Raw genomic sequence first — 56,165 nt, 5'->3', positions numbered from 1 at the left:
TCGATCAGGAGGGAAATGACGTGACGCATGGTGGGTTCGGTTCCGCGTTCTGCTGGAGGGCGATTAGAGGTCTTCGGCCGACAGGATCATCTCGGTGAGACCCTTGCCGCCCTGCACCATCGGATAGACGTTCTCGGTCTGGTCGACCTGGAAGTCGAGGAACACGAGTTCGTTGCGGTGCGTGGTGAAGGCCTCGCGCAGCGCACCCTCCACGTCGGCCGGACGATCGACGCGGATGCCGACATGGCCGTAGGACTCGGCCAGCTTGGCGAAGTCGGGCAGCGAGTCCATATAGGACTCCGAGTAGCGGCCGCCGTGGAAGATCTCCTGCCACTGGCGCACCATCCCCAGGTAGCGGTTGTTGAGGTTGCAGATCTTGATCGGCAGGCGGAACTGCTTGCAGGTCGACAGTTCCTGGATGTTCATCTGGATCGAGGCTTCGCCGGTCACGCAGGCGACCTGCAGGTCGGGGTTGGCGAGCTTGGCGCCCATCGCGTAGGGCATGCCCACGCCCATCGTGCCCAGGCCGCCCGAATTGAGCCAGCGCCGCGGCTTGTCGAAGCCGTAGTACTGCGCCGCCCACATCTGGTGCTGGCCGACGTCGGAGGTGATGATGGCGTCGCCGCCGGTCACTTCCCACAGTTTCTGCACCACGAACTGCGGCTTGATGATCTCGTCCGAGTTCGTGTAGACCATGCACCTGCGGCTGCGCCATTCCTCGACCTGCTTCCACCAGGCGGCGAGTGCGTCGGGATTGGGGCGGGCCTCGCCGGACTCGAGCTGGCGGATCATCTCCTCGAGCACTTCCCTGACGTCGCCGACGATGGGAACGTCGACCTTGACGCGCTTGGAGATCGACGACGGGTCGATGTCGACATGGATGATCTTGCGCGGCTCTTCGGCGAAGTGCGCCGGGTTGCCGATGACGCGATCGTCGAAGCGGGCGCCGACGGCAAGCAGCACGTCGCTGTAGTGCATCGCCATGTTGGCTTCGAAGGTGCCGTGCATGCCCGGCATGCCCAGGTACTGGCGGTCGCTGGCAGGGTAGCCGCCCAGGCCCATCAGGGTGTTGGTGATCGGGTAGCCGAGCAGGCGGGTGAGCTTGGTGAGCTGTGCTGCCGCGTTGGCGAGCACGACGCCGCCGCCGGTGTAGATCATCGGGCGCTTGGCCTCGAGCAGCAGTTGCACGGCCTTGCGGATCTGCCCGCTGTGGCCCTTGACCACCGGGTTGTACGAGCGCATCGAGATCTCCTTCGGATACTCGAACTCGCACTTGTGCATCGACACATCCTTGGGGATGTCGACCAGCACCGGGCCGGGACGGCCGGTGCGCGCCAGATAGAAGGCCTTCTTCATCGTCGACGCGATGTCGCGCACGTCCTTGACGAGGAAGTTGTGCTTGACGCAGGGGCGGGTGATGCCGACCGTGTCGACTTCCTGGAAGGCGTCCTGGCCGATGGCGGCGGTGGGCACCTGGCCGGAGATGATCACCATCGGGATCGAGTCGCAGTAGGCGGTGGCGATGCCGGTGACGGCGTTGGTCGCGCCCGGGCCGGAGGTCACCAGCGCGACGCCGACCTTCTCGGTGCTGCGGGCGAAGCCGTCGGCGGCATGCACGGCGGCCTGCTCATGGCGCACCAGCACGTGACGGACCTGATCCTGCTGGAAAAGCGCGTCGTAGATGAACAGGACTGCGCCGCCCGGATAACCGAAGACGTACTCGACCTTTTCTTCCTGCAGGCACCTGATTACAATTTCGGCTCCGGACAGCACCATCGACGGCTCGCTTGTTGTTAGGGGTTTGAATAAACGCAGAACGTTACCGGCCGCCCGCAGTTTGGTCAAGGCTGGGGACGGGAGGCAGCGGGCTGTAAATGCGGGTTTTCCGACGGGCTTCGGCCTGCAGGTTTGCGGACGATTTCATGACACGCAGGAAAAGCAGGGCTGCCGATGGGCGCCCGGTGCAGGGCGGCGCAGGCAGTGTCGCTGCCACCACGACGGCCACCGCGAATCGGCAGGTCGTCGAACTCGCAGGCCTCCGGCGTCGCCTTGCAGCGATGCTTTATGAATCGATGCTGCTGCTGGGCGTGCTCGCGCTCACCTTCCTCGTCCCCTACCTGATCCTTGGCGTGGTCTTCGGCATCGCGCCCCCGGGCTGGCTGGCGTGGCTGCACATCTTTGGCGTGCTGGGCGTCTATTTCGTCTGGTACTGGCGCCGACACGGCCAGACCCTGTCGATGCAGACCTGGCGCCTGAAGATCGTCAATGCCGAGGATGGCCGCGGCGCCAGCCTGGGCCGCAGCTGGCTGCGCTATGCGCTGGCCTGGCCGTCGGTCCTGCTGTTCGGCCTCGGCCTGTTGTGGGCGCTGATCGATCGCGATCGACAATTCCTGCATGACCGCCTGGCGGGCACCTGCATCGTGCTGCTGCCGCCGCCGCCTAAGTCCTGAGCGCTCGTCGTCGCCCGTGGCCCCGGGGTTTTCCCCTCGGGCGGTGTTAGGATTCGGCCACGCTTAGCCCGCACAGGCAGGGGTGTGGTGCTCGTCGCCACAGGCCTCGCCCATGACGCACAGGAGCGCCCCCATGGAGCAAATGCTGGCCCACGGGCCGTATGCCGAGTTCGCGCTTCTGCTGATCATTTCGGCGGTTGCGGGCGCCATTGCCGTGCGCCTGCGCCAGCCGGTGCTGATCGCCTACATCGTGGTCGGCATTCTGGTCGGGCCGGCGGTGTTCGGCATCGTCCAGGCGCACGAGCAGGTCGCGCTGCTGGCCGAGATCGGCGTCACGGTGCTGCTCTTCGTCGTCGGCCTCAAGCTCGACCTGCACCACATCCGCCACATCGGACCGGTCGCCCTGGCGACCGGTCTGGGCCAGCTCGCCTTCACCATCGTGTTCGGCTTCGTGCTCATCCTGCTCATGGGCAAGGGCCTCATGGAGGCGATCTACGTCGCCGTGGCGCTGACCTTCTCGAGCACCATCATCGTGGTCAAGCTGCTGTCGGACAAGCGTGAGCTCGACTCGCTGCATGGTCGCATCGCGGTCGGCTTCCTGATCGTGCAGGACGTGGCGGTGGTGCTGGCGATGATGGCGATGAGCGCGCTGCGCGGGGCCGGCGATGCGGACGTCGTCGAGGTGGCGGGCTCGCTGGTGCTGCGCCTGGTGGCGGCTGCGGTGCTGATGTACCTGCTGATGCGCTACGTGCTGCCCAGGCTGGTCGAGGCGATGGCGCGTTCGCAGGAGTTGCTGCTGATCTTCGCCATCGCCTGGGGAACGGGCCTGGCCGCCTTGGGCGAGTGGGCGGGCTTCAGCAAGGAGGCGGGCGCCTTCATGGCGGGTTTCTCGCTGGCCTCGACGAGCTACCGCGAGGCGATGAACGCACGCCTCACCGGCATTCGCGACTTCATGCTGCTGTTCTTCTTCATCGACCTCGGCTCCAAGCTCGATTTTTCCACGCTCGGCGGCGAGATCTGGCCGGCAGTCGTGCTGTCGGTGTTCGTCCTTATTGGCAATCCGCTGATCGTGATGGCGATCATGGGCTACATGGGTTACCGCAAGCGTACCGGCTTCCTCGCCGGGCTGACGGTGGCGCAGATCAGCGAGTTCTCGATCGTGTTCGTCGCCATGGGCATCACGCTCGGCCACGTCGGGGTGGAGGCGCTCGGCCTGACCACGCTGGTGGGCCTGGTGACGATCATGATGTCGACCTACATGATCCTGTTCTCGCATGCGCTGTACGACAAGCTCGCGCCCTGGCTCGGCGTGTTCGAGCGCAAGCGCCCGTTCCGAGAGCTCGCGGTCGAGCGCCAGGGACGGCCGGCGGGGCAGCCGGACATCATCATCTTCGGCCTCGGCCGCTATGGCTCGCGCCTGATGAGCCAGCTGCGCAGCGCGGGCATCGAGGTGCTCGGCGTCGACTTCGATCCGGAGACGGTGCGCGCGCTGCGCAAGCTGCGTCAGCCGGTGCGCTTCGGCGACGGCGAGGATCCGAGCTTCCTCGAGTCGCTGCCGCTCGAGCACGCGCGCTGGGCGATCACCACCTTTCCGCAGTGGGAGTCCAACCGCGCCTTCCTCAATGCGCTCAAGGAAGCGGGCTTCGGTGGCCGCATTGCCGGGGTGGTGCGGGACGACCTGCACGGTGATGAACTCGGGGCGGCCGGCGTGGAGCGGGTGCTGAATCCCTTCACCGATGCCGCCGACTATGCGGCGCGCACCTTCGCCGCCGAGATCGCCTTCGAGCAGGTGCATCGCAAGGACGCGCGGTCGCCCGAAGCGGTCGCGCGTCCGGAGGCGGCAGGGGACCACGCCGCCGCCGCTGAGCCCGCCGTGGCGCCCGCGCAGTCGAAACAAGGAGCCTGAAGGATGAAGCCGCTACGCACCATTCTCGCCCCCACCGACCTTTCCGCACTGGCCCGCCACGCCGTCGTGCGCGCGGCGCTGATTGCGGCCGACTCGGGGGCACGGCTCACCCTGCAGCATGTGGTGAGCATGGGGTCGCTCGACGCGCTGCGCCATCTCATCGATGGTGGCACCGGTGATGTCGAGCAACGCCTGCTCGATGCGGTGCGCGGGGAGGTGCAGGCGCTGGCGGCCGACATGGGCGCCGCGCATGGTGTCGTGCCCGACATCGCCCTCGCTGTCGGCGCGGTGCTGTCCGAAATTGCCAGTCATGCCGACGCCATCGACGCCGACCTGCTGGTGATGGGGGCGCGTGGGGCCGGCTTCATGCGCGAGCTGCTGATCGGCTCGACCACCGAGCGCGTGCTGCGCAAGAGCACGCGGCCCTTGCTGGTGGTCAAGCAGATGGCGCACGAGCCCTATCGCCGCGTGCTGGTGCCGGTGGATTTCTCGGCGCGCGCGCTGCATGCGCTGCACGTGGCGCAGCAGGTGGCGCCGCAGGCCGAGCTCGTGCTGCTGCACGCTTTCGAGGTGCCCTTCGAAGGCAAGCTGCGCTACGCCGGGGTGGAGGACAGTGCGCTCTCGGGCCTGCGTGCCAATGCCGGCCGCGAGGCGAGTGCGCGCATGAACGAACTGGTCGCCGCGGCCGGGCTCGATGCGCACAAGGTGCGACGTGTCGTGGTGCACGGTGAGGCCACCAGCCGCATCCTGGAGCAGGAGCAGGAACAGGACTGCGACCTGATCGTGATCGGCAAGCGCGGCCTCGGCGTGATCGAGGAGATGCTGCTCGGCAGTGTGACCAAGCACATCCTCGCCCAGTCCGCTGCCGATGTGCTGGTGGCGGACCGCGATATCGCCTGAATGGCGGCGCTTGCATAGCCCCGGCAATCCGGCGTGGCCGTCGCCGGCCTGTGCGCCGCCCGCCGCCCGGCGTACACTCCCGGCCAGGCGACCCTGCCCGTGTGTATTGCCCCTGCGCTTTGCCCGTGCCTGCCGCGGGCGCCGGAGAAAGAATGAGAACCGAACACGCCCCGACGATTCAGCGCGCCGACTACCGGCCGCTGCCCTGGACGGTCGAGACCGTCGACCTGCATTTTTGCCTCGACGCCGAGGCCACACTGGTCACCAACCGCATGGTCTGCGTGCGCCAGTCCAGCGCCGGAGACGGCCCCATCCAGCTCTGGGGCGAGGCCCTCGAGCGCGTCGCCTTGACGGTCGATGGGGGGGCGCCCGCCGGGCTGCGCGAGCATGGCGCCCTGCTCGAGATCGATGCCGAGGGCGAGCGCGTCGTGATCGAGGTCCAGACCCGGATCAATCCGCGCGCCAACACCACCCTGTCCGGCCTCTACCTGTCGGCAGGGGGCTTCTTCACCCAGTGCGAGGCCGAGGGCTTTCGCCGCATCACCTACTTTCCCGACCGGCCGGACGTGATGGCGCGCTACACGGTCACCCTCGAGGCCGAGCGCGCGCGCTGCCCGGTGCTGCTGTCGAACGGCAACCTGCTCGAGCAGGGCGAACTGCCGAATGGCCGCCACTACGCGAAGTGGGAAGACCCCTTCCCCAAACCCTCCTACCTGTTTGCGCTGGTGGCGGCGAAGCTGGTGGCGCTCGAGCGCAGCGTCACCACGATGTCCGGCCGCGAGGTGCTGCTGCAGGTGTGGGTGGAGGAGGGCAACCTCGATCGCTGCGAGCACGCCATGGATTCGCTGGTGCATTCGATGCGCTGGGACGAGGAGACCTTCGGCCTGGAGCTCGACCTCGACCGCTTCATGATCGTCGCCGTGACCGATTTCAACATGGGGGCGATGGAGAACAAGGGGCTCAACATCTTCAACACCAAGTTCGTGCTCGCCAAGCCCGACACCGCCACCGACGTCGATTACGAGCACGTCGAGAGCGTGGTCGCGCACGAGTACTTCCACAACTGGACCGGCAACCGCGTCACCTGCCGCGACTGGTTCCAGCTCACCCTCAAGGAAGGCCTCACGGTGTTCCGCGACCAGCAGTTCTCGGCCGACATGCTGGCGCGCGCGGCCGGCCCGGACGGTGCGGCCTCCGCGCGTGCAGTCAAACGCATCGACGACGTGCGCGTGCTGCGTGCGGCGCAGTTTCCGGAGGATGCGGGCCCGATGGCGCACCCGATCCGTCCCGACAGCTACCAGGAAATCAACAACTTCTACACCGCCACGGTGTACGAGAAGGGCGCCGAGGTCATCCGCATGCTGCACACCCTGCTCGGGCAGGAGGGCTTCCGCAACGGCATGGACCTCTACTTCAGCTATTTCGACGGCCAGGCGGTGACCTGCGACGACTTCGTGGACGCGATGTCGGAGGCCAACAACGGCTTCGATCTCGACCAGTTCATGCGCTGGTACAGCCAGGCCGGTACGCCGCGGCTCAAGGCGAGCGGCAGCTGGGATGCCGGCCACGGCAGCTACACCCTGACGCTCGCGCAGCACACGCCGCCCACGCCCGGGCAGGAACAGAAGGCGCCGCTGGTGATCCCGGTCGCGCTCGGGCTGATCGGTCCGGACGGGCGAGATCGCCCGCTGCAGCTCGAAGGCGAGGCGCAGCCCGGTGCCGGCACCCGCGTGCTGCGCCTGACCGAAAGCGAGCAGCGCTTCCGCTTCGTCGGCCTCGACGCCGAGCCTGTGCCCTCGCTGCTGCGCGGCTTCTCGGCGCCGGTGATCCTCGAGCTCGACGAGGACGATGGCCGGCTGGCGTTTCGCATGGCCCACGACAGCGATCCCTTCAATCGCTGGGATGCGGCCCAGCGCTACGCCGAGCGGGTGATCCTGGCGCGTGCAGCCGACCCTGCAGCGGGGCTGCCGACGGCGTTCCGCGCCGCCTTCCGCAGCCTGCTCAGCGACGAGGCGCTCGACCCGGCCTTCCGCGCCCAGGCGCTGGCGCTTCCTGCGGAGCCCTACCTGCTCGAGCGCATGTCGCCGGCCGACCCGGCCGCGCTACGCGCCGCCCTCATCGACGTGATGGCCACGCTCGGGCGCGAGTTGGCCGCCGACTGGCTGCAGGTGCTCGACCGCATGCAGGTCGCCGGGGCCTACCGCTACCACCCCGGCGACGCCGGACGGCGGGCGCTGGCCAACCTGGCGCTGCGCTACCTGGCCGCCGGCGGCGACGCCGTGGGGCTGGCGCGAGCCGAAGCGCACTTTGCCCAGGCGACCAACATGACGCAGCGCTTCGGCGCCCTGGCCGCGCTGGTGCAGAGCGCCAGTCCGGCGCGCACCGCCGCGCTCCAGGCCTTCCACGCCCGCTACCGCGACGATGCGTTGGTGCTCGACAAGTGGTTCGCGCTGCAGGCCGGCGCCTGGCGCTGGGATGCGGCGGCCGCGCCGACGCTGGATCGTGTGCGGGTGCTGCTGAGCGATCCCGCCTTCAGCCTGTCGAACCCGAACAAGGTGTCCGCGCTGCTGGGCAGCTACTTCCGGGCCAACCCGGGCGAGTTCCACCTCGCCGACGGCAGCGGCCACGCGTTCTGGGCCGATCAGGTGATCGCCCTCGATGCGCGCAATCCGCAGGTGGCGGCGCGCATGGCCCGCGCGCTGGAGAACTGGCGCCATTTCACGCCGGCCCTGCAGGCCAGCATCCGGCCCCAGCTCGAGCGCGTGCTCGCAAGCGCGGGGCTGTCGGCCGACGTCGCCGAGATCGTCGGCAAGGCGCTCGCACAGTAGGCGGGCGCTGCGGGTGTTTAAACGCAGAACGCCGGGCTCATCACCCGGCGTTCTGCATTGCGCCGTGACGCCAGTGCGTCAGGGCTGGCGTTCGGCAGGCGTCAATTCGGTGGCAAGATCGCCCGCGATGTAGCTCTCGAGATGCTTGATGGTTTCCTGCTGGTGGCTGACGATGGACTTCACCATGTCACCGATGGTGACGATGCCGAGCACCTTGCCGTCCTCCACGACCGGCAGGTGGCGGAAGCGCTTCTCCGTCATTGTCGCCATGACCTCGTCGACCATATGGCTCAGTGTCACGGTTTGCGGGTTGGCGGTCATCAGGTCGCCGACCTTCACGTCGCGCGAGATCAGGCCCTTGAGCACGACCTTGCGCGCATAGTCGCGCTCGGTGAAGATGCCCACGAGCCGCTCGTCCTGGGTGACGAGCACCGAGCCGATGTCGAACTGGGCCATCAGCGACAGCGCATCGAACACCGAGTCGGTGGGGCGGACCGCATGGAAGGTGCTGCCCTTCTGTTCGAGGATCTGTCTTACGCTTGTCGTCATCTTCCTACTCCCCCAACGTCGTTGATGTATGCGCCGCGAGCTTCCGGCGTTCTTTGTACACGGGTTTTAACCACAACTGCGTGCCGATGCAAGGGCGGGCGAACCCTGATTCGGGCTCGCCGCTCAGATCTCGAGGTTGTCGATCAGGCGGGTCCTGCCGAGCTTTGCGGCGGCGAGCACCACCAGCGGGTCATTGAGGTGTGCCGGCGGCTGCAGGTCGGCGCGGCGGCGTACGGCGATGTAGTCAGGCTGCCAGCCTGCCGCCGCGAGGGTGGCCATGGCGTCGGTCTCGAGCTTGAGCAGGTCGTGGTCGCCCGCGCGCACGGCATCGCGGATGCCGCACAGCAGACGGTAGAGCAGGGGCGCCCGGGCGCGCTCGTCGGCGCTCAGGTAGCCGTTGCGCGAGGACAGCGCCAGGCCGTCCTCGGCACGCACGGTGTCGCCGGGGATGACTTCCACCGGCATCGCCATCTCGCGCACCATGTTCGACAGCACCATCAGCTGCTGGTAGTCCTTCTTGCCGAACAGGGCGAGGTCGGGCTGCACGATGTTGAGCAGCTTCATGACCACCGTGGCCACGCCGCGGAAGTGACCGGGGCGGAATTCGCCCTCGAGGATCGAGACCTGGGCGGGCGCCGGTTCCACGTGGTAGCGCTGGGGCTCCGGGTACATGACGTGCTCGTCGGGCGCGAACAGGTGCTTCACGCCCGCGGCCTGCAGCTTCTCGCAGTCGGCGGCGAAGGTGCGTGGGTAGCGGTCGAAGTCCTCGCCGGCGCCGAACTGAAGGCGATTGACGAAGATGCTGGCGATGACGCAGTCGGCGCGCTCGCCGGCCTGGCGCATCAGCGTGATGTGGCCCTCATGCAGGTTGCCCATGGTCGGGACGAAGGCGACCTTGCCGGCCCCGGCGCGCGCGGCGCGCAGGCTCTCGATGGTTTCGTGGATCTGCATGGTGGACGGGCTGGGGCGTGTAGGTGCGAAGGTTGGGGAACGTGGGGTAAGGGGCTGGAGGTCTGGCGGAGGCCGCGCGGCGCCCGCCACCTCGCACGGGCGACTCAGTAACCGTGTTCGGGCGCCGGGAAGCTGCCGTCCTTGACCGCGGCGGCGTAGCGCGCAACCGCGTCCTCGATGCTGGTCGCACCCTCCATGAAGTTGCGCACGAAGCGCGCCGTCTTGCCATGGAAGATGCCGAGCATGTCGTGCAGCACGAGCACCTGCCCGTCGCAACCGCCGCCCGCGCCGATGCCGATGGTGGCCATGCTGTGCAGGCTGGTGGTGATCTCGGCGGCGAGCTGGGCGGGCACCATTTCCATCACCATCAGGGCGGCGCCGGCCTGCTCGAGCGCCAGCGCATCGGCCTTCAGCCGCGCCGCGCCTTCTTCGCTGCGACCCTGCACGCGGTAGCCACCGAGCTGGTGTACCGCCTGCGGCGTGAGGCCGATATGGGCACACACGGGCACGCCACGCTCGACCAGGAAGCGGATGGTGTCGGCCATGAAGGCGCCGCCTTCGAGCTTGACCATCTGCGCGCCGGCGGCCATCAGGCGCGCGGCACTACGCATCGCCTGCTCGCGGTTCTCGTGGTAGCTGCCGAAGGGCATGTCGGTCAGGATGAAGGGGCGGGCGTGGGCGCGCGCCACGCATTCGGTGTGGTAGGCCATGTGTTCGAGCGTGACCGGCAGCGTCGATTTCTGTCCCTGCAACACGTTGCCAAGCGAGTCGCCGATCAGGATGCTGTCTACCCCGGCGCGGCCAAGCAGGGCAGCGAAGCTGGCGTCATAGCAGGTCAGCATCGCAATCTTGCGGCCTTCGGCGCGCATCTTGCCCAGTTCGAACAGGGTTACCGGCTTTTGATCCTGGAGGTAGCTCATTCATCACTCCTGAAGGGAGCCCGAAGTTTTCACCAAACTGGTGCATTGCACAAGTGCATTGCCCGGATTGCTTTGCCGCCGGGCGCCCAGGATGGGGCGCGTCAGCCGGCGTAGCCGAAGAACTCGCGATAGCTGCGCATCTCGCGCAGGCGCTCGAGCAGCAGCTCGAAGTCCTCGTCGCGGTCGACCGGGTTGAGCACCCCGGCGTCAACGACGAACAGCGGGGCGGCATCGTACTGGTAGAAGTAGCGGGTGTAGCGGTTGGCGACCTGCTCGAGATAGAGCTCGGTGATGCGGCGCTCGGCATCCAGGCCGCGCCTGCGGATGCGCTCCATCAGGGTGTCCGGGCGCGCCTGCAGGTAGATCACCAGGTCGGGCCTGGGCGGCGCGCTGCGCTGCATGTTGTCATGCACGCGCTGGTAGAGCGCGAGCTCGTCCGCGGCGAGGTTCTGCTCGGCGAACAGGCGGTCCTTGTCGAGCAGGAAGTCCGACACCACGCGCCGCTCGTCGCCGATCGGGCCGAGCGCGGCGAGCTGATCCAGGCGCTGGAACAGGAAGGAGATCTGCGTCGCCATCGCCCAGCGCTCGGGTTGCTGGTAGAAGCGCGCCAGGAAGGGATTGTGCTCGGCCTGCTCGAGCAGGGTTTCGGCCTGCAGGCGTTCGGCCAGGCGGCGGGCGAGCGAGGTCTTGCCGGCGCCGATCGGGCCTTCGACGACGATGTAGCGGGCTTTGTCGAGCATGCGGGGCCGCCTTCGCTAACTGCGAAAGATGAAATAGACGGCACCGAGCATACACAGCGCGGCCCACAGATAGTCAAGCTTGATCGGCTGCTTCATGTACAGCACGACGAAGGGCACGAACACCAGCAGGGTGATGACCTCCTGCATGATCTTCAGCTGCGGCAGGCTGAGGGCGGTGGCGCCGATGCGGTTGGCCGGCACCTGCAGCAGGTATTCGAACAGCGCGATGCTCCAGCTCACCAGCGCAGCGACGTACCACGCCCTGCTGTGCATGTTCTTCAGGTGCCCGTACCAGGCGAAGGTCATGAACACGTTGGAGGCCGTGAGCAGCAGCGCGGTCTGCAGCCAGACCGGGCTGGCGGTGGCGGCCGAGGTGGCGGACTGGAGCCAGGCGGGCATGATGGACTTCGCGGGCCAAAGGAGCGAACGGGGGGGGTGGGCGCGGCGCTGCCGCCTCAGGAGGTGTGCGATGCGCGTGCCGGCAGGCGCTCGATGGCTTGATCGCGCACGCTGGGGAGCAACTCGGCGACGCTGCCGTGGCCGGGGATGCGGGCCGTGGGGGCGATCTCGGCCAGCGGCACCAGGGTGAAGGCGCGCTGGTGCATGCGCGGGTGCGGGACCTGCAGCGTGGGCAGATCGATGATCTGCTCGCCGTACAGCAGCAGGTCGAGGTCCATGGTGCGCGGCGCCATGTGGTAGTCGCGCACGCGCCCGCCCTCGTGCTCGATGGCGAGCAGGGCTTCGAGCAGCGCAGGCGCGGTGAGCGCGGTATCGACCGCGATCACGGCGTTGATGTAGTCGGGCTGCCCGTCGACCCCGATCGGGGCGGTGCGATACAGCGCCGAGCGTGTGACGACCTGGGTGCCCGGCAGGCGGCCGAGTCCCTCGAGTGCCAGCGCGAAGGCAGCCCCGGGCTCGCCCAGGTTGGCGCCGAAGGCGATGTAGGCACGCACCGCAGGCGAGGGCTTCATGCCGCTTCCGGAGCGCTGCTGGCGGTCTCTGCCGGCTTGCGTCGGCGGCGACGGCGCTTCTTTGCCGCGGGGGCCGCGTCGGCCGGTGCCTGGCGGATCAGGGCCTCGCGGTCATCATGACCGGCGTGGGCGAAGCGGTCCCACCAGTCGACGAGCTCCATCGGGATCTCGCCCGACTGCGCACGCAGGCGCAGGAAGTCCCAGCCGGCGCGGTAGCGCGGCTGTTCGATGAGGCGGTAGGGCGTCTTGCCGGCGCGCTTGTCGAAACGCGGCTGCAAGGCCCAGATGTCCTTGATGTCGCCGACGATGCGGCGGGTAATGGCCAGCTTGCCGGCCTGGGCGTCGAGCACTTCGTCCATGGCCTCGAACAGTGCCGGCTGGCCGTGCTCCCCGGCGGCCTTCCTGCGCTCCCAGGCGGCCAGCACCTCGTGCCACAGCAGGGTGGCAAAGAGGAAGCCGGGCGACACCGACTTGTCCTGGCGCACGCGCTCGTCGGTGTTCTCCAGCGACAGCCAGACGAAGCGCTCGCCCATCGGCTGCTCGAGGATCACGTCGAGCAGCGGCAGCAGACCGTGGTGCAGGCCTTCCTCGCGCAACTGCTGCAGGCACTTCACCGCGTAGCCCGAGAACAGCAGCTTGAGCATCTCGTCGAACAGGCGGGCGGCGGGGACGTTCTCGAGCAGCACGGCCATGTCGCGGATCGGATGGCGCGCCGCGGGGTCGATGTTGAGCCCGAGCTTTGCCGCCAGGCGCACCGCGCGCAACATGCGCACCGGGTCCTCGCGATAGCGGGTGCGCGGATCGCCGATCATGCGCAGGGTCTTCTGCTGGATGTCGGCGACGCCGTGGTGATAATCGACGATGGTTTCGGTGCCCGGATCGTAGTAGAGGGCATTGACGGTGAAGTCGCGTCGGGTGGCGTCTTCCTGCTGGCTTCCGTACACGTTGTCGCGCAGCACGCGCCCGTGCTCGTCGGTTTCGGTCGATTCGGCGTCCTGGCCGGCGCGGAAGGTGGAGACCTCGATCGTCTCCGGGCCGCTCATCACATGGACGATCTTGAAGCGGCGGCCGATGATGCGCGAGCGGCGGAAGGCGGCGCGCACCTGCTCGGGTGTGGCGCTGGTGGCGACGTCGTAGTCCTTGGGCGGATGGCCGATGAGCAGGTCGCGCACTGCGCCGCCGACCACGAAGGCCTTGAAACCCTGCTCCTGCAGCACTGTGCACACCTTGCGCGCGGCGGGTGAGAGCTGTTCGCGTCGAATGCCATGGCGTTCGACCGGGATGAGGGCAGGTTCGTGGCGTGCGGGATGCGCCGGGCGCTTGAAAACCTTGCGCAGCAGCTTGCGGATCATCGGTAGGAGAGGCGTTCTTGCATAAGGACGCAATGATAACCGATCGCCCGTGCGGCGCGTGGCGGCGTGTCCGCCGCGCGCCGGCGTGCAGGGCGGCGGCGCGCGCTCAGCGCAGCGAGATGATGGGCCAGCCCTGCGCCAGGGCGTGGGCGCGCAGGCTGTCGTCGGGGTCGACCGCCACCGGGTTGGAGACGCGCTTGAGCAGCGGCAGGTCGTTGTGCGAATCGCTGTAGAACCAGGCGCGCTCGAAACTGCCGAAGTGCAGGCCGAGCGACTCCAGCCAGGCATCCACACGCTCGATCTTGCCGGCCTTGAAGGCGGGCACGCCACGCGGTTTGCCGGTGAAGGCGCCGTCGTTGTGCGCCGGGATCGTGGCGACGAGATGGGGGATACCGAATTCACGCACGATCGGGCCGGTGACGAAGGCGTTGGTGGCGGTCACCACCGCCACCAGGGCGTCGCTGTCGAGATGGCTTTCGACCAGCTCGCGCGCCCGCTCGGTGATCATCGGTCGCACCGAGATGTCCATGAACTCCGCGTGCCAGGCGTCGAGCCGGGCGCGCGGGTGGCGCGACAGCGGCGCGAGCTGGAAGTCGAGGAACTCGAAGATGTCCAGCGTGCCGGCCTTGTACTGTTCGAGGAACTCGATGTTCCTGGCTTCCTGCACCTCGCGGTCGAGGACGCCCTTGCCAATCAGGAATTGCGCCCAGGCGAAGTCCGAGTCGCCGGCGAGCAGGGTGTTGTCGAGATCGAAAAGGACGAGATTCAAGGCGGGGCTCCGTTGGGCATCAGTCCGAGGCGTTCGGGGCTTGCTGCGGGGGGTCAGATTTCCAGCCCGTGCTGCATCATTTCACGGAGCAGGGGCAGGGTGATTGCGCGCTTGCGTTCGAGCGAGACGGCGTCGAGTGCGTCGAGCACGTTGCGCAGGCTGGCGAGGTCGCGCCGGCCATGGCGCAGCAGGAAGTCGACCACCTCGTCGGCCAGGCGCAGGCCGCGGCGCTCGGCCAGCGAGGCCAGGATGGTGGCACGCGCCGCGTCGTCCAGCGGCTGTACTTCGAAGATCAGGCTTTGCCCGATGCGCGTGCGCAGGTCCTCGCGCAGGTTCAGTCCGAGCGGCGCCGCGGGCCCGGCCAGCAGCAAGGACTGGCGGTTGCCGCGCGCGCGGTTGAAGGCATTGAAGAGCGCGATCTGCGCCTCGCCACCGAGGCCGTCCACATCATCCACCGCGATCAGCGCGCCGGGGGTGTCGGGCAGGCTGTCGTCGATCTGCGCGGCAGCCAGGAGGTGTGCGGGGCGGCCGCTGTCACGCGCGACCGCCACCGCGGCACGCAGCAGGTGGCTGCGGCCGCTGCCCGCCGCGCCCCACAGGTAGATGTGACGGCCGGGCAGCTGCTGCGCGGTGCCTGGCGTGGCGAGCAGCGACACCGTCGCCACCAGCTCGGCGTTGGCGCCGGCGACGAAGTTCTCCAGCGTCGGCGGCGTGTCGGGGCGGATGTCGAGCACCAGTTGCTTCATTGCGTGCGCTCGTCCGCCGGCGGCGCAGCGACATCCTTGCCCAGATAGACCGGGCTCGCGTACCAGGCGCAGCGCACCTCGCGCAGGCCGACCAGCAGCGCCGCGCTGACCGGCAAGGCGACCAGCACGCCGACGAAGCCGAACAACTGGCCGAAGGCCATCAGCGCGAAGATGACTGCGAGCGGGTGCAGGCCGATGCGCTCGCCGACGAGGTAGGGGGTGAGCAGGAAGCTCTCCAGCACCTGGCCGAGGCTGTACACCACGGCGACGCCGATCAGCGGCGTGAGGCCCTCGCCCTGCAGCAGCGCGGCCATGATCGCCAGCACCAGCCCGCCGCCGAAACCAACGAAGGGGATGAACACCAGCAGCCCGGTCAGCACGCCGACCGGCAACGCGAACTTGAGTCCGGCCAGCCACAGGCCGACGCTGTAGAACACCGCCAGCAGCAGCATCACCGACAGTTGGCCGCGCAGGAACTCGGACATCACCGAGTCGATCTCGCCGATGATGCGCATGGTGCGCTCGAGCATCGGCCGCGGCACGATGCGCTGCAGCTCGTCGAGGATGCGCGGCCACTCCTGCAGCAGGTAGAACATCACCAGCGGGATCAGGAACAGGTTGGCGACGAAGGCGATCAGGGCCATGCCGCCGGTCTTGAGGTGGCCGAGCATGGTCGGCAGCAGGTCCTGGGCGCTGTCCCAGTTGTCGGCGATCAGCTTGCGGAACTGCTCGGCGTCGAGCTTGATCTCGGCGCCCAGCCGCGCCTGCAGCACGGGCGCGACCTGGGCGTTGAAGAGTTCGATCAGCTCGGGCAGGCGCTGCACCAGCAGCACCCCCTCGCGGTACACCATCGGCAGCAGGATCAGCGCCAGCGCCACCAGCAGCAGGCCGAGGCCGATGATCACCAGCAGCACGGCCAGCGCGCGCGGCACGCGGCGCGCCACCATCCAGTTGACCGCCGGGTCGCAGATGTAGGCGAACACCGCGGCGATCACGAAGGGGGTCAGGATCGGACCCAGCAGCCAGAACAGGCCGACCAGCGCGATGCCTGTCGCCATCCAGACTCGGGTTTGCAGGCGATCGGCGCGGGCAGGGTTCATTTCAAGTAAAATCGCGGACTTGGCGCGGGCGTGAGTCGCCCGCAGAACCCGTAAATGTAGCCACTTGGCAGGCCGGCCTCAAGCCAGAGCCGTCGCCAGGTGGCATCGGGCGAGCCTGCAGGTCCGTTCGTCGGACCTGTTTGCCCCGCCTGCTTCCCGTCTTTCTCCGAGCCCAGAGGACCGACCTTGAGCGCACCCACCTCTTCCAACCAAGCCTCCCTTTCCTACCGCGATGCCGGTGTGGACATCGAAGCCGGCGACGCCCTGGTCGACCGCATCAAGCCCTTCGCCAAGCGCACCATGCGCCCCGAGGTGCTGGGCGGCATCGGCGGCTTTGGCGCCCTGTTCGAGCTGTCGAAGAAGTACAGGGAGCCGGTGCTGGTGTCGGGCACCGACGGCGTCGGCACCAAGCTCAAGCTCGCCTTCCAGTTGAACAAGCATGACACCGTCGGCCAGGACCTGGTGGCGATGAGCGTCAATGACATCCTGGTGCAGGGCGCCGAGCCGCTGTTCTTCCTCGACTACTTCGCCTGCGGCAAGCTCGACGTCGACACCGCCGCCGACGTGGTCAAGGGCATTGCCCAGGGCTGCGAACTCGCCGGCTGTGCGCTCATCGGCGGCGAGACCGCCGAGATGCCGGGCATGTACCCGGCGGGCGAATACGACCTTGCCGGCTTCGCCGTCGGCGCGGTGGAGAAGGCCGACATCATCGACGGCAGCAGGATCGTGCCGGGCGACGTGGTGCTCGGCCTGGCCTCGAGCGGTGCGCACTCCAACGGCTACTCGCTGATCCGCAAGATCATCGAGGTCGCGAAGCCCGACCTCGATGCCGACTTCCACGGCCGCAAGCTGCGCGACGTGGTGATGGAGCCCACCCGCATCTACGTCAAGCCGCTGCTGGCGCTGATGCAGGCGCAGCCGGGCGTGGTCAAGGGCATGGCCCACATCACCGGCGGCGGCATCACCGAAAACGTGCCGCGCATCCTGCGCGACGAGCTCACCGCCCGCATCGACGCCGCGAGCTGGACGCTGCCGCCGCTGTTCCAGTGGCTGCAGAAGGAAGGCAACGTCGACATGCAGGAGATGTACCGCGTGTTCAACTGCGGCATCGGCATGGCGGTGGTGGTGGCGGCCGAGGATGCCGACGTCGCCGCGGCCAAGCTCAAGGCCGCGGGCGAGACGGTGTATCGCATCGGCCGCATCGATGCGCGTGGCGACGGCGAGGCGCAGACCCTCGTCAGCTGAGGCCGTCGGGCTGGCGCCGGGTCGCAGTAGGGGAGATTCCGATGGGCATCAAGGCCATTCCCGTCGATCAGCGGGTCATCGACATCGATTCCCGGCGCTTCGCCTCGATCGAGAAGGCGCTGGTCGAACTGGTCACCAACAGCGATGACAGCTATGCGCGATGCGAGGCGGCCAGCGTGCCGGTGTCGGGCAGGATCCTGATTCATTACGAGCGTCACCGGCGCGGGGCGCTGGTCACGGTGAGCGACGAGGCCGAGGGCATGGATTTCGCCCAGGCCTGTGCCATCCTGAGCTACGGCGGCGCGCACAGCCCCCTGGCGCGCGGGCAGGGCGGCGGGCGCGGCTTCTTCGGCCGCGGCCTCAAGCAGGCCATCTTCGGGCTGGGCTCGGGCTGGATCGAGACGATCCGCGCCGGGCGCCTGTCGCGCATCGAGCTCTTCCGCGGCGAGCAGGGCGAGTACCTGTACGACGACGGCGGCCAGGACCGGGACGCCAGCGCACGCGACCATGCGCGCCTGGCCATCGGCGAGCACGGCACCCGCGTCGCGATCGTCATCGACGGCGCCCAGGTCAGCATCTCGCAGTTTGGCGCGCTGGCGCACGCGCTGGCCAACAACATCTACCTGCGCGACATCCTGCTGCGGCGCCAGGTCGAGCTGGTGCACCTGCAGGACGGCGTCGAGGTCGAGCGCAGCGGCCCGCTGCGCTTCGAGGAACCGCCTGCGATCGTGCTGCTCGGCCCAGAGCTCGAAGGCCGGTTCCAGCACGAGCGGCAGACCCATTCCTTCACCCTGACCCTCAAGCGCGCGCTCGATGCGGACCTGAGCTCGCGCGGCGACGAGCGCAGCAACGGCCTGCTGGTGCTGGCCGGGACCGCGGTGCTCGACTGCCAGCTGTTCGACTACGAGAACCAGGTCGGCACCGAATACCTGTTCGGCACCGTGCGCTGCGCGGCGCTCGGTGAGATGCTGGGACAGGGCGTCGCCGTCATCAGCGACGAGCGCGCGGGCCTGAACCTCAAGGCGCCCTTCGTGGCGGCCTTCGCCCGCGCCGTCAGCCGCATGATCGCGCCCTGCGTGCTGGCCGAGCAGGAAAAGCTCAGCCATATCGAACGGGCGACGACGTCCGGCCGCACCGCCCACATGATCGAGCATCTGCTGCAGCGCATGAACCGCGCTGCGATCCACGACTTCGGCATCGTGCCGGCGGCGCCCACGATGGCACAGCCCCGCGTTCACGCACCGGACGAGGCGCAGGCGCCGCTACGCTTCACCACGCCCTTCTACTATCGCCGGCCAGACCATGCCTTCCACGTCCGCCTGCTGGTCGATCCGCCGCAGTTCGATGCCGATTCGGTGCTGGAGCTGGCAGTTACCGCGAGTGCCGGTCTGAACATCGAACCCGCCCGCGGCCACATCGCGCTCGCCGAGCTGCTGAAGTCACCGCTCGTGGAGTGGACCGTGACCGGCGCCGCGGCGGGCGATCGCGGCGAGATCCTCGCCCGCGTCGGCAACTACCTGGCATGGTGCGAGATCGTCATCGCCGAACAGGCGTCCTCCCACAGTCACCATTCGCGGCCGCATGTCAGCCACCGGCGTGCTGCGCGCGACCATGGCGAGGCGCTGTTCGCCGGCTACGACTTCCGCTACCTCGGCAAGGATGCCGATCGCGCGGTGTATAGCCCCGAGGAGCGCCTGATCCTGATCAACACCGCCGCGCCCACCGTGCAGCTGTACGTCGATGGCCGCGGCAGCTTCCGCGATTCGGCCCGGCTGCTGCTGGCCGAGCTGTTCATGGACGTGATCTCCGACGAGCTGGCACAGCGCCGCCTTGCGCGGACCGGGCAGGTGGTCGATGTCGAGGCCTTCCACGCGGCCAAGCGCGACATCATTCGACGCTACGGCAGCGACATCCACCTGTCGTTCACGGGAGGCTGATCAGTGTGTTGGCGAGGCATGCCAGCGTGATGGAAGAGGTGGCGTCACGTTATGCCGGCGGCGGGCTGGCGGGTGGTCTCGGGCAGCGGGCGCGCCGATGCGGCCTGATGGCGTCGTCGTGAGCCTCGGGTCCACGGCTCGCGGAACCCGCGCGGTCTGGCTGTGCGCGGCGCTCGTCCTGATTCTGGCCGGCCTCACCGCATGGATCGTGGCGCCACTGTCGCCGGGCGTGCTGATGCTGCAGTTCGCATGGACGCCGCGCGCTTTCGGCGAGATCGTGCATGTATGGCCGCCCGAGCACCTGGCCCGCTATCGCGCGCACCTGCCAGTCGATTGTGCCTTGCTGCTCGCTTACGCCGCCTTCGGTCACCTGCTGGCCACCCGCACGCGGATCCTGTTCCCACTGGCGCGGCCAGTGCGCCGGTTTGCGCCTTTCATGCTGCCACTGGCGGCCGCCTTCGACGCCGCGGAGAACGCCTTCCACGCCTGGCTGACCGCGATGCCGCGCTTCGATGTGCCACTCGTCTATCTTGCCAGCACCGCGAGCTCGGCCTCGAAATGGGCGCTGCTGTTCGCGTTTGCCGCAATCCTGTTGTGCGCGCTCGCCCGCGGCGAGGATTGAGGCCGGAATTGCTGCTACGCTAGGCGAAATTCATAAACCTGCGCTGCCATGCCCTCGACGTCCGATCAACGTGCCCTGTTGTTCCGCCTTGCCGAGGCCGGCCTGCTGACGCCGCAGCAGCTTGCCGCTGCGGCCCGGCAGGCGCCGCTCCAGCCCAGTGCGGACGAATGGCGGCAGGTGCTCGACCGCCTGCTTGCCTTCGGCGGCGTGCTGTTGCTGGGCGCGGCGCTGATCTTCTTCTTTGCCTTCAACTGGGACGCGCTGCACCGCTACGCGAAGTTCGGCCTCGCCTTCGCCGCACTGGCCGCCTGTGCAGGCGCGGCGATATGGGTCGAGGCCTTCGGCACCGCCTACCGGGCGCTGCTGTTCGGCGCCTGCGTCGCCACCGGCGCGCTGCTGGCCCTGATCGGCCAGACCTACCAGACCGGCGCTGACGTCTGGGAGTTGTTCGCGGCGTGGGCTGCGCTGATGGCGCCGTTCGCCCTGCTGTCGCGCTCGGCGGCGAGCTGGGCGCTGTGGCTGGTGGTGGCGAATGCGGCGCTGATGCGGGCGCTGTCGCAGTCGATATGGTGGGGTTTCGTCGATACCCTGTTCCAGGCCCGTTCGCTGTTGCTGGTGGCGGCGCTCAACCTGGCGGTGCTGCTGGTGTTCGAGGCCTTCGAGCGCCGGCTGCTCTTGCGCCCCGCGCGGCGAATCCAGCGCCTGGCGGCGCTCGGCGTGCTGGCGCCCTTGTGCGTGGGGGCGGTGCTCGGCTGGTGGGAGGCGGCCTTTCGCCCGGCCCTGCTGGCCTTCGTGTGCGTGGCGGCAGTGGGTGCGATCGTGTACCTGCAGTTGCGGCGCGACCTGGCGATCGTGGGGCTGGTGGTATACGGCGCGATCGCGGTGTTCGCCGCGGGGCTGGCCAAGCTGCTGCCCGGCGAGAGCTTCCTGACCGTCAATCTGGTCGGGCTCGTCATCATCGGCGCCTCGGCCTGGGCCGGTGTGTGGTTGGTGAGCCTGCACCGCCGGGATGCAGCGCTGGGGGGCGCCCATGAGTGAGGCAGGACTGCGCCTGGAGGGGGGCGAGGCAGACGGCCTGCTGGCGAGGCTCGAGGCCCAGGGCGTGCTCGAGCCGGGGCAGGCGGCGCGCCTGGCGCAGGCCGCGATGGCGCCGGCCGTGCCTGCCTGGCTTCAGGTGCTGCAGAGCCTGGCGGCCTGGTTGGCGTCGCTGATGATCCTGTCCTCCTTCATGGTGCCGCTCGCCTTCGTCGGTGACAGCGCCCTGGTGCGCGCTCTGGTCGGCGGCCTGCTGTGCGGCGGGGCCCTGTGGCTGTTCCGGCGCGAGCAGTTGTTCACCGACCAGATGGCGCTGGCGTTCTCGCTCGCCGGCCAGGCGCTGGTCGTGTCGGCCGTGGGCGAGGGCTGGAGCGCCTTCTCGGGGCGCAGCACGACCTGGGCGATGCTCGGCGCGCTGATCGCGGCGCTCATGATGGTGCCGCGCACGGCACGGCTGCATCGCACGCTGTGTGGGCTGATCCTCGCGTTCGACGTCGCGGTCGTGCTCGGCGCGGGGGCGGCGCTGGCCTTGTTCGCGGTCGCCCTGCTGGCCATGGCGTGTGTGCTGTGGCTGACGCGCGCGCAGTGGGCTGCCGGGCGGGCAAGGGGCAATGCGCTGCCGGCTGGCCTGCTTGCGGCGGTGGCGCGCGCGGCGACGCTGGCGGCGCTGGCGATGCCGCTCGCCGTCTCGATCAGTGCCGGAATGGGCGGGCGCGTCGGGTTCTGGGCGCCCTTCGGCGGCGGCTATGGCGCCTCCCTGCTGTCGGTGGGCGCCACGCTGGTGCTCGCCGCGGTCGCGCTGCAGCTGCTGCGTGAGGCGTCGCCGCGTGCGCGCGCGCTTGCCCTGGGCGCGGGCTTGCTTCTGGCGCTGGCAGCGCAGCCGGCGCCCGGGCTGATCGTGGCGGCGGCGCTATTCCTGGCCTGCTTTCACGCTGGCCAACGCCTGCTGGCCGCACTGGCCGTGCTCGCGGGCGTGCTCTACGTGGGCGAGTATTACTACCGCCTGGAAACCACGCTGCTCGACAAGTCGATGCTGCTCGCCGCAAGCGGGCTGGTGCTGCTCTGCTTGCGCCAAGGGTTGCTCAACAGTCGCCGGGGGGCGGGCCAATGAGCGCAGGCGTGGGCCTGAGGCTGGCCATCCTGGGCGCGCTGCTGCTCGTCTGCGGCCTTGCGCTGCGGGCGATCCACAGCAAGGAGGCGATCATCACGCAGGGCCAGGTCGTGCGGGTCGAGCTGGCGCCGGTCGATCCGCGCTCGCTGATGCAGGGTGACTACATGGCGCTGCGCTTCGCGCTCGACAACGCGCTGCCCGCGCCCCATGCGCTCGACGGCGAGCCGCCGCGTTTCGCCGTCGTCGCGCTCGATGAGCAGGGGCGCGCGCGCCTGGCCGGGCTGGCACGACAGAACGCGGTCGAGCCCGGACAGCTGGCGATGCGCCTTCGCCGCCGTGATGGCGGCTTCAGCGTGGGGCCGAATGCCTTTTTCTTCCAGGAGGGGACGGCGGCCGATTTCGAGGCCGCGCGCTGGGGGGAGTTTCGCGTCGCGCCGGATGGCACGGCCTTGCTCACTCACCTGCTCGATGGCGATCTGCATCGGCTGGGGGCCTTGCGCCGCTGAGGAGTTCCGCGACCCGGCGCCGCATGCGCTGCCAGTGCGAGCCCTCCCAGAAGATGCGCTGGCAGCCCTCGCAGGTACTGAAGCGCTGCTGATGTTCGCGCACGTGCACCGGCAGGCGGTGCGCGATCAGAGCCTTGTCGATCGGGTGCAGCGGCGCGTTGCACTGCAGGCAGCGGGTGAACGGCCGCGCGCTGCGGGCGAGGTCGAGTCGCTGGAAGAGCTCTGCGGCCTGCTCGGGCGGTTTGAGTGCGTGGACATAGCAGCCGTGGGTGATGCTGCGTCGCTTCAGCAGTTCGCGGTCGCGGCTCAGCACGATGCGATGCTCGCGCGCGGCGATCGCCACGATTTCGTCGTCAGCAAAGTGGTTGTCGTACAGGGTGTCGAAGCCGGTCAGCCGCAACAGGCGGGCGAGGCCGCCGAGGTGGGCGTCGGCAATGAAGCGGGAGTCGCGCAGCGGGTGCGCGCGCACGCGCAGCAGCGGGCTGATGTCGAAGGTCTCGAAGCGCGGGTAGACGGACACGCGGTCGCCGTCCTGCAGCAGGCGCTCGAAGCCGCAAGACTCGCCATTGACGAGCACGAGCTCGACCTCGGTATGGGGCACGCCGAGGGCCTCGATCATGTGCTTGACGGTGGCGTCGCGCGCGCAGCGGGCGTCGAAGGCCTGGTAGCGCTGAGGCGGGGCGAGGAAGTCGTTGAGTTCCTCGTAGAAGCGGAAACGGGCGGTGACCGGCGGGACGTCGCCGGCGCTGGACGGATCTGACATCGGTGCAAGGCGGGTCTGGCTTGACGGGTATTTTGCGTGCAGTGCAAACGGGAGCAGGATAGCGCGTGGCGGCGGCCTGCGTCGTCGCACCGCGTCCTCGTTCGCAACCGGCGTACGGCTGGCGCACCCCGTTCATGGAGCGTCGACAGATGAAGATCCGATCCACCCTGATCAGCGTTGCGGGCGTCCTCGCCGTGGCCGTGGCGCTCCTTGTCCTCAGCGCCGCCCCGCTGGCGACCGACACCCAGGCGCAGGGCCTGCCCAGCCTCGAGCCGCCGGAGTGCGTGTGCTCGCGGGGGGTCGAGCTCGGCGCCTCGCGTGGCGCGGTGTCCACCCTGCACAACTGCCAGTGCGGCGGCCTGCAGTGCGTCGTTCATGCGCAATCGGGCCAGCTGCAATGTCGATGACTGGCGTAGCGGGCTCCCCGGCGGCGGACGATGGCTTCGATCTCGATCGATTCGTGCGCGCCCAGCACGGGGTGATCGACGAGGCCCTGGCCGAACTGCGCCGTGGGGAAAAGCGCACGCACTGGATGTGGTTCGTGTTCCCGCAGTTGGCGGGCCTTGGCCTCAGTCCGACCGCCCAGCGCTATGCGATCGGCAGCCTGGCAGAAGCGCAGGCCTACCTGCATCATCCGCTGCTGGGCGAGCGCCTGCGTGCGTGCGCGCGGGTCTTGCTGGCGCAGCAGGGGCGCAGCGCGGCACAGATCTTCGGTTACCCGGACGAACTCAAGCTGCGCTCGTCGATGACGCTGTTCGCCGCGCTTCCGCAGGCCGATCCGCTGTTCGCCGCGGTGCTCGAGCGCTATTTCGGTGGCATCCCCGATGCGCGCACGCTGCGTCTGCTGGGACGCGATCAATAATGGAGTTAGGTCATGAAACCGCGCATCAGCGTGATCACCCTGGGCGTCGACGATCTCGAACGGGCCGTCGGCTTCTATCGCGACGGCTTGGGCTGGCCGACCGAGGGCATCGTCGGCACCGAGCTGGAGGAGGGCGGCGTGGCGTTCTTCGATCTGCAGCCCGGGCTCAAGCTCGCGCTCTATCCGCGTGTGAATCTGGCGCAGGATGCCGGCGTCGCCCTCGAGCGGCCGGGTCCGGCTTCGGGGGCGAGTGCAAGTGCGGCCGAAGGTGCGCTCAGTCACAACGTCGCGAGCCGCGAAGAGGTCGACGCCGTGATGGCGCAGGCCTGTGCAGCGGGTGCTCGGCTCACCAAGGCTGCCCGGATGGTGTTCTGGGGGGGCTATGCGGGCTACTTCCAGGACCCCGACGGCCATCTGTGGGAGGTGGCGTGGAATCCCAAGTGGCCGCTGCCGGATGATTGAGCGCGCGCCCTGGCTTGCCCGGACCGACGGCACTGGCCGGAAACCATCGGCCGGTGTGCTTGTCCGTCACTAGCACTTCATCCCGCCGGCCGAAGCCTGTCGCCGCGCCCCCTACAATGGCTTGCGTTCGAGCCCTGAGCACACACCCAATACATGTCACTGCGTCGCACTCCCGTCATCGCCCTGAGCCTCGTCGGCCTCGTCGCCGTGGCCGCCTTCGCCTGGTATGCAAACCGTGGGCTACCCGGTCAGACTCCCGCCGCCGGATCGGCGCCCGCGCCGGCCGCCATCGCGGGTGCGGGGAGTGGTGCGGGGAGTGGTGCGGCGGCACCGGTGCTGGTCGAGGCGCACACCGTGGGCACCCAGGTCCTGGCCGACGACGTGTCGGCGGTGGGCTCGCTGGTGTCGAACGAGTCGGTGGTGCTGCGGCCCGAGGTGCCGGGGCGGATCGCGGCGATCCACTTTCGCGACGGCGCCGCCGTCCGCCGCGGGGACGTGCTGGTGGAACTCGATGCCGCCGTGCAGCGTGCCGAACTGCAGCAGGCGCGCGCCAACCTGACCCTGGCCGAATCCAACTTCCGCCGCAGCCAGGACCTGTTCGCGCGCAAGTTCGTCAGCCAGAGCAGCCTGGACAATGCGCGCTCGCAGCTCGAGGTGGCGCGCGCCGGCGTCGCGCTGGCGCAGGCGCGGCTCGCGCGCATGCAGATCCGCGCCCCTTTCGACGGCGTCGTCGGTATCCGCAGCGTGAGTCCGGGCGACTACGTGAAGGACGGCGACGCGATGATCAACCTCGAGGACATCGCCACCCTGAAGCTCGACTTCCGCCTGCCCGAGCAATACCTCGACCGTGTGCGCCGCGGCCAGGTGGTGGAGGTCTCCAGCGACGTGCTGCCGGGCGAGCGCTTCGAAGCCACCGTCGATGCGATCGATCCGCTGGTCGATGCCCAGGGGCGGGCGGTGCGCCTGCGCGCCAACCTGGCGAACCCGGACGGGCGGCTGCGCCCCGGGGTGTTTGCGCGGGTGCGCCTGATCCTCGATGAGCGCAGCGATGTGGTGGTGGTGCCCGAGGCCGCGCTGGTGCCGGCGCCGGGCAATGTGCAGTACGTGTATCGGGTGGTCGATGACAAGGCGCAGCGGGTCGAGGTGCGGACCGGCGTGCGCCGCAGTGCGATGGTGGAGATCGTCGACGGCCTGCCCGCTGGGGCGGTCGTGGTGACCGCCGGCCAGCTCAAGCTGCGCGACGGCGCGCCGGTGAGGCTGGCGACCGCAGCGGGCGGCGTGGCGCTGGCGACGGACTGAGGCGGACGCGATGCTCATCTCCGATATCTGCATCCGCCGCCCGGTGTTCGCCACCGTGCTGTCGCTGCTCGTGCTGCTGGTGGGGATGATGTCCTACTCGCGGCTCACCGTGCGCGAGTATCCCAACATCGACGAACCGGTGGTGACGGTCGACACCAACTACCGCGGCGCGAGCGCCGAGATCGTCGAGTCGCAGGTCACCAAGCCGCTGGAGGACTCGCTCGCAGGCATCGAGGGGGTGGACGTGCTGTCCTCGATCAGCCGCCAGGAGCGCAGCCAGATCACGGTGCGCTTTCGCATCGAGCGCGACGCCGACAGCGCCGCGGCCGACGTGCGCGACCGCGTGTCGCGTGTGCGCCAGCGCCTGCCCGACGACATCGACGAGCCGGTGATCGCCAAGGTCGAGGCCGACGCCAGCCCGATCATCTGGGTCGCGTTCTCGTCCGACCGCCATTCGCCGCTGGAGATGAGCGACTTCGCCAGCCGCATCATCAAGCCGCGCCTGCAGACGCTACCCGGCGCGGCGGATGCGCGCGTGTTCGGCGAACGGCGCTATTCGATGCGGATCTGGCTGGACCGCGACCGCCTCGCCGCCTTCGGCCTCACCGTGCAGGACGTGGAGGACGCGATCCGGCGCCAGAACGTGGAACTGCCTGCCGGGCGCATCGAGAGCCGCGAGCGCGAGTTCGCCGTGGTGGCGCAGACCGACCTGGTCGAGCCGGCGCAGTTCGAGGCGGTGGTGCTGCGCCAGGCGGGCACGCCCGACGCCTACCCGGTGCGCATCCGCGACGTCGGCCGCGTCGAGGTGGCGCCCGAGAGCGAGCGCACCTCGGTGCGCTTCATGGGCCGGCCGGCGATCTCGATCGGCCTCATCAAGCAGGCCACCGCCAACCCGCTCGATCTCAAGCGTGGTCTGGTGGACATGCTGCCGCGGCTGGAGGGGGAGCTGCCCGAGGGCATGTCGATGACGATCGCCAACGACACCACGGTGTTCATCGAGCGTTCGATCGATGCGGTGTTCACGACGATCTGGGAGGCGGTGCTGCTGGTGGCCGGCGTGTGCCTGTTCTTCCTGCGCAACTGGCGCGCCATGCTGGTGCCGCTGGTGACGATTCCGGTGTCGCTGGTGGGGGCGTTCACGCTGATGTTCGCCTTCGGCTTCTCGATCAACACGCTGACCCTGCTCGCGCTGGTGCTGGCGATCGGCCTCGTGGTCGATGACGCGATCGTGGTGCTGGAGAACATCTACCGCCACATCGAGGAGGGCATGGAGCCGGTCGCGGCCGCCTTCAAGGGCGCCAGGGAGATCGGCTTCGCGATCGTGGCGATGACGATCACGCTGGCCGCGGTGTATGCGCCGGTCGCCTTCATGACCGGTCGCACCGGCAAACTGTTCACCGAGTTCGCGCTGACGCTGGCGGGGGCGGTGCTGGTGTCGGGTTTCGTCGCGCTCACCCTGTCGCCGATGATGTGCGCCAAGCTGCTGCGCCACGAGCGCAAGCATGGGCCGGTGTACAACGCCATCGAGGGCTTTCTCGGCGGGCTCACTGCGGGCTACCGCAGCGTGCTGTCGGCCTCGCTCAAGCTGCGCTGGCTGGTGATGCTGGTGTTCGCCTGCGTGGCGGGCAGCTCGGTGTGGCTGATGGGCCAGCTCAAGAACGAGCTCGCGCCGCTGGAGGACCGAGGCCGCGTCATTGGCCTGTTCACCGGGCCGGAAGGGGCGACGCTGGAATACATGGCGCGCTATGCGCAGGAGCTCGAGGACATCTACGCCAGCCTCCCCGAGGTCGATCGCTACCTGGTGATCGCCGGCAACCCAACCCTGTCGCAGGGCATCTCCTTCGTCGGTTTCGAGGACTGGGACCTGCGTGAGCGCAAGTCGTCCGAGATCGCCGCCGAGCTGCAACCGCGCATGCGCGCGGTGACCGGGGTGAATGCCTTCCCCAGCCTGCCGGCTTCCTTCGGCCAGAGCGCGCGCTCGCGGCCGGTGAGCTTCGTGGTGTCGACCTCGGAGAGCTACGAGGAGCTGGCCCGGGTCGCCGATGTCTTCCTCGACGCGATGCGCGACAACCCCGGCTTCGTGTCGCCCGACACCGACCTCAAGCTGACCATGCCCGAGCTCGCAGTGGAGGTCGATCGCGACCGCGCGGCCGACCTTGGCGTGGCGGTCGATGTCATCGGTCGTACGCTCGAGACCATGCTTGGCGGTCGCCAGGTCACGCGCTACAAGCAGGACGCGGAGCAGTACGAGGTGATCGTGCAGGTGGCGGCCGACGACCGCCGCGATCCGCGCGACATCCGCGACATCTATGTGCGCGCACGCGACGGTGACATGGTGCCGCTGGCGAGCGTGGTGAAGGTGAGCGAGCGTGTCGCGCCACGCGAGCTCAATCACTTCGGCCAGCGCCGTTCGGTGACGATCTCGGCCAACCTGAGCCCCGACTACACCCTGGGCGAGGCCTTGCAGTGGATGGAGGCCACGGCCGAGCGCCTGCTGCCGCCGGGCTACGGCACCGACTACGACGGCCAGTCGCGCGAGTTCAAGTCGAGCTCGGCCAGCCTGGCCCTGGTTTTCGTGCTCGCGCTCGCCTTCATCTACCTGGTGCTGGCAGCGCAGTTCGAGAGCTTCCGCGATCCCTTCATCATCATGCTCACCGTGCCGCTGTCGATGACCGGCGCACTCGGGGCGCTGTGGCTGACCGGCGGTACGCTCAACGTGTACAGCCAGATCGGCCTCGTGACCCTGGTCGGCCTCATCACCAAGCACGGCATCCTGATCGTGGAGTTCGCCAACCAGTTGCGCGAACAAGGTCAGGCGCTGCGCGAGGCGGTGGTGGAGGCGGCGGTGCTGCGACTGCGTCCGATCCTGATGACGACCGGGGCGATGGTGCTGGGCGCGATTCCGCTCGCGCTCGCCACCGGCGCAGGCGCCGAGAGCCGCCAGCAGATCGGCTGGGTGATCGTCGGCGGCCTGCTGATCGGCACCTTCTTCACCCTGTTCGTGGTGCCGACCGTCTATACCCTGCTTGCGCGCCGGGAGCGGGAGCTGCCACAGCCCGAGCCGCAGGCCTCGACGGCCTGATCGGCAGCAGCGCGGTGGCGGCGGGTGCCGCCGTTCGACGCGCCGGCGAGGTGCTGCCCCGCCCCCGCTCAGCCGAACAGATAGGGGAACAGTCGGCTGCGTTCCTCGGCGCTGAGCGCGTTCATGCGCCTGACGTTGCGTTCGGGGATGGCGTCGACGTCCGGGTAGTGCGCGATGACCCGTTCGAGGCTGTCTTCGCGGATGATGTGCAGCAGCGGCCAGGGCGAGCGGTTGGTGAGGTTGCCCGGGTCGTCGGCCTCGGTGTCGGCGAACTGGTACTGCGGATGGAAGCTCGCCACCTGCAGCTCGCCCTCCCAGCCGAACTGCTCGACCCACAGGTCCACGGCGTCCAGGAAGTCGTTGTAGTCGGCGAAGTCCTCGAGCATGTCCGGAATCGCCAGCAGCGTGGTTTCCAGCTCCGCCGCCGGGGTGTCGGACAGGCGCTCGAGCTCGGCCTGCAGGTCGTTGAGCAGGGCCTCCTCGTCGGTGGCGTGGCTGACTGCGATGCGCACGCGCTTCTCGCGCCGCGGCTTGGCGGCAAAGGGGCAGAGTTCGAGGCCGATGACGACCTCGTCGAGCCACTGCTCGACATCGGCGATGATCTGTTCGTCCATGGAATGGGCTCCGGCAGGATGGAAAGGATTGGGCAGCGAGGTGAAGCTCAGGCGTGCAGCAGGCGCAGTGCAGCCTGCAGCACGGCGTCGGCGAGGTCGGGACGCAGGCAGTCGAACTCGACGAAGCCTGGCCAGCTGTCGCGGAACTGGCGCTGCCAGGTGAGCTGGCGCTTGGCGAGCTGGCGGGTGGCGACGATGCCCTTGAAGCGCAGCTCGTCGTAGCCGATGTCGCCATCGAGGTATGCCCAGGCCTGGCGATAGCCCACGCAGCGCATCGAGGGCATGGCCGGATCGAGCCGGTAGTGACGGCGCAGCTGGCGGACCTCGTCGATGAAGCCTGCGTGCAGCATGGCGTCGAAGCGCTGCGCGATGCGCGCGTGCAGCGCGCTGCGATCCGAGGGTGCGAGCGCAATGGGCAGCAGGCGGCAGGGCAGGGCGGCGTCTTCCCTCTTCGCGTAGCTCTCGGCCAGCGGCCGGCCGGTGAGGCGGACGATTTCGAGCGCCCGCTGGATGCGCTGCGCATCACCCGGTTCCAGGCGTGCCGCGGCGTCGGGGTCGAGGCGGGCGAGCTCGGCATGCAGCGCCGGCCAGCCGTGCAGTGCCGCCTCCTCGTCGAGGGCGCGCCGCAGCGCGGGGTCGGCCGCCGGCAGGTCGGACAGGCCGTCGCGCAAGGCCTTGAAGTAGAGCATGGTGCCGCCGGCGAGCAGCGGGAGCTTGCCGCGGGCGTGGATCTGCGCCATCAGCTCGATGGCGTCGGCGCGAAAGCGCGCGGCGGAGTAGCTGTCCTCAGGCGAGACGATGTCGATCAGGTGATGCGGGCAGGCCGACTGTTCTTCCACGCTGGGCTTTGCGGTGCCGATGTCCATGTCGCGATACACCAGCGCAGAGTCGACGCTGATGATCTCGACCGGCAAGGCCTTCGCCAGCGCCAGCGCACACGCCGTCTTGCCGCTCGCGGTGGGGCCGAGCAGCAGCAGGGCGGGCGGGAGAGGGGCTGAGAGGGCGTCTTGCAAGTGGCGTGGGGCAGACCAGGGCGCGGTCGCGGGGCAAAGACCGGGATTATCGCGTAGCGGACCCATCGGGTGCTGCACATAATTCGAGCAACACGAGATTGGTCAGCGCCGACAGCTACTTGCGCTGCTTATCCACAGCTTGTCCCAAGGCCTTCTCACGGCCGCTGGGGAAAACGCAGCACGGTCGACGGGGCGGTGGCGCGGGTGCTGAGCTTGTTGGCGTACATCGCATGATCGGCGTGACGCAGCAGGCTTTCGGGGCTGTCGCCATCCTCTGGAAAGAGCGCGCTGCCGATCGCGCCACCGGCGCTGTGTGGGCCCGGGGCGCCGGCGAGCGCGGCAAGCGGTTCGTCGAGCAGGCGCGCGATGTGAAGCCGCACCTGTTCCAGCGCATCGCGGCCGGCGACCTGGTCGGTGATGATCACGAACTCATCGCCGGCGTAGCGTGCAACGAAGTCATTGGCGCGCACGTTGCCCGCGAGGCGGCTGGCAATCTCCTGCAGGACGCGGTCGCCGGTGTCGTGACCGAAGCTGTCGTTGATGTCCTTGAAGCGGTTGAGGTCGATGAAGAGCACGCCGACGTGCGGCTTGCGGCGGTCGCCGCGCGCCTGGGCAAGCCGGTGCTCGAGCTGCTGCAGCAAGGCCTCACGGTTGGCAATGCCGGTCAGGCGGTCGGTACGCAGGCGGTCCTGCATGCGCTCGAAGCTGCGAGCGAGTTCGCCGAGCTCGTCGCGGCGAGCGATGCCGACCGGCGTCTCGAGGTCGCCATCGCCGATGCGACTGGCGACGGCGGCGAGGCGGCGCAGGTCGCGCGAGACCCAGTTGAGGATGCCGAAGCCGATCGCGACCGCGACCAGGACCGCGATCGATGCGAGCACCACGGTACGGCGCACGTTGTCGACCACGCCACCAAGGAAGTCGCTGGCGGGCATCGCCACCACCATCACCCAGTCGAGCCCGGCCTCGTCACGGATGCGGTCGATGGCGGCATGGATCAGGCTGCCTTCGGCGTCGTGGAATTCGAACACCCGCGGCAGGCTTTCGTCGCGGCGCGCGGCGATGCGCGCCTGGACCGTCTGGTAGGAGGCGCGCAGCAGGGCATGCTCGCTGCTGCCCGCCTGCAGCCGGCCGTAGCCGCCGCCGGGCAGGCTGACGACATTGGGGCTGGCCGAGGACGCGATCAGGTTGCCGTCGGGCTCGACGATGTAGGCCACGCCATTGGGCGAGACCTTGAGGCGGCCGACGAAATCGTTGAGGGCCTTGAGCGCGACATCGGTGGCGACCACGCCCTCGAACAGCCCAGCCGGGCCGAGCACGCGTCGTGCGCGGGTGGCGACCAGTTGCAGGGTGCCGAAGTCGATGTATACCGAGGTCCACGTGTGGCCGTCGGCCGTCTTGCCGTCGGCGTACCAGGGGCGGCTGCGCGGGTCGAACAGGCTGGCCTCGCGGCGCACGAACTGCAGGTGGCCGTCGAGTCCGCTGTAGCGATAGATGGCCCGGTGTTCGTCGGCGCGCAGCTTCATGCGCAGCTCGACCTCCTCGGCGCCATGGCGATACAGGCCCAGGCCCTGGCCGGCCTCGTTGCCGTAGTAGACGTAGTTGTTGGGATCGGTGTGGATCGAGGTGGCGACCCAGAAGCGGTTGCGGATGTCGTGGAAATCCTGCTCGATCGTGGGCGGGGCGGGCATGCCGTCCGGAAAGGCGGATTCGAGGACCGCACTCGAGCCGACGATGTGTCGATCCACCGCCTGCGAGATGCGGCTGACGGTCTCGAGCAGCAGTTGCTCGGACACCGTCGATACTGCCCGGCTGCCGGCGGAGTAGGACAGCACGCCAAGCGCTACGGCGAGGCCGACGACGAGCACGACGTAGGGCACGATGAGCACGAGCCGCAGCGAGACGGACTGGAGGAGGCGGGTCGGCATGGCGCGAGGGGTCCGTCGGGCAGGTTGAGGGGCGATCACGGAGGGCCTTGATTTTCGGGTCTTCGCCCATGGCTTGCAATACGCATACGTACGCGACGGCCCTCTCGTCTGGCGCGCCTGCGGTTATCATTGCGCCTCGCTTTGATCCTGCTCTGTTGCTTGTCTAATCCTGAACTCCCCGGAGTGTTGTGTTGAAGATCTTTTCGCCGCTGTACGCGCGGGCGATGGCGTGGTCGCGGCATCGGCGCGCGCCGTGGTTCCTGGGCTGGCTGAGCTTTGCCGAGTCGTCGTTCTTTCCCATTCCGCCCGACGTGATGCTGGCACCGATGAGCCTGGCCAATCCGCGCCGCGCGCTGTGGTTTGCCTTGCTGACGACCTTGACCTCGGTGGCGGGCGGGCTGTTCGGCTACCTGATCGGCTACTACGCCTTCGATGCGATCGAGCCCTGGTTGCGCGACAGCCGCTACTGGCCGGCCTATCTGCGCGCGGTGGAATGGTTCGACGCCTGGGGGTTCTGGGCGATCTTCGTCGCCGGCTTCTCACCCATCCCCTACAAAGTGTTCACGATTGCGGCCGGCGTGGCCTCGATGGCCTTGCTGCCGTTTACCCTCGCCTCGCTGATCGGCCGTGGGGCACGCTTTTTCATCGTCGCTGCGCTGATGGCCTGGGGGGGCGCGAGCATGGAGGCGGCACTGCAGAAATACGTCGATCGCCTCGGCTGGGCGACGGTCGGCGTGGTGCTGATCGGGGTGCTGGTGTACCGGATGTGAGGCGCGGCCGCCGTGCCGCCGGGCCGGTGCCGCCTATTGGCCGCGCATGAAGAAGCGATCGAGCTCGGCCATGCTGAACTGGGTCCATGTGGGCCGGCCGTGGTTGCACTGGTCCGCGCGTTCGGTAGCTTCCATGTCGCGCAGCAGGGCGTTCATCTCCGGAATCGTCAGCTGGCGATTGGCGCGCACCGCGCCGTGGCAGGCCATGGTGGCGAGCAACTCGTTGCGCCGCGCGGTGACGACCTCGGTCGCGGGGTAGTCGCGCAGCTCCTGCAGCAGCTGGCGCATCAGCTCGGCGACGGGCGCGCTGGCGAGCAAGGCCGGCACGCTGCGCACGGCGAGCTCCTGAGGGCCGGCAGCGCCGACATCGAAGCCCATGCCTTCGAGCACCTCGGCACACTCCTCGGCAGCCGCCATGTCCTTGGCGCTGACCGAGAACACCGCAGGGATCAGCAGGCGCTGGATCGAGGGGCGGCCGTCGAGCACGGTCTTGAGCTTCTCGTAGAGGATGCGCTCGTGCGCGGCGTGCATGTCCACCAGCACCAGGCCGTTCGCGTTCTGCGCCAGGATATAGATGCCGTGCAGCTGGCCGAGCGCGAAGCCGAGCGGTGGCGCGCTGCCGCCACCGGCCGCGAGGCTGTCGGCCGGCCCGGGAGGCGTGGCCGGCGCCCGCGTCTGCCCGCCCGGCTCCATCGCGGGCGGGCGTGCGCTGGCGGCAAAGTCGAAATACGAACGGCTCGCCGCCTCCATGGCCAGCCGGCCCTGTTGCGCAGCCTGCGGCCAGCCGTGCAGTCCGCGCTGCGCGCCCGCTGCGCCGCCGGGGGGCGAAGCGGCTGCGCTTGCCGCCCAGTTCGCCGCGAGGCCGGAGTCTGCCGTCTGCGGCGTGCCGGACTCGCGGCCGGCGCCGGATTCGGCCAGTACGCGCTTGAGCGCGTGATAGACGAACTGGTGCACCGCCCGCGCCTCGCGGAAGCGGACCTCGATCTTGGCCGGATGCACGTTGACGTCGACCCCGGCCGGGTCGATTTCAAGAAACAGCGCGTAGGCCGGGTGCCGGCTGCCGTGCAGGATGTCGGCGTAGGCTTCGCGCACCGCATGCGTGAGCAGCTTGTCGCGCACGAAGCGGCCATTGACGAAGAAGTACTGGGCGTCGCGGCTGGCGCGCGAGTAGGCTGGCAGGGAGACGAAGCCGCTCACCCGCAGCGCACCGCCCGCGGCCTGCACCTCGCGCGCCTGCTGCACGAAGTCGTCGCCCATCAGCGCGGCCACGCGCGCCGCCGCCGACCCCGGCGGCAGGCGGTGGATGACGCGGCCATTGTGTGCAAGCTGCAGGCCGATATCGGGGCGCGCCAGCGCCACGCGGCGGAACATGTCGTCGCAGTGGGCGTACTCGGTGGCCTCGGTCTTGAGGAACTTGCGCCGTGCCGGGGTGTTGAAATAGAGGTCGGCCACCTCGACCACGGTGCCGTGGTTGAGCGCGGCCGGGCTCAGGCTGCGGTCGCCGCCATCGATGCGCCAGGCATGGCTGGCGCCCTCGGCGCGGCTGGTGATCGTGGTCCGGGCGACCGCGGCGATCGCTGCCAGGGCCTCGCCGCGAAAGCCCATGGTGCCGACGCGCTCGAGGTCGTCCAGGCTGGCGATCTTGCTCGTGGCGTGGCGCTCGAGGGCGAGCGCGAGTTCGTCGCGTTCGATGCCGCAGCCGTCGTCGGCGACCCGGATGCGGCGCACGCCGCCTTGCTCGAGCTGGACCTCGATCGCGCGCGAGCCGGCGTCGACGGCGTTCTCCAGCACCTCCTTGAGCACCGAAGCCGGACGTTCGACGACTTCGCCAGCGGCGATCTGATTGACCAGCAGGTCGGGCAGGCGGTGGATGCGGGACATGTGGGGGCGTGCTGGAGGAGAGCGCGCATTATATCGGGCGGCTGGCGCTGCGGTCGGCCCGGCGGTCGTCGGGTATGATCGGGCCCGGATCCACAGCGGGGATGGCTGCCGATGAGCGAGGCGGACGAGGGCAGCGCGACGTGTTCGCGCCGCGCGCAGGCGGGGGGTGGAAAGCTGGGCTTGGCGCTGGTCCTGACGCTGCTGGTGACTCAGGGCGGCTGCTCCTCGCCGGGTACCGCACCGTCCGAGCAGCGGGCGCGCGGCTTCGACCTGCGACAACTGATCAAGACCGACATCAATCGCGTCGCCGAGCGCCACCAGCAGCATGTCTTCGCCAGCCTGCGCCGCCTCGCCGACAAGCTCTACAAGCGCAATCCGGCCGAGTGGCGCAAGCGCGGCGCAGCCAGCGCGGAGGTCGCGATTTCGCGCATCTTCGACGAGAAGCATCGCTGGCGCATTGCCGAACTGGGCAACCGGCGCGATCTGCGGGCCATGCAGATCGCGCTGCACCCGGAGTTTCGCGGCGACCGCGTGCAGGCGCTGATCGTGGGCCTCGCCAGCATGGTGCAGGCGGCACTCGGCGATCGCGAAGTTTTTTACATGCTGGATGATCTGGAGCCCCAGCACCTCTACAATGCGGCCCGCAATGTGGAAATCGTGGCCTGGAAGCTTGCCACCGCACGTGATGCGAGCGGCAGTCCGCTGCTGCTGGCGAACGAGATCGGTGAAGTCACCAATCTCAGCTTCGAGCGCGAGTTCGGCCGCATCATCGGCCTGCTCGACGTGCTTGCCGACGTGGTGGAGGATGAGACCGAACGCACGGTGACGCGCGTGGTCCAGAACCTCACCACGGCGGTCTTCCTGCCGGTGTATTGAGCCGCTGGCGCTCATGGCCGCGCTCCGCGTGACCTTCCTCAGTCCCCTTGGTTTTCCAATGAAGTCCATTGTTATTCTCATCTCCGGTCGCGGCAGCAACATGGAAGCGATCGTCCAGGCGCGCATTCCCGGCGCACGTATCGCCGCGGTGATCAGCAACCGGCCCGAGGCCGAAGGCCTGGCCTTCGCGCGCGCGCACGGCATCGCCACCGCGGTGGTCGACCATCGCGACCATGCCGACCGCGCGCAGTTCGATGCCGCGCTGGCCGAGCGCATCGATGCCTACGCACCCGACCTGGTCGTGCTCGCCGGCTTCATGCGCCTGCTCACGCCGGGCTTCGTGCGCCACTACGAAGGTCGCCTGCTCAACATCCATCCCTCGCTGCTGCCGGCCTTCACCGGTCTCCACACCCACCGCCGCGCGCTCGAGGCCGGAGTGCGCGTGCATGGCGCAACGGTGCATTTCGTTACTGCCGAACTCGACTGCGGCCCGATCGTTATCCAGGCCGTCGTGCCCGTGCTGCCCGATGACGATGCGGCCGCGCTGGCGGCGCGCGTGCTGGCGCAGGAGCATCGCATCTACCCGCAGGCGGTGCGCTGGTTCGTCGAGGATCGCCTGGCGCGCGATAAGCACGGGGGGGTGGTGGTGCACACTCAGCCGGTTGCGGCCGAGCTCGCGTGGACGGTGCCACCGCTCGACGCCACGGCGGAGGGCGAGGCGTGATCCGCCGTGTGTTCCTCGGGCTGCTGCTGTGCGCCGCGGCGCTGCCGATGCGCGTGCAGGCGGGCTTGGCAGAGCCGCCGCCCGAGGGCAGCATTCGGTTCGACGTGCATTATGGTTCGCAGGGCTTCAAGGTCGGCGAGGCCAGCCACCACTGGACGCTCGCCGATGGGCGCTACGAGCTGCGGCTGACGCTGGAGGCGCGTGGCCTGGCCGGGCTGTTCGGCCTGCAATATGCCCAGCGCAGCATTGGCACCCTGGATCGCAGCGGCCTGCGCCCCGAGCTGTTCACCGTCGATCAGCGCGGACGCAAGACCGAGTCGGCGCACTTCGACTGGAAGGCGGCGCGCGTGAGCATCCGTCGCGATGGCGTCGAGCGGCGTGCGGGCGAGATCGGCGCGGGCGCGCAGGATCTGCTCAGCCTGTGGCATCAGGCGCGCCGCATCGCGGTGGGCCAGGCGCCCGCGCGGCTGACGGTGGCGACGAGCAAGAGCATCAAGAAGGCGGTGCTCGAGCCGCTGGGCAAGGAAGCGCTGAGCCTGCCGATCGGCCGTGTCGAGGCATTGCGCGTGCGGGCCTATGCCGAGGACGGCGGGCTGGATATCCATATCTGGCTGTCGGAGCAGCACGGCTTGTTGCCGGTGCGTATCCGTATCGAGGATGAAAAGGGCGGGGTGCTCGACCAGCGTGCGGCGCAGGTCGATGTGGGCGGCCCCGGGACCGCGGCAGAAACGAAGACGAAATGACATGAACAAGAACAGCAATTCCCGCCGCTCCGCGCGGCCGAGCAAGCCGGCCGGCACGACCCGACCCGCGGCCACCGATATGCCCGAGGGCGCCGTCTCGCGTGTGCTCTTCATCCAGGCGACCCAGGCCCTGGGGGCGGTGCTTGCCTTCGACTACCCGGCCGATGCGGTGTTGTCGCGCCACTTTCGCGACAACCGCGAGCTGGGCCATCGCGACCGCGGCTTCATTGCGGAGGCGGTGTACGGCGTGCTGCGCCGGCTGCGCTGGCTGCGTCGGCTGGCGGGTGCCGAGGCGACGCCACGCATGCTGCTGCTGGCGTGGTTTGCCCGTGGCGAGGGCTGGCCGATGCGAAATTTCGAGGGCCTGGTGAGCGCCACCGAGCGCGACTGGGTGGCCAGCGTGAAGGCCGCCGAGGCCGGCGAGATGTCGCTCGCCGAGCGCGTGGATCTGCCCGACTGGCTGGCCGAGCGCCTGCTGGCGCAGATGGACGAGGGCGAGCTGGTGGCGCTTGCGCACGGGCTCAACCGCTCGGCGCCGCTCGATCTGCGGGTCAATCTGATGAAGGGCGACCGCGATGCGGTGCTCGCCCGCCTGCAGGCCGACGGCATCGCGGCTGCGGCCGGGCGCCTGTCGCCGCAGGCCATTCGCCTGGCCGGCAAGCCGGCGCTGCAGAAGCACCCCCTGTTTCTCGATGGCAGTTTCGAGGTGCAGGACGAAGGCAGCCAGCTGCTCGGCCTGCTGGTGCAGCCGCGGCGCGGCGAGCTGGTGGTGGATTTCTGCGCCGGTGCCGGCGGCAAGACCCTGCAGCTGGGTGCCATGATGCGCTCCACCGGGCGGCTGTACGCCTTCGACGTGTCGGACAAGCGTCTGGCCAAGCTCAAGCCGCGCATGGCGCGGGCGGGCCTGTCCAACGTGCATCCGGTGCTGATCGCGCATGAGTCCGATGCCAAGGTGAAGCGCCTGGCGGGCAAGGCCGATCGCGTGCTGGTCGATGCGCCGTGCACCGGCCTGGGCACGCTGCGCCGCAACCCCGACCTGAAGTGGCGGCAGTCGCCGGCCGCGGTCGAGGAGATGGGGGTCAAGCAGGCCGCGATTCTCGCTGCCGCCGCGCGTCTCGTGCGTCCCGGCGGGCGTCTGGTGTACGCCACCTGCAGCCTGTTGGCCGAGGAGAACGACCAGATCGTCGACGCCTTCCTCGCAGCCCATCCGGATTTTCGCCCGCTGTCGGCCGAGGCCATCCTGGCGCAGCAGCACGTGAGCCTGGAGACCGGCGAGCGCCTGCGGCTGCTGCCGCACCGTCACGATACCGACGGCTTCTTTGCCGCGGTGATGGAGCGCGCGGCCGCAGTGCAGACTGCAGCCGGCGAAGCCGCGGGTGAGTGAAGGCCGTGGGCGCGGGTGGCGCGGCGCGCTGGTGGTGCTCGCCGCGCTGTGCTTGAGCGCGGGCGGCGATGCGCACGCCAGTCAGCGCTTTGCCGCCGAAGGCGAGATCGAGCTGGCGTTCTCGCCGCGCGACAACACCGAAAAGGTGCTGATCGATCTGATTCGCGGCGCCCGGCGCAGCCTGAAGGTGCAGGCCTACGTGTTCACCAGCCGTGCGATCGCCGAGGCGATGGTGGCCGCGCATCGGCGGGGCGTGAAGGTGGAGGTGCTGGCCGATGCACAGATGAACCGGCGCGAGAAGGGCAACGCGATTCCCCGGCTGCTGGCGGGCGGAGTGCCGGTCGCCTTTGAGACGCGCTACAACGCCGCCCACAACAAGGTGCTCATCGTGGATGCCGAAGGCCCGGGCTGCGCCGTGCTGACCGGCTCCTACAACTTCACCTGGTCGGCCCACAACCGCAATGCTGAGAACCTGCTGATCGTGCGCGGCCACTGCGCGTTGGCACGGGCCTACCGAGACAACTGGCAGCGTCACCGCGCCGAGGCGACGCCGGTGCGGTCGCTGCCGTGGCGGCCCTGAAGCCGTCCGCCTCGGCAGCGACAGCATCGCGCGTCGGAGGTGGAACGTGGCGGCGCGCAGGAAGTCAGACCCAGTCCGCTGGCGCGCCCGACCCCGCCGGGTGTGCCGCGCGGGCTGTCGATGCGGCACTTGGCGCGTCGCGCCTGGCGTAGAATCTCGACGCTGTCTTTCTGAAGGATATTCATCCGCATGGTTAATGGGTTGTTCGATCTTCCCTGGTGGGGCTATGTCATCGTGGCCCTCGTTCTCACCCACATCACGATTGCAGCCGTCACCATCTTCCTGCATCGCCACCAGGCGCATCGGGCGCTGGACCTGCACCCGCTGCCGAGCCATTTCTTCCGCTTCTGGCTGTGGCTGACCACCGGCATGGTCACCCGCGAGTGGGCCGCCATCCACCGCAAGCACCACGCCAAGTGCGAGACGCCCGAGGATCCGCACAGCCCGCAGACGCGCGGCCTGCGCAAGGTGCTGTGGGAGGGCGCGGAACTGTATCGCGCCGAGGCGAAGAACGAGGACACCCTCAAGCGCTACGGCCACGGCACGCCCGACGACTGGCTGGAGCGCAACGTGTACCGCCATTCGGTGCTGGGGGTGTCGATCATGCTGGTGATCGACGTCATCGCCTTCGGCGCCATCGGGCTGACGATCTGGGCCGTGCAGATGGTGTGGATCCCGTTCTGGGCCGCAGGCGTGGTCAATGGCGTCGCCCACTTCTGGGGCTACCGCAACTACGACTGCAGCGACGCCTCGCGCAACATCCTGCCGTGGGGCATCCTCATCGGTGGCGAGGAACTGCACAACAACCACCACAGCTTCGCCACCTCGGCCAAGCTGTCGGCCAAGTGGTACGAGTTCGACATCGGCTGGATGTACATCCGCATGCTGGAGATGCTGGGGCTGGCGAAGGTCAAGAAGACCATCCCGAAGCCGCGCCTCGGCGAGGTGAAGCCCGTGCCGGATCTCGATACCTTGCAGGCGATCGTCACCCATCGCTACGACGTCATGACCAACTACATGCGCTCGCTGAAGAAGGTCTGCGCCCACGAGCTCAAGCGCCTGCAGCGCGCCGGGGCGGAGGGGCTCGATGTGCGTGCCGCCCGGCGCTGGGTGCTGTCCGGCGAGGCGCGCCACCTGCGTGAAGAGCAGCGCCAGCAGCTGCAGGCGGTGGTGGGGCAGAGTCCGGCGCTGGCGACCGTGGTGTCGATGCGCGAGGAACTCGCCGCCATCTGGGCGCGCTCGAACGCCAGCCGCGAGCAGTTGCTCGCCCAGCTGCAGGACTGGATCGCGCGTGCGGAGCAGAGCGGCATCGCCCAGCTGCAGGAGTTCTCGCTGCGCCTGCGCCGCTACGCGGCGTAAGGTCGTTCACGCGGCCAGGTAGCGCGCGAACAGCTTCGCCATCGGCTTGGCGGCGCTGGAAAGCGGCATCCCGCGCAGGCGCAGGATGCCGAAGCACATCGGTGGCGGCAGGGGCGTGACGTGCATGCAGCGGATGCCGTGGCCGACCAGCCTGTCCTCGAACAGGCGTGCCGGGCCGATGCCGATGCAGTCGGTGCGCTGCATCAGTTCGAGCATCAGCATCGTCGAGGCACAGCGGATCATGTGCTTGGGCGGCGGCAGGCCTTGTTCGCCGAGCCAGGCCAGCAGGCTGCGGCCGAGGCTGCCGGGGCTCAGGTTCATGACCCATTTCGCGTCCTTGAGCTCCGCCCAGCTTGTCGCCGCGGCCAGCGGATGGCCCTCGCGCGCGGCCAGCACGGCCTCGGCCGGGCCCAGCGGCTCGAAATCGATCTCGTAGGGCAGGTCGGTCGGGTCGGCGACGGCAATCGCAAAATCGAGTCGGCCTTCGATCAGATCGGGCAGTACCTGGGTCAGCAGCCCTTCGGTCAGATGGACCTCGGCCTCGGGCTGCAGTTGCTCGTATTCGCGCAGCACCCGCGGCAGCACCAGTGCGCCTGCCATCGGGGTGACCGCAATGACCACCCTTGAACCGGCGCCGCCATGCAGCAGGCGGACCTCTTCCACCGCCTTGTCCACGATCGACAGCGCCAGCCGGGCGCGGGTGAGCAGCGCCATTCCCGCCGCGGTGAACTCGATGCCCTTGTAGCTGCGGGTCAGCAGCGGCGCCCCGACATCTTCCTCGAGCTCGCGCAAGGCCTTGGTCAGGGCGCTCTGGCTGAGGTTCATCGCCCGCGCGGCAGCGCGAATCGAACTCGATTCCGCCACATGCACCAGTGCTCGAAGTTGATGGTCTTTCATGGGGTCGCCCAGTGTTTGCGTTGGCTCGCTGCCGGCGCAACGTATCGCCTTCCGGGGGCGGTTTCAACTGATTCTCGCGCCTGTTCGAGGTGATTCCAGATGGTGGTCATCGCGGACAATGGAATGCCTTATTTTTTATAGGGGAATCTCTAGGATGGCGGCGTACCAATTGTTCAACCCGCTTCCACTAGGAGATCGCCATGACAGCCGTTGCGGGTACGCCCTCCAGGACCCCTTCTTCGACCACCAGCGCATCCAGTGCCACCTACAAAGGCAATGACAAGCTTCTGTACGGCATCATTCTGGGTGTCATCACTTTCTGGCTCTTTGCCCAGACCACCCTGAACATCGCGCCGGACATGCAGCGGGACCTCGGTCTCGATGCAAGCATGATGAACATCGCCGTCGCCATCACGGCGCTGTTCTCAGGCATCTTCATCGTCGTCATCGGCGGTCTCGCCGATCGCGTCGGTCGTGTAAAGACCGTCCAGATCGGCTTCTATCTCAGCATCATCGGTTCGCTGCTGATTGCCATGGCACCCACGGGCGACATGGCGACGGGCTTCCTGCTCGTCGGGCGCGCGCTGCAGGGGGTGTCAGCGGCATGCATCATGCCGGCCAGCCTGGCCCTGGTGAAGAGCTACTGGGATGGTCCGGCGCGTCAGCGTGCGGTGAGCCTGTGGTCGATCGGTTCCTGGGGTGGCTCGGGCGTGTGTTCGCTGTTCGGTGGCCTGGTCACGCAGAACTTCGGCTGGCGCTACATCTTCTTCGCCTCGATCGTCGTTGCCGTCATCGGCCTGCTGATGATGAAGGGAACTCCGGAAAGCAAGGCCGAGACCAAGGGCGCCTACAAGTTCGACCTGGCAGGCGTGCTGACCTTCCTGATCGCCATGGTGGCCCTGCAGATCGTCGTGACCCAGGGTAACAAGATGGGCTGGACCAGCCCGACCATCCATGGCCTGATTGCCGCGGTGATCGTTTTCGGTGGGCTCTTCTTCCGCATCGAAAACACGATCGGTCAGCCCTTCGTCGATTTCAAGCTGTTCCGCAATCCGACCTACACCGGCGCCACCATCTCCAACTTCCTGCTCAACGGCGTTGCCGGCACCCTGCTGGTTTCGCTGCAACTGGTCCAACTCGGTGGCGACATGACCGCGCAGCAAGCCGGTGCGCTGACCCTGGGCTACGCCGTCGCAATCATCGCCTTCATCCGTGTCGGCGAGAAGCTGCTGCAGCGCTTCGGTGCGCGCAAGCCGATGATCTGGGGCTGCCTCATCACCGGTCTGGCCATCGTGCTGCTGTCGCCGGCCAACCTGTTGCTCGGCGACTACAAGATCCTCGCCATGATTGGCTACACCCTGTTTGGTGTGGGTCTGGCCTTCTACGCGACGCCTTCGACCGACGCGGCCCTCTCCGCCCTTCCGGCGGACCAGGCGGGTTCGGGCTCGGGGATCTACAAGATGGCCTCGTCGCTCGGCGCCGCTTTCGGCGTCGCGATCTCGGCAGCCATCTTCACCGCGCTCAGCGCCAGCCCCGAAAGCATCGCCTGGCTCGAAGGCGTGATTACCTTCGCGGGTCGTCAGGACAACCTCGCGGTGCGTGAGGCCGCGATCATCGCCCTGATGTTCAACGTGCTGATGGTGGTCGGCGCAATCATGTCGATCATGCTCACGATCCCGAAAGCCGGCGCGAAGAAGGCCTGAGGCGGCGTCAGCACCACCCATCCCCGCTCTGCGCGCTCCGCCGCTGGTGGCGTGTCAGGTGCAGAGCCAGCCCGGGCTGATCGTTTCAGCCCGCGAGGCCCGGGCATTTCATCTCAAGGTTTCAGATTTCGATCAGGACTCATCATGAACACGCTTTTGAATGCACTGGCGGACGATCAGGAGCAGATGAAGGTCTGGCGGCACCACATGCACCAGTACCCCGAGGTGGCGTTCGAGGAGCACAACACCGCCCGTTACATTGCCGAGCTGCTGCGCGACTGGGGCTACGAGGTCACCGAAGGCATTGGCAGGACCGGTCTGGTTGCAAGCCTGCGCTGCGGCGATGGCAACAAGTCGGTCGGGCTGCGGGCCGACATCGATGCGCTGGCCGTGGAGGAGATGATCGAAGGCGGGCACAAGAGCACCATCGCCGGAAAGTCGCACACCTGCGGTCACGACGGCCATAGCGCGATGCTGCTCGGCGCGGCCCGCTACCTCGCGCGCACCCGGGCCTTCAACGGCACCGTCAACCTCATTTTCCAGCCGGCAGAGGAGACCATGGGCGGCGCGGTGGCCATGATCAAGGATGGCCTGTTCGAGCGCTTCCCGATGGACGCCGTGTTCGGCATGCACAACATGCCGACACTGGAGCGCGGCAAGCTTTACTTCACTGCCGGGCCGGTGATGGCCGCAGTCGACAACTGGGAGATCGTCCTGACCGGCAAGGGCAGCCATGGCTCGATGCCGGAGAGAAGCATCGACCCCGTGGTGGCAGGCGCCTCACTGGTCATGGCCCTGCAGACCATCGTGGCGCGCAATGTGGGGCCGAAGGACTCGGCCGTGGTTTCGGTCGGCGCCTTCCTGGCCGGCGACGCCGGCAACGTGATTCCGCAGACCGCAACCCTGCGTCTGAGCATCTGCAGCAGCGCACCCGAGACGCGCAAGCTGGTGCTCGACAAGGTCAAAGCCATCACTGCGGCCCAGGCGGCGTCCTTCGGTGTCAGCTATGAGATTCGCGAAGGCGCGCCGGGCGCGGTGCTCGTCAATGACCCGGCGTTGACGGCCGAATGTGCGGACGTCGCGCGCGCCCTGGTGGGTGAGGATCAGGTGGTGATGCCCGGGCCCACCTTCATGGGAAGCGAGGACTTTGCCTACTATGCGCAGCAAAAACCCTGCACCTACTGCTTCATCGGCAACGGCGACACGCCGATGGTGCACCACCCGCTGTACGACTTCGATGACCGCAACCTGCCGATCGGGGCAGCGTACTGGGTGGCGCTGACGCAGCATTACCTGAGCTAAGCCCGCTGCCGGGCGCGGCCTTCGACTGCTGGGATCAGGCGCGAATCGCGTCTGCCCAGCAGTTCGGCGTTTCGTACAGCCGCACGCGCTCGAGCCGGAGGTGATTGCCGTAGGTGTCGCGGTAAGCGGGGTCGAGAATGCGAAAGGCTTCTGCCGCGAGGTTTTCGGCAGTGGGCACCACGTCGAGCACCACCGTCTTGTGGCCCGGCACGCTGGCGAGAAACTCGGTGACCAGGGTGTCGCCGCGGTAAGCGAGGAAGGCGTGGTCCCACTGGTCGACCACCCGTTCGTTGGCAATGCGCTTGACGTCGGCAAAGTCCATCACCATGCCATTGACCGCCAGGCCGTCGGCCTTGATGATCTCACCGGAAAGCGTGATCTCGATGGCGTAGCGGTGTCCGTGCAGATGACGGCACTGGCTGGCGTGATCCGGGATCCGGTGTCCGGCATCGAATTCGAGACGACGGGTGATGCGCATGGCTGACCTCAGTAAATGGGCGCGGAGTATAGCATCCCGGATGTGCCTCAGGCTCCTGTTGTATCCCGCAAGTGATTGAGCAGACGATGATTTCCGATTCCTCAAAGCGCCCGCAGGCGCTCTCCTTCCGCAACCACGACCGCGACCTGGCCGGGCTCACCTATGTCTATGCGGTGCTGTCGCGACGTGCGGGCGGCGTGTCGGTGGGCATCAACCTGAACCCCAACAATGCCTGCAACTGGCATTGCGCCTACTGCCAGGTGCCAGGGCTGGTGCGCGGCAAGGCGCCCGAGATCGACCTCGCGAAGCTCGAGGACGAGTTGCACGGATTTCTCGGGGACCTGGTTCAGGGCGACTGGATGCAGCGTTTCGTGCCCGAGGACATGCGCGTGATTCGCGACATTGCCTTTTCGGGCAATGGCGAGCCGACGAGCGCAAAGGTATTTCCCGAGGCGGTCGAGCTCGCGATCCGCCTGCGGGCGGAGTTCGGCCTTGCGGCCGAGCGCGTGCCCCTGCGCCTGATCACCAACGGCAGCCTGATGGGGCAGCCCGACGTGCTGGCGGCGGTGGGGCGCCTGGCCGAGGCAGGGGGCGAGGTCTGGTTCAAGGTCGATGCCGGCACGGCAGACGGCATCGAGCGCGTCAACGGCGTGCGGCTGGAGCCCGCCTCGGTGGCGCGAAACCTGGCGCGCTGCGCCGCGGCATGTCCGACCTGGGTGCAGACCTGCATGTTCCGCTGGGATGGGGCGGGACCCTCGGCGGTGGACATCGAGGCCTACCTCGCCCTGCTCGAGCTGGCAGATCCATCGCGTCTCGAGGGCGTGCTGCTGTATGGCCTCGCCCGTCAATCGATGCAGCCGGAGGCGTCGCACCTTTCGGCGCTGAGTGCCGAGGAGCTCGAGGCGATCGCCAGCGACATACGAAAAAAAGGGCTGACGGTTCGCGTCAGCCCCTGAACAGCCGCGCCATGCGCTCAGCGCTCCTTGCGCTTGGCGCGCGCTTCCTTCTTTAGGGTCTTGTACAACTCGGGGTTGGTTGCCTTCAGGTACTCGGCGACATCCACGTCCTCGCGCTTGACCTTGTTGATGTCGATCTGCTCGACATGCACAAGGCGCAGCAGGGCCTGAACCGGGCGCGGAATGTTACGACCACTTTCGTAACGGGAGCCGCCGCTTTGCGTGACGCCAATCTTGGACCAGAACTGCGACTGGTTCAGGCCAAGTTTCCGGCGAATTTCGCGAACATCGAGCTTTTCTGTGCTTTTCATCGCAAATTCCTCGTGGGTGGACCGGCACACGTCTCGCTGGACGAGCCGTGTGCCGGATCCGGGTCTATGTGTCACCTATGACCAAAGTCATAGGATGCGTGAAGTATAGTTCACTATTCTTTCAACATACAAAGAAGAGTTTGTTGAATTTGTTGAAGACGTGGATTACTTCACATCGTTGAGTTTCAGCCCGCGGTTGTCGAGCAAAAATTTCTGCCTTTGGATAGAATCATTGGCTTTATCCACTGGCACTTGGATACGACAATGGCACTAATAGTTCAGAAGTACGGTGGCACTTCAGTGGGAGCGCCCGACCGCATCAGGAACGTCGCGCGCAAGGTGGCGAAGTTCCGTGCGGCAGGCCACCAGGTGGTCGTGGTCGTATCCGCGATGAGCGGCGAGACCAACCGCCTGATCGCCCTGACGAAGGAGGTCGCCTCGAATCCCAGTCCGCGTGAACTCGACGTCGTCGTGTCGACGGGCGAGCAGGTGACGATCGGGCTGCTGTGCATGGCGCTCGAGGACATCGGCGTGCCGGCCAAGAGCTACACCGGCGCGCAGGTCAAGATCCTGACCGACTCGCTGCATACCAAGGCGCGCATCCTCAACATCGACGAGGCGCCGATCCGTCGCGATCTCGACGAAGGCAAGGTCGTCGTCGTCGCGGGTTTCCAGGGCGTGGACGAGAACGGCAACATCACCACCCTGGGTCGTGGTGGCTCCGACACTACCGGGGTGGCGCTGGCGGCAGCGCTCAAGGCGGACGAATGCCAGATCTACACCGACGTCGACGGCGTGTACACCACTGACCCGCGCATCGTTCCCGAGGCCCGCAAGCTCGATACCATCACTTTCGAAGAGATGCTGGAGATGGCCAGCCTCGGTTCGAAAGTCCTGCAGATTCGCTCGGTGGAATTCGCCGGCAAGTACAAGGTCAAGCTGCGCGTCCTCTCCAGCTTCGAGGATCGCGAAGGCGAGGGCACGCTCATCACCGTTGAGGAAGACAAGAACATGGAACAACCCGTCATCTCCGGCATCGCCTTCTCGCGCGACGAAGCCAAGCTCACCGTGACCGGCGTGCCTGACAAGCCGGGTATCGCCTACCAGATCCTGGGCCCGATCGCCGACGCCAACATCGACGTCGACATGATCATCCAGAACATCGGCCATGACGGCTGCACCGACTTCTCGTTCACCGTGACCCGCGGCGACCTCGCCAAGGCGCTCACCGTGCTCGAAGGCGTGCGCGCCCACATCGGTGCGCGCGCGGTCGAGAGCGACAACACCATGTGCAAGGTGTCGATCGTCGGCGTCGGCATGCGCTCGCATCCGGGCGTGGCCTCGCAGATGTTCCGCACGCTGGCCGAAGAGGGGATCAACATCCAGATGATCTCGACCTCGGAAATCAAGATCTCGGTGGCCATCGAGGACAAGTACCTCGAGCTCGCCGTGCGCGCGCTGCACAAGGCTTTCGGCCTCGACGCGGCGGCCGCATAAAGTCACTGAATCACGTTTGACCGGCAGGCGCGAACTCGCTATGATCGCGCCTTCCTGATGGAGACGTGGCCGAGAGGTCGAAGGCACTCCCCTGCTAAGGGAGCATGCGGGCTAAAACTCGCATCGAGGGTTCGAATCCCTCCGTCTCCGCCAGAGCACTTGAGCCCCTGTTGTTGAGGGGCTTTTTTGCGTCCACGGCGCACGGGGCGGCGCTCGCGCTAGCCAGATCGCCGCCTTCCACGCCTGAATCGGCGGGCGCTAGAGAAGGTCATGTGCCGTGCGGTCCAGGAGACATGGCTGTTCCTGGCGATGGCGGGGGCACTGGGGATTTTTGGGTGATGCGCACGCGACCCAGTCCCCGCTGCCGAGGGGCGACCGTATGGAGCCTAAGGGGCAATAGCCTGGAGTACGAGCGGTTTTCCTGTTAACCTGAAAATCACGAACAAGCAGGAAAACGCCATGCAATCGCTCGATCACCAGCAGCAGCTTTTCATGGTCGAGTCGGACCAACTGTATCGGGCATGGGTCGATGCCTTGCATCACGCCCGCAGTTACCGATACGGGATGCGCTGGGTGACGTCGAAAGGGCGGCAGTATCTGCTGCGGCTTCGGGACGCGCGGGGTAACGGCAAGTCGCTCGGACCACGCAACACCGAAACCGAGGCGGTGTATGCAGCGTTTATGGAGGGAAAGTCCCGTGCCGATTCGCGCCTGAAATCCCTGTCCGAGCGCATGACACGGCAAGCGCGTTTGAATCGCGCGGCACGTCTGGGGCGGCTGCCCAACATCGTTGGCGACATCCTGCTTGGTTTGGCCGCTGCGCGCATGGAGCATGATTTCTGCGTCATCGGGACGCATGCGATATACGGCTACGAGGCGATGGCCGGCGTGCATTGCCGCATGGAGTTGCTGGCCTCGGGTGATGTCGACCTGCTCTACGATCCACGCCGGCATCTGTCGATCGTTGCGTCGAAACTCGACACACAGGGTTTGCTCGGGCTGCTACGAAAAGTGGATGCGAGTTTTGCGCCGATGGACGGGTCGCCTTTTCGCGCAGCGAACGACGACGGTTTCATGGTCGATCTGGTGATCCCTGCGCGTGATCTTCGTGAGACCACCGAGGTGACATTTGGTCAGGATGACCTGGTGGCGGTCGAGGTCCCCAATCTGCACTGGCTGGTCAATGCGCCAAAGCACGACGTGGTCGCGGTCGCGGCAGATGGTCGGCCAGTGATGATGCGAGTGCCGGATCCACGCGCGTTCTCCCTTCATAAGGCGTGGCTGTCGACGCGTGCCGACCGGGAGCCGATGAAGAAATCTCGCGACCGTGCGCAAGCAGCCCTCGTCGCACAGCTCACGCTGGCCTACCTGCCCAGCTTGAAGTTCGAACCCCGAAAGCTCAGGTTTTTCAGTGCGGACATGTTGCAGCTCGCCCAGCAGACCCTGGAAGACGAGGCTGGCGTCCGCTTGCCGGGTATTGATTTCTAAGGGCGGGGCTGGTGCATGGCCGCCGGTTCTTCGTTCGAGCCGTGACGGTCGGCGAGCACGAGCAGGTTGCGCGGCGTCAGGCTGCGTTCGCAAAAGCGGCCGACCTGCACGTCGAATCCCCGCTGCTCGAGGCCGAGCGCCAGGTCAAGGACCAGCCACAGTTCCAGTGGCCGGCGAAACGCATGGCGGACGAGTTCGAAGCGCCGTACCTGGTCGCGACGCGCCCAGCCCTTGCGCTCCCAATCCGACCACGACAGATCCAGAGGCAGCCTCACCTCCTCGCGCGCGGCAAGCCGGCGGCAGAAGGCTTCGAATCCCTCCGCGTACCAGGTGGCGGGCACGGGGCGAAACGGGCGCTGCGCCTCGCCCTCGACTGCGTTGCGCAGCGCGACGAAGCCCAGCTTCCAGGCCTGGTCGCGTGCGAGGCGCTGGCGATCATGCCGCGGCGCGGTCACCACTTCGGTCACTGCCACGCGCAGGCTCGATGGGTCGAGCATCAGCCGGGCATCGCGGTTGAGCGCACGGTAGGCGCCGTCGGTGCCGAGGTGATAACAGCACGGCGCAATCCGGTAGGCCTGCGCACCGTCGTGCTCGGCGTTGCGCACCAGGCGGCGATGCAGCTCGCCGCAGGCGTGCAGGGCCAGCACCGAATGATCGCGCACATGGACACGTGAGCCCTCGTCGAGCGCATCCGCGCACACGACGTGCTGGTTCGCGCGGCTGCGGGCCGCCCCGCGCGCGGCGTCGGCGCACAGGGTGGGATCGATCTCGAGTGAGGTGACGCGCACGCCTTCGGCGAGTGCCACGCGCCGCCCCAGGTGGCCCTTGCCCGCACACCATTCAAGCGCCGGACTTGTGCACGCAGGCATGTGGCGGGCGAAGGCCTCGATCTGCGCGCGCTTGCGGCCGGGGATGCCGTCGGCGAAGCGGGCATCGCATGCGGCCAGATCGCGCGCGGGGAGCGCTGGAACGCAGGCTGCCGCGTTCAGGTCGGCCAGCGCCGGGGCATGCGCGGAGAGCCACGCGCCAAAGGCGCCCGGGTCCGCCGCGAAGCGCTCGACCGTGTCGCCGTCGAGCGCTTCCAGCGCCGTGGCCAGCTGCGGCCACTGTGCGCACCAGGGCGGGCGCGTGATGTGGAAGGGCGAGGGTCGCCACAAGGCGTCGTGCTCCATCAGCAGCGACTGGATATCGAGAAATCGGCGACGCAGGTTCATCGGGCAGCAGGTGTGGATGGAAGCTTGGGGGCGTGGCAGCTTGCGAGCACATCCTGGCCACACGCGACCGCCTTAACTTTAATTGTGTGCTCCGTTGCGCCGGCTTGGATAGGGGCGCCGCTGCAGGGCGGCGCGGCCGCGACCGGGACGGGGTCGGCCGCCTGCCCGGCCGCCGTCGTCTGGCGCCTGTCGTTCCCGGTTCCCGTTCAAGTGAATTTGGACAAAACAAATTTGTTAGAATTGAGGCCGTTGATATCGATCAGGAAGTCCGATGTGTGGAATTGCAGGTGAGTTGAGGTTCGATGGTGGCCGTCCGGATGTGGCGGCGCTCGAGCGGATGAACGACAGTCAGCAGCGCCGCGGGCCGGATGCGGCGGGGCTGCACGTGCAGGGCGCACAGGCCTGGGGCCACCGACGGCTGAAGATCATGGACCTGTCCGAGTCGGCCCAGCAGCCGATGTTCGATCCTGCGCTGGGGCTGGGCATCGTCTTCAATGGCGCGGTGTACAACCACCCGGAACTGCGGCGCGAGCTCGAGGCCAAGGGCTATCGCTTCTATTCCCATGGTGACACCGAGGTGCTGCTTAAGGCCTATCACGCCTGGGGTGAGGATTTCGTGTCGCGCCTCAACGGCATGTTTGCGTTCGCGATCTGGGAGCGCGACAGCGGCCGTGTGCTGCTCGGGCGCGACCGCCTGGGCATCAAGCCGCTGTACTACGCCGACATCGACGGCGGCCTGCGCTTCGCCTCGGCCTTGCCGGCGCTGCTCGCGGCCGGCGGGGTGAATACCGCGATCGATCCGGTCGCGCTCAATTACTACCTGTCCTTCCATGCGGTGGTGCCGGCGCCGCACACGCTGCTGGCGGGCGTGCGCAAGCTGGCGCCGGGGACCCTGATGCGCATCGAGCCCGATGGCCGCCGCAGCGAGCGCCGCTTCTGGTCGCTGGCCTATGCGCGCGATGCGGCCGACGTGTCGCGCGGCTTCGAGGAATGGACCGAGATCCTGCTCGATGGCCTGCGCACCGCGGTGAAGCGCCGCCTGGTGGCCGACGTGCCGGTGGGCGCGCTGCTGTCGGGTGGCGTGGATTCCAGCCTCATCGTCGGCCTGATGGCCGAGGCCGGGGTGAAGAACCTGCGCACCTACAACGTGGGCTTCGCCGATGTCGGCGGCGAGAAGGGCAACGAGTTCGAGTACGCCGACATCGTCGCCCGCGAATTCGGCACGATTCATGAGCGCATCTTCGTGCCCGAGCAGGAGCTGCTCACTCGCCTGCCCGAGGCCGTGGCGGCGATGAACGAGCCCATGGTGAGCCACGACTGCATCGGCTTCTATCTGCTCTCCGAGGCGGTGTCGCGCCACAGCAAGGTGGTGCAGAGCGGGCAGGGGGCGGACGAGGTGTTCGGCGGCTATCACTGGTATCCGAAGCTGGCGGGCAGCGCCGACCCGGTGGCTGACTACCTGGCCGCGTTCCGCGACCGCGACTACGACGAGTACCTTGCCACCGTGGATCCGCAGTGGCATGGCGTGGATGCCAGCGCGGCCTTCGTCGCCGCGAGCTTCAACGCCCCGGGGGCGGACGACCCGGTGGAGAAGGCGCTGCGCCTCGATACCACGGTGATGCTGGTCGACGACCCGGTGAAGCGGGTGGACAACATGACCATGGCCTTCGGCCTGGAGGCGCGCGTGCCCTTCCTCGATCACGAGCTGGTCGAGCTGGCGGCGCGCATCCCGGCGCGGCACAAGCTCGCCCACGGCGGCAAGGGCGTGCTCAAGGAGGCCGCGCGCAAGCTGATCCCGGCTGCGGTGATCGACCGCCCGAAGGGCTACTTCCCGGTGCCGGCGCTCAAGTATCTGCAGGGGCCGGTGCTCGAGACGGTGCGCGATGCGCTGTCGAGCCGGGCGGCGCGCGAACGGGGCCTGTTCCGCCGTGACTACGTGGACCGCCTGCTGGCCGCGCCGATGGCACACCTCACGCCGCTGCGTGGCTCCAAGCTCTGGCAGCTGGGCCTGCTGGAGTGGTGGCTGCAGCGCCATCTCGGCTGAGGAAGGGCGATGATCCGCAAGCATATCGCCCGCGCCCTGCGCGCGGAGCAGCGCAGCTCGCAGCTCGCACCCCATGCGTCGACAGCGGCTGCCGCCTGGCAGGCGGCCGGCGCCGAGTCCGCGCCGGCGCGCCCCGCCGATGTCGCCGTCGAATGTGGCTGGGGGCGTCTGCTGCCGGCGCAGACCTGGAAGGACTCGGCCGCGCTGTCCGCCGCGCTGCTGCAGGAGCGCCCCGGCCAGCGTGACATCGCCTTCTACGTCGAGAAGCCTCAGGTCGTCGTTGCCTGCGCTCCGCAGGCGCTCTTTCTCGACCCCTCCGACGCCTTTCGCCTCAGCCTCGCCGCCTATCGCACCCCCTCGCAAGGCCCGGGGCGGCGCGGCTTCACGGTGCGGCGCCTGCGCACGCGCTCCGACGTGGCGGCGATCAATGTGCTCTATCGCGTGCGCCACATGGTGCCGGTGGACGCGCCGGCGGTGTGGAAGGCACGCGCCAGCCGCCACATCACCTATGCACTCGCCGAAGATCGCGCCAGCGGCGAGGTCATCGGCGTGGCGATGGGGCTGGACCATGTCGAGGCCTTCGCCGACCCACAGCACGGCGCCAGCCTGTGGGCGCTCGCCGTGGCGCCGCAGGCGGCGCACCCGGGGGTGGGCGAGGCGCTGGTCCGCTACCTGGCCGAGCACTACCAGGCGCGCGGCCGCGAGTGGCTGGACGTGTCGGTGCTGCACGACAACGAGCAGGCCATCGCGCTCTACGACAAGCTCGGCTTCCAGCGCATCCCGGCGTTTGCGGTGAAGCGGCGCAATGCCATCAACGAGGCGCTGTTTACCGGCGGCGCGGGGCAGTTCGCCGGGCTCAACCCGTACGCCCGCCTGCTGGTGGACGAGGCGGTGCGGCGCGGCATCGACGCCGAGGTGATCGACGCCGAGCACGGCTACTTCCGCCTCACCCTGGGCGGGCGCAGCATCGTCTGCCGCGAGTCCTTGTCAGAGCTCACCAGTGCGGTGGCGATGAGCCGCTGCCAGGACAAGCGCGTGACGCTGAAGCTGCTCGCGGGCGCCGGCCTGGCCGTGCCGCGTCAGGCCTGTGCCGACGACGAGGCGGCCTGGCAGGCGCTGCTGGCCGACTGCGGCGCGGTGGTGGTCAAGCCGGTCGAGGGCGAGCAGGGCAAGGGCATCAGCGTCGACCTGCGCGAGGCCGCGGCGGTGCGTGCGGCGATCGGGCGCGCGCGGCAGTTCTGCGACCGCGTCATCGTCGAGCAGTTCTGCGCCGGCGAGGACCTGCGCATCGTGGTGATCGACTTCAGCGTCGTGGCCGCGGCCGTGCGCCGACCGCCGGTGGTGGTCGGCGACGGCTGCAGCACGGTGCGCGCGCTGATCGAGCGCCAGAGCCGGCGCCGGGCGGCCGCCACCGGCGGCGAGTCGCGCATCCCGCTCGACGCCGAGACCGAGCGCTGCGTTGCCGCCGGCGGCTGCAGCCTGGACACCGTGCTCGAAGCCGAGCAGCGCCTGCAGGTGCGCAAGGCCGCCAATCTGCATACCGGCGGCACCATCCACGACGTCACCGCCGAACTGCACCCGACCCTGCGCGAAGCCGCCGAGCGCGCGGCACGCTGCCTGGATATCCCGGTTACCGGGCTCGACTTCCTGGTGCCGGCGGTGACGGCGCCCGACTACGTGATCATCGAGGCCAACGAGCGCCCCGGGCTCGCCAACCACGAGCCACAGCCCACCGCCGAGCGCTTCATCGACCTGCTGTTCCCGCGCACCCGGGCGGTGACGCCTGAACACGCGGCGAGCGCCGTGGGCGCGGCCGCGAACGAAGGAGAACAATAATGAACATCCCGCTCCCCCAAGCTCTGGCGCCGGCGGCGCTGCCGGCCATCGACTACGCCTATCTGGAAGAGACCCTGCTCCAGCTGCTCGCCATCCCCAGCCCGGTCGGGCTCACCGATGCGGCCGTGCGCTACACCGCGGGCCGCTTCGAGGCGCTGGGCATCCCCTACGAGATCACCCGCCGCGGCGCAATCCGTGCCACCCTGGCAGGCAGGGAGGCGCAGCCGGCGCGCGCGGTGGTGGCGCATCTGGATACCCTGGGGGCGATGGTGAAGTCGCTCAAGCCCAATGGCCGGCTGGAGATCGTGCCCATCGGCCACTGGTCGGCGCGCTTCGCCGAGGGCAGCCGGCTCACCATCTTCACCGACCATGGCCAGGTGCGCGGCACCTGTCTGCCGCTGAAGACCTCGGGCCACGCCTTCGGCGGCGAGATCGACACCCAGCCGGTGGGCTGGGAGCATGTCGAGGTGCGGGTCGACCTGGCGGCCGAGGACCGCGCCGGGCTCGCCGCCGCCGGGCTGGAGGTGGGCGACTGGATCGCCTTCGATCCGCAGCCCGAGATCCAGCCCGATGGCTACATCAACTCGCGCTACCTCGACGACAAGGCCGCGGTGGCGGCGCTGTTGACCGCCTGCAAGGCGGTGCGCGACCATGGGCTGGTGCTGCCGGTGGACGTGCATCCGCTGCTCACCATCACCGAGGAGATCGGCTCGGGCGCCTCGGCCGCGCTGCACGGCGAGATCGCCGAGATGGTGAGCCTGGACATCTCGATCGCCGCGCCCGGGCAGAACACCTCCGAGCATGCCGCGACGATCTGCATGCAGGACATGTCCGGCCCCTTCGACTACCACCTCACGCACAAGCTGATCGCGCTCGCCAAGGCGCATGGCGTCGCCCACCGCCGCGACATCTTCCGCTACTACCGCTCCGACTCGGCTGCCGCGGTGGAGGCCGGCAACGACATCCGTACCGCCTTGATCGGCTTTGGCGCCGACGCCTCGCATGCGCAGGAGCGCACCCATCGCGATGCGCTCGAGGCGCTCACCCGGCTGGTGATCGCCTACATGTGCAGCGAGCCGGTGGCGCGCCGTGACTGCCGCTCGATGGGCTCGCTCGATGGCTTCACCGAGCAGCTCTGCCCGGGCGACATGCTGGTGCCGAGCACGCCGCTGCCGGTGCCCGAGACCTTCCTTGGCGACCCCCTTGTGCAGCAGACCGACTCCGAGCGCCTGTAGCGTCCGCGGCCCCGCCCTCATATGGGGCGGACCGTCGTCATCGGTCCGCCGGCGGGGTGAGGCCGCGGTACGTTGACGTGGCAGGCGGGGTTGATCGAATCATATGTTGTGTCTTATAGAGGACTTTCGCTCCCGAGTCTTGACCCGGGCGCCATTCGATCGCATCCTTCCACGGTTCCGTACCGTCCAAGCGGTGGAAGCTTGTCAACATCCAGTCCTGAGAGTCCGA

At 68.3% G+C, this 56,165-nt stretch carries 51 protein-coding genes and 1 tRNA gene (1 of these 52 running past the window's edge); 31 read left to right on the top strand and 21 right to left on the bottom strand.

Going from position 1 to position 56,165, the window contains the following annotated elements; all coding sequences use genetic code 11:
• On the bottom strand, window positions 1-29 hold the beginning of the coding sequence (ilvN, locus tag ACMV5O_RS17985) for an acetolactate synthase small subunit (RefSeq protein WP_324541005.1). Its footprint begins 463 nt before the window's first position; 29 of the gene's 492 nt are visible here — the first part of the coding sequence; the start codon lies at window positions 27-29; its stop codon lies beyond the left edge, outside the window.
• A gap of 34 nt (window positions 30-63) precedes the next feature.
• Window positions 64-1,776 carry an acetolactate synthase 3 catalytic subunit gene (locus tag ACMV5O_RS17980; protein ID WP_416164764.1) on the bottom strand — a complete coding sequence of 571 codons (1,713 nt, stop codon included), beginning with the start codon at window positions 1,774-1,776 and terminating at the stop codon, window positions 64-66.
• A 146-nt stretch (window positions 1,777-1,922) separates the two neighbouring features.
• On the opposite strand from ACMV5O_RS17980, the gene ACMV5O_RS17975 reads away from it, so the two are divergent.
• The 4 genes from ACMV5O_RS17975 (at window position 1,923) to pepN (ending at window position 8,084) form a co-directional block, all read left to right on the top strand.
• Window positions 1,923-2,450, top strand: coding sequence for an RDD family protein (locus tag ACMV5O_RS17975; protein ID WP_416164763.1), 528 nt, complete (start codon window positions 1,923-1,925; stop codon window positions 2,448-2,450).
• A 133-nt stretch (window positions 2,451-2,583) separates the two neighbouring features.
• Window positions 2,584-4,356 carry a cation:proton antiporter gene (locus tag ACMV5O_RS17970; RefSeq protein WP_416164762.1) on the top strand — a complete coding sequence of 591 codons (1,773 nt, stop codon included), beginning with the start codon at window positions 2,584-2,586 and terminating at the stop codon, window positions 4,354-4,356.
• A 3-nt stretch (window positions 4,357-4,359) separates the two neighbouring features.
• Window positions 4,360-5,256 (top strand): universal stress protein, encoded by an 897-nt coding sequence (locus tag ACMV5O_RS17965; RefSeq protein WP_416164761.1) that lies wholly within the window; start codon window positions 4,360-4,362, stop codon window positions 5,254-5,256.
• Window positions 5,257-5,408: 152 nt separating this feature from the next.
• On the top strand, window positions 5,409-8,084 hold the full coding sequence (pepN, locus tag ACMV5O_RS17960) for an aminopeptidase N (protein ID WP_416164760.1): 2,676 nt from the start codon (window positions 5,409-5,411) through the stop codon (window positions 8,082-8,084).
• Window positions 8,085-8,162: 78 nt separating this feature from the next.
• Here pepN and ACMV5O_RS17955 read toward each other — a convergent pair whose 3' ends face one another.
• From ACMV5O_RS17955 to ACMV5O_RS17910, 10 genes are all read right to left on the bottom strand, one after another.
• A complete protein-coding gene (locus ACMV5O_RS17955; protein ID WP_324541017.1) occupies window positions 8,163-8,633 on the bottom strand; it encodes a CBS domain-containing protein in 471 nt (156 codons plus the stop codon).
• A 123-nt stretch (window positions 8,634-8,756) separates the two neighbouring features.
• The gene (gene panC / locus ACMV5O_RS17950; RefSeq protein WP_416164759.1) at window positions 8,757-9,584 is read right to left on the bottom strand and encodes a pantoate--beta-alanine ligase; all 828 of its coding nucleotides are present in this window, start codon (window positions 9,582-9,584) and stop codon (window positions 8,757-8,759) included.
• A 104-nt stretch (window positions 9,585-9,688) separates the two neighbouring features.
• Window positions 9,689-10,504 carry a 3-methyl-2-oxobutanoate hydroxymethyltransferase gene (gene panB / locus ACMV5O_RS17945; RefSeq protein WP_416164758.1) on the bottom strand — a complete coding sequence of 272 codons (816 nt, stop codon included), beginning with the start codon at window positions 10,502-10,504 and terminating at the stop codon, window positions 9,689-9,691.
• Between the two features lie 101 nt (window positions 10,505-10,605).
• On the bottom strand, window positions 10,606-11,244 hold the full coding sequence (locus ACMV5O_RS17940; protein ID WP_416164757.1) for a deoxynucleoside kinase: 639 nt from the start codon (window positions 11,242-11,244) through the stop codon (window positions 10,606-10,608).
• A gap of 15 nt (window positions 11,245-11,259) precedes the next feature.
• Window positions 11,260-11,643 carry a DMT family protein gene (locus tag ACMV5O_RS17935; RefSeq protein ID WP_416164756.1) on the bottom strand — a complete coding sequence of 128 codons (384 nt, stop codon included), beginning with the start codon at window positions 11,641-11,643 and terminating at the stop codon, window positions 11,260-11,262.
• Window positions 11,644-11,699: 56 nt separating this feature from the next.
• The gene (folK, locus tag ACMV5O_RS17930; RefSeq protein ID WP_416164755.1) at window positions 11,700-12,215 is read right to left on the bottom strand and encodes a 2-amino-4-hydroxy-6-hydroxymethyldihydropteridine diphosphokinase; all 516 of its coding nucleotides are present in this window, start codon (window positions 12,213-12,215) and stop codon (window positions 11,700-11,702) included.
• Window positions 12,212-13,567, bottom strand: a complete 1,356-nt coding sequence (pcnB, locus tag ACMV5O_RS17925; protein ID WP_416164754.1) for a polynucleotide adenylyltransferase PcnB — start codon at window positions 13,565-13,567, stop codon at window positions 12,212-12,214. The genes folK and pcnB overlap by 4 nt, the downstream gene beginning before the upstream one ends.
• Before the next feature lie 106 nt (window positions 13,568-13,673).
• Window positions 13,674-14,336 (bottom strand): HAD family hydrolase, encoded by a 663-nt coding sequence (locus ACMV5O_RS17920; protein WP_416164753.1) that lies wholly within the window; start codon window positions 14,334-14,336, stop codon window positions 13,674-13,676.
• 53 nt (window positions 14,337-14,389) lie between these two features.
• Window positions 14,390-15,082, bottom strand: a complete 693-nt coding sequence (hda, locus tag ACMV5O_RS17915) for a DnaA regulatory inactivator Hda (protein WP_416164752.1) — start codon at window positions 15,080-15,082, stop codon at window positions 14,390-14,392.
• A complete protein-coding gene (locus ACMV5O_RS17910; RefSeq protein WP_416164751.1) occupies window positions 15,079-16,182 on the bottom strand; it encodes an AI-2E family transporter in 1,104 nt (367 codons plus the stop codon). Before ACMV5O_RS17910 ends, hda begins: the two co-directional genes overlap by 4 nt.
• Window positions 16,183-16,368: 186 nt before the next feature.
• On the opposite strand from ACMV5O_RS17910, the gene purM reads away from it, so the two are divergent.
• From purM to ACMV5O_RS17880, 6 genes are all read left to right on the top strand, one after another.
• Complete coding sequence (gene purM / locus ACMV5O_RS17905; RefSeq protein ID WP_416164750.1) at window positions 16,369-17,427, top strand: phosphoribosylformylglycinamidine cyclo-ligase; 1,059 nt, start codon at window positions 16,369-16,371, stop codon at window positions 17,425-17,427.
• A 41-nt stretch (window positions 17,428-17,468) separates the two neighbouring features.
• A complete protein-coding gene (locus tag ACMV5O_RS17900; RefSeq protein WP_416164749.1) occupies window positions 17,469-19,364 on the top strand; it encodes an ATP-binding protein in 1,896 nt (631 codons plus the stop codon).
• Between the two features lie 118 nt (window positions 19,365-19,482).
• Window positions 19,483-19,986 (top strand): hypothetical protein, encoded by a 504-nt coding sequence (locus ACMV5O_RS17895; RefSeq protein WP_416164748.1) that lies wholly within the window; start codon window positions 19,483-19,485, stop codon window positions 19,984-19,986.
• Between the two features lie 48 nt (window positions 19,987-20,034).
• Window positions 20,035-21,024 (top strand): DUF2157 domain-containing protein, encoded by a 990-nt coding sequence (locus ACMV5O_RS17890; protein WP_416164747.1) that lies wholly within the window; start codon window positions 20,035-20,037, stop codon window positions 21,022-21,024.
• A complete protein-coding gene (locus ACMV5O_RS17885; RefSeq protein WP_416164746.1) occupies window positions 21,017-22,132 on the top strand; it encodes a DUF4401 domain-containing protein in 1,116 nt (371 codons plus the stop codon). Before ACMV5O_RS17890 ends, ACMV5O_RS17885 begins: the two co-directional genes overlap by 8 nt.
• A complete protein-coding gene (locus ACMV5O_RS17880) occupies window positions 22,129-22,638 on the top strand; it encodes a GDYXXLXY domain-containing protein (protein ID WP_416164745.1) in 510 nt (169 codons plus the stop codon). The genes ACMV5O_RS17885 and ACMV5O_RS17880 overlap by 4 nt, the downstream gene beginning before the upstream one ends.
• Here ACMV5O_RS17880 and ACMV5O_RS17875 read toward each other — a convergent pair.
• Window positions 22,586-23,401 carry a Mut7-C RNAse domain-containing protein gene (locus ACMV5O_RS17875; RefSeq protein ID WP_416164744.1) on the bottom strand — a complete coding sequence of 272 codons (816 nt, stop codon included), beginning with the start codon at window positions 23,399-23,401 and terminating at the stop codon, window positions 22,586-22,588. The genes ACMV5O_RS17880 and ACMV5O_RS17875 overlap by 53 nt on opposite strands.
• A 149-nt stretch (window positions 23,402-23,550) precedes the next feature.
• Between ACMV5O_RS17875 and ACMV5O_RS17870 the strand changes: the two genes are divergently transcribed.
• The 5 genes from ACMV5O_RS17870 (at window position 23,551) to ACMV5O_RS17850 (ending at window position 29,106) form a co-directional block, all read left to right on the top strand.
• Window positions 23,551-23,808, top strand: a complete 258-nt coding sequence (locus ACMV5O_RS17870) for a hypothetical protein (RefSeq protein WP_416164743.1) — start codon at window positions 23,551-23,553, stop codon at window positions 23,806-23,808.
• Window positions 23,805-24,263, top strand: a complete 459-nt coding sequence (locus ACMV5O_RS17865; protein ID WP_416164742.1) for a DUF1810 domain-containing protein — start codon at window positions 23,805-23,807, stop codon at window positions 24,261-24,263. Before ACMV5O_RS17870 ends, ACMV5O_RS17865 begins: the two co-directional genes overlap by 4 nt.
• Before the next feature lie 12 nt (window positions 24,264-24,275).
• The gene (locus ACMV5O_RS17860) at window positions 24,276-24,725 is read left to right on the top strand and encodes a VOC family protein (protein ID WP_416164741.1); all 450 of its coding nucleotides are present in this window, start codon (window positions 24,276-24,278) and stop codon (window positions 24,723-24,725) included.
• Window positions 24,726-24,878: 153 nt separating this feature from the next.
• Complete coding sequence (locus ACMV5O_RS17855; RefSeq protein WP_416164740.1) at window positions 24,879-26,024, top strand: efflux RND transporter periplasmic adaptor subunit; 1,146 nt, start codon at window positions 24,879-24,881, stop codon at window positions 26,022-26,024.
• 10 nt (window positions 26,025-26,034) lie between these two features.
• A complete protein-coding gene (locus tag ACMV5O_RS17850; protein ID WP_416164739.1) occupies window positions 26,035-29,106 on the top strand; it encodes an efflux RND transporter permease subunit in 3,072 nt (1,023 codons plus the stop codon).
• Between the two features lie 68 nt (window positions 29,107-29,174).
• Here the strand turns inward: ACMV5O_RS17850 and ACMV5O_RS17845 are convergent, their stop codons facing one another.
• The 3 genes from ACMV5O_RS17845 to ACMV5O_RS17835 form a co-directional block, all read right to left on the bottom strand.
• Window positions 29,175-29,720 (bottom strand): DUF1415 domain-containing protein, encoded by a 546-nt coding sequence (locus ACMV5O_RS17845; protein ID WP_416164738.1) that lies wholly within the window; start codon window positions 29,718-29,720, stop codon window positions 29,175-29,177.
• 47 nt (window positions 29,721-29,767) lie between these two features.
• Entirely contained in the window at window positions 29,768-30,733 is a 966-nt protein-coding gene (miaA, locus tag ACMV5O_RS17840) for a tRNA (adenosine(37)-N6)-dimethylallyltransferase MiaA (protein ID WP_416164737.1), read from the bottom strand.
• A 155-nt stretch (window positions 30,734-30,888) separates the two neighbouring features.
• A complete protein-coding gene (locus tag ACMV5O_RS17835; RefSeq protein WP_416164736.1) occupies window positions 30,889-32,658 on the bottom strand; it encodes a diguanylate cyclase domain-containing protein in 1,770 nt (589 codons plus the stop codon).
• 191 nt (window positions 32,659-32,849) lie between these two features.
• On the opposite strand from ACMV5O_RS17835, the gene ACMV5O_RS17830 reads away from it, so the two are divergent.
• Window positions 32,850-33,428, top strand: coding sequence for a YqaA family protein (locus ACMV5O_RS17830; protein WP_416164735.1), 579 nt, complete (start codon window positions 32,850-32,852; stop codon window positions 33,426-33,428).
• 33 nt (window positions 33,429-33,461) lie between these two features.
• Here the strand turns inward: ACMV5O_RS17830 and mutL are convergent, their stop codons facing one another.
• On the bottom strand, window positions 33,462-35,309 hold the full coding sequence (mutL, locus tag ACMV5O_RS17825) for a DNA mismatch repair endonuclease MutL (protein ID WP_416164734.1): 1,848 nt from the start codon (window positions 35,307-35,309) through the stop codon (window positions 33,462-33,464).
• Window positions 35,310-35,420: 111 nt separating this feature from the next.
• Here mutL and ACMV5O_RS17820 point away from each other — a divergent pair, with 111 nt between their 5' ends.
• The 6 genes from ACMV5O_RS17820 (at window position 35,421) to ACMV5O_RS17795 (ending at window position 40,975) form a co-directional block, all read left to right on the top strand.
• Window positions 35,421-36,185, top strand: a complete 765-nt coding sequence (locus ACMV5O_RS17820; protein WP_416164733.1) for a hypothetical protein — start codon at window positions 35,421-35,423, stop codon at window positions 36,183-36,185.
• Window positions 36,186-36,243: 58 nt separating this feature from the next.
• The gene (purN, locus tag ACMV5O_RS17815; RefSeq protein ID WP_416164732.1) at window positions 36,244-36,909 is read left to right on the top strand and encodes a phosphoribosylglycinamide formyltransferase; all 666 of its coding nucleotides are present in this window, start codon (window positions 36,244-36,246) and stop codon (window positions 36,907-36,909) included.
• Window positions 36,906-37,652: a DUF3108 domain-containing protein gene (locus tag ACMV5O_RS17810; RefSeq protein ID WP_416164731.1), complete on the top strand. Its 747-nt coding sequence runs from the start codon at window positions 36,906-36,908 to the stop codon at window positions 37,650-37,652. The genes purN and ACMV5O_RS17810 overlap by 4 nt, the downstream gene beginning before the upstream one ends.
• Window positions 37,653-37,731: 79 nt before the next feature.
• Complete coding sequence (locus tag ACMV5O_RS17805) at window positions 37,732-39,036, top strand: RsmB/NOP family class I SAM-dependent RNA methyltransferase (RefSeq protein WP_416164774.1); 1,305 nt, start codon at window positions 37,732-37,734, stop codon at window positions 39,034-39,036.
• Between the two features lie 34 nt (window positions 39,037-39,070).
• Window positions 39,071-39,616, top strand: coding sequence for a phospholipase D family protein (locus tag ACMV5O_RS17800; RefSeq protein WP_416164730.1), 546 nt, complete (start codon window positions 39,071-39,073; stop codon window positions 39,614-39,616).
• Between the two features lie 189 nt (window positions 39,617-39,805).
• On the top strand, window positions 39,806-40,975 hold the full coding sequence (locus ACMV5O_RS17795; protein WP_416164729.1) for a fatty acid desaturase: 1,170 nt from the start codon (window positions 39,806-39,808) through the stop codon (window positions 40,973-40,975).
• Between the two features lie 6 nt (window positions 40,976-40,981).
• Here the strand turns inward: ACMV5O_RS17795 and ACMV5O_RS17790 are convergent, their stop codons facing one another.
• Window positions 40,982-41,872, bottom strand: a complete 891-nt coding sequence (locus tag ACMV5O_RS17790; RefSeq protein WP_416164728.1) for a LysR substrate-binding domain-containing protein — start codon at window positions 41,870-41,872, stop codon at window positions 40,982-40,984.
• A gap of 200 nt (window positions 41,873-42,072) precedes the next feature.
• Between ACMV5O_RS17790 and ACMV5O_RS17785 the strand changes: the two genes are divergently transcribed.
• Both ACMV5O_RS17785 and ACMV5O_RS17780 read left to right on the top strand, forming a co-directional pair.
• Entirely contained in the window at window positions 42,073-43,575 is a 1,503-nt protein-coding gene (locus ACMV5O_RS17785; protein ID WP_416164727.1) for an MFS transporter, read from the top strand.
• Window positions 43,576-43,719: 144 nt separating this feature from the next.
• Window positions 43,720-44,877, top strand: coding sequence for a M20 aminoacylase family protein (locus ACMV5O_RS17780; protein ID WP_416164726.1), 1,158 nt, complete (start codon window positions 43,720-43,722; stop codon window positions 44,875-44,877).
• Between the two features lie 34 nt (window positions 44,878-44,911).
• Here ACMV5O_RS17780 and queD read toward each other — a convergent pair whose 3' ends face one another.
• Entirely contained in the window at window positions 44,912-45,355 is a 444-nt protein-coding gene (gene queD / locus ACMV5O_RS17775; RefSeq protein ID WP_416164725.1) for a 6-carboxytetrahydropterin synthase QueD, read from the bottom strand.
• A gap of 86 nt (window positions 45,356-45,441) precedes the next feature.
• On the opposite strand from queD, the gene ACMV5O_RS17770 reads away from it, so the two are divergent.
• Window positions 45,442-46,311 (top strand): radical SAM protein, encoded by an 870-nt coding sequence (locus tag ACMV5O_RS17770; RefSeq protein WP_416164724.1) that lies wholly within the window; start codon window positions 45,442-45,444, stop codon window positions 46,309-46,311.
• A gap of 17 nt (window positions 46,312-46,328) precedes the next feature.
• Here ACMV5O_RS17770 and ACMV5O_RS17765 read toward each other — a convergent pair whose 3' ends face one another.
• A complete protein-coding gene (locus ACMV5O_RS17765) occupies window positions 46,329-46,622 on the bottom strand; it encodes a helix-turn-helix domain-containing protein (RefSeq protein WP_324541088.1) in 294 nt (97 codons plus the stop codon).
• A gap of 264 nt (window positions 46,623-46,886) precedes the next feature.
• Here ACMV5O_RS17765 and ACMV5O_RS17760 point away from each other — a divergent pair, with 264 nt between their 5' ends.
• The 3 genes from ACMV5O_RS17760 (at window position 46,887) to ACMV5O_RS17750 (ending at window position 49,607) form a co-directional block, all read left to right on the top strand.
• Entirely contained in the window at window positions 46,887-48,119 is a 1,233-nt protein-coding gene (locus ACMV5O_RS17760) for an aspartate kinase (RefSeq protein WP_416164723.1), read from the top strand.
• A 59-nt stretch (window positions 48,120-48,178) separates the two neighbouring features.
• Window positions 48,179-48,272 (top strand) — tRNA-Ser (locus tag ACMV5O_RS17755).
• Between the two features lie 306 nt (window positions 48,273-48,578).
• The gene (locus tag ACMV5O_RS17750) at window positions 48,579-49,607 is read left to right on the top strand and encodes a GSU2403 family nucleotidyltransferase fold protein (protein ID WP_416164722.1); all 1,029 of its coding nucleotides are present in this window, start codon (window positions 48,579-48,581) and stop codon (window positions 49,605-49,607) included.
• On the opposite strand, the gene ACMV5O_RS17745 is transcribed toward ACMV5O_RS17750, so the two are convergent.
• A complete protein-coding gene (locus ACMV5O_RS17745) occupies window positions 49,604-50,821 on the bottom strand; it encodes a methyltransferase (protein WP_416164721.1) in 1,218 nt (405 codons plus the stop codon). The genes ACMV5O_RS17750 and ACMV5O_RS17745 overlap by 4 nt on opposite strands.
• A 271-nt stretch (window positions 50,822-51,092) precedes the next feature.
• On the opposite strand from ACMV5O_RS17745, the gene ACMV5O_RS17740 reads away from it, so the two are divergent.
• Genes ACMV5O_RS17740 through ACMV5O_RS17730 form a run of 3 tightly spaced genes read left to right on the top strand, consistent with a single transcriptional unit; the run spans window position 51,093 to window position 55,936 of the window.
• Window positions 51,093-52,865, top strand: coding sequence for an N-acetylglutaminylglutamine amidotransferase (locus ACMV5O_RS17740; protein ID WP_416164720.1), 1,773 nt, complete (start codon window positions 51,093-51,095; stop codon window positions 52,863-52,865).
• A 9-nt stretch (window positions 52,866-52,874) separates the two neighbouring features.
• On the top strand, window positions 52,875-54,701 hold the full coding sequence (gene ngg / locus ACMV5O_RS17735) for an N-acetylglutaminylglutamine synthetase (protein WP_416164719.1): 1,827 nt from the start codon (window positions 52,875-52,877) through the stop codon (window positions 54,699-54,701).
• Window positions 54,701-55,936 (top strand): osmoprotectant NAGGN system M42 family peptidase, encoded by a 1,236-nt coding sequence (locus ACMV5O_RS17730; protein WP_416164718.1) that lies wholly within the window; start codon window positions 54,701-54,703, stop codon window positions 55,934-55,936. The genes ngg and ACMV5O_RS17730 overlap by 1 nt, the downstream gene beginning before the upstream one ends.
• Window positions 55,937-56,165: the final 229 nt, after the last annotated feature.

Origin of the sequence: Thauera sp. WH-1 (assembly GCF_047806685.1) — a bacterium.
Lineage (GTDB): Bacteria > Pseudomonadota > Gammaproteobacteria > Burkholderiales > Rhodocyclaceae > Thauera.
Note: the sequence above shows the minus strand (reverse complement) of the source record. Positions and strands in the feature narration are given on the sequence as shown.

Coding starts and splice junctions, on each gene's coding strand:
- purN (WP_416164732.1), top strand. CDS start 36,244: ATGAAGTCCATTGTTATTCTCATCTCCGGTCGCGGCAGCAACATGGAA.
- ngg (WP_416164719.1), top strand. CDS start 52,875: ATGATCCGCAAGCATATCGCCCGCGCCCTGCGCGCGGAGCAGCGCAGC.
- ACMV5O_RS17740 (WP_416164720.1), top strand. CDS start 51,093: ATGTGTGGAATTGCAGGTGAGTTGAGGTTCGATGGTGGCCGTCCGGAT.
- ACMV5O_RS17890 (WP_416164747.1), top strand. CDS start 20,035: ATGCCCTCGACGTCCGATCAACGTGCCCTGTTGTTCCGCCTTGCCGAG.
- panB (WP_416164758.1), bottom strand. CDS start 10,504: ATGAGCTACCTCCAGGATCAAAAGCCGGTAACCCTGTTCGAACTGGGC.
- ACMV5O_RS17760 (WP_416164723.1), top strand. CDS start 46,887: ATGGCACTAATAGTTCAGAAGTACGGTGGCACTTCAGTGGGAGCGCCC.
- ACMV5O_RS17745 (WP_416164721.1), bottom strand. CDS start 50,821: ATGAACCTGCGTCGCCGATTTCTCGATATCCAGTCGCTGCTGATGGAG.
- pcnB (WP_416164754.1), bottom strand. CDS start 13,567: ATGATCCGCAAGCTGCTGCGCAAGGTTTTCAAGCGCCCGGCGCATCCC.
- ACMV5O_RS17765 (WP_324541088.1), bottom strand. CDS start 46,622: ATGAAAAGCACAGAAAAGCTCGATGTTCGCGAAATTCGCCGGAAACTT.
- ACMV5O_RS17870 (WP_416164743.1), top strand. CDS start 23,551: ATGAAGATCCGATCCACCCTGATCAGCGTTGCGGGCGTCCTCGCCGTG.
- ACMV5O_RS17850 (WP_416164739.1), top strand. CDS start 26,035: ATGCTCATCTCCGATATCTGCATCCGCCGCCCGGTGTTCGCCACCGTG.
- ACMV5O_RS17885 (WP_416164746.1), top strand. CDS start 21,017: ATGAGTGAGGCAGGACTGCGCCTGGAGGGGGGCGAGGCAGACGGCCTG.
- ACMV5O_RS17795 (WP_416164729.1), top strand. CDS start 39,806: ATGGTTAATGGGTTGTTCGATCTTCCCTGGTGGGGCTATGTCATCGTG.
- ACMV5O_RS17965 (WP_416164761.1), top strand. CDS start 4,360: ATGAAGCCGCTACGCACCATTCTCGCCCCCACCGACCTTTCCGCACTG.
- pepN (WP_416164760.1), top strand. CDS start 5,409: ATGAGAACCGAACACGCCCCGACGATTCAGCGCGCCGACTACCGGCCG.
- ACMV5O_RS17880 (WP_416164745.1), top strand. CDS start 22,129: ATGAGCGCAGGCGTGGGCCTGAGGCTGGCCATCCTGGGCGCGCTGCTG.
- ACMV5O_RS17770 (WP_416164724.1), top strand. CDS start 45,442: ATGATTTCCGATTCCTCAAAGCGCCCGCAGGCGCTCTCCTTCCGCAAC.
- ACMV5O_RS17865 (WP_416164742.1), top strand. CDS start 23,805: ATGACTGGCGTAGCGGGCTCCCCGGCGGCGGACGATGGCTTCGATCTC.
- ACMV5O_RS17875 (WP_416164744.1), bottom strand. CDS start 23,401: ATGTCAGATCCGTCCAGCGCCGGCGACGTCCCGCCGGTCACCGCCCGT.
- ACMV5O_RS17780 (WP_416164726.1), top strand. CDS start 43,720: ATGAACACGCTTTTGAATGCACTGGCGGACGATCAGGAGCAGATGAAG.
- ACMV5O_RS17805 (WP_416164774.1), top strand. CDS start 37,732: ATGCCCGAGGGCGCCGTCTCGCGTGTGCTCTTCATCCAGGCGACCCAG.
- ACMV5O_RS17860 (WP_416164741.1), top strand. CDS start 24,276: ATGAAACCGCGCATCAGCGTGATCACCCTGGGCGTCGACGATCTCGAA.
- ACMV5O_RS17940 (WP_416164757.1), bottom strand. CDS start 11,244: ATGCTCGACAAAGCCCGCTACATCGTCGTCGAAGGCCCGATCGGCGCC.
- ACMV5O_RS17975 (WP_416164763.1), top strand. CDS start 1,923: ATGACACGCAGGAAAAGCAGGGCTGCCGATGGGCGCCCGGTGCAGGGC.
- ACMV5O_RS17750 (WP_416164722.1), top strand. CDS start 48,579: ATGCAATCGCTCGATCACCAGCAGCAGCTTTTCATGGTCGAGTCGGAC.
- ACMV5O_RS17955 (WP_324541017.1), bottom strand. CDS start 8,633: ATGACGACAAGCGTAAGACAGATCCTCGAACAGAAGGGCAGCACCTTC.
- ACMV5O_RS17845 (WP_416164738.1), bottom strand. CDS start 29,720: ATGGACGAACAGATCATCGCCGATGTCGAGCAGTGGCTCGACGAGGTC.
- ACMV5O_RS17935 (WP_416164756.1), bottom strand. CDS start 11,643: ATGCCCGCCTGGCTCCAGTCCGCCACCTCGGCCGCCACCGCCAGCCCG.
- ACMV5O_RS17980 (WP_416164764.1), bottom strand. CDS start 1,776: ATGGTGCTGTCCGGAGCCGAAATTGTAATCAGGTGCCTGCAGGAAGAA.
- ACMV5O_RS17835 (WP_416164736.1), bottom strand. CDS start 32,658: ATGCCGACCCGCCTCCTCCAGTCCGTCTCGCTGCGGCTCGTGCTCATC.
- queD (WP_416164725.1), bottom strand. CDS start 45,355: ATGCGCATCACCCGTCGTCTCGAATTCGATGCCGGACACCGGATCCCG.
- hda (WP_416164752.1), bottom strand. CDS start 15,082: ATGAAGCAACTGGTGCTCGACATCCGCCCCGACACGCCGCCGACGCTG.
- ACMV5O_RS17820 (WP_416164733.1), top strand. CDS start 35,421: ATGAGCGAGGCGGACGAGGGCAGCGCGACGTGTTCGCGCCGCGCGCAG.
- ACMV5O_RS17900 (WP_416164749.1), top strand. CDS start 17,469: ATGGGCATCAAGGCCATTCCCGTCGATCAGCGGGTCATCGACATCGAT.
- mutL (WP_416164734.1), bottom strand. CDS start 35,309: ATGTCCCGCATCCACCGCCTGCCCGACCTGCTGGTCAATCAGATCGCC.
- folK (WP_416164755.1), bottom strand. CDS start 12,215: ATGAAGCCCTCGCCTGCGGTGCGTGCCTACATCGCCTTCGGCGCCAAC.
- ACMV5O_RS17855 (WP_416164740.1), top strand. CDS start 24,879: ATGTCACTGCGTCGCACTCCCGTCATCGCCCTGAGCCTCGTCGGCCTC.
- ACMV5O_RS17730 (WP_416164718.1), top strand. CDS start 54,701: ATGAACATCCCGCTCCCCCAAGCTCTGGCGCCGGCGGCGCTGCCGGCC.
- ACMV5O_RS17785 (WP_416164727.1), top strand. CDS start 42,073: ATGACAGCCGTTGCGGGTACGCCCTCCAGGACCCCTTCTTCGACCACC.
- ACMV5O_RS17790 (WP_416164728.1), bottom strand. CDS start 41,872: ATGAAAGACCATCAACTTCGAGCACTGGTGCATGTGGCGGAATCGAGT.
- ACMV5O_RS17970 (WP_416164762.1), top strand. CDS start 2,584: ATGGAGCAAATGCTGGCCCACGGGCCGTATGCCGAGTTCGCGCTTCTG.
- ACMV5O_RS17910 (WP_416164751.1), bottom strand. CDS start 16,182: ATGAACCCTGCCCGCGCCGATCGCCTGCAAACCCGAGTCTGGATGGCG.
- panC (WP_416164759.1), bottom strand. CDS start 9,584: ATGCAGATCCACGAAACCATCGAGAGCCTGCGCGCCGCGCGCGCCGGG.